52 protein-coding genes and 1 other RNA gene (1 of these 53 running past the window's edge) are annotated in these 57671 nt (G+C 51.6%); 1 reads left to right on the forward strand and 52 read right to left on the reverse strand.

From position 1 onward, the window contains the following. Nucleotides 1-194 precede the first annotated feature (194 nt). Nucleotides 195-695, forward strand: coding sequence for a DUF1850 domain-containing protein (locus NUV48_07645; protein ID MCR4442014.1), 501 nt, complete (start codon nucleotides 195-197; stop codon nucleotides 693-695). Here the strand turns inward: NUV48_07645 and NUV48_07650 are convergent. The 52 genes from NUV48_07650 to sigI all read right to left on the reverse strand — a co-directional run. Continuing rightward, nucleotides 663-2627 (reverse strand): TRAP transporter permease, encoded by a 1965-nt coding sequence (locus NUV48_07650; protein MCR4442015.1) that lies wholly within the window; start codon nucleotides 2625-2627, stop codon nucleotides 663-665. The genes NUV48_07645 and NUV48_07650 overlap by 33 nt on opposite strands. A 33-nt stretch (nucleotides 2628-2660) precedes the next feature. Further along, the gene (locus NUV48_07655) at nucleotides 2661-3650 is read right to left on the reverse strand and encodes a TAXI family TRAP transporter solute-binding subunit (protein ID MCR4442016.1); all 990 of its coding nucleotides are present in this window, start codon (nucleotides 3648-3650) and stop codon (nucleotides 2661-2663) included. Nucleotides 3651-3813: 163 nt separating this feature from the next. After that, nucleotides 3814-4575, reverse strand: coding sequence for a LytTR family DNA-binding domain-containing protein (locus NUV48_07660; protein ID MCR4442017.1), 762 nt, complete (start codon nucleotides 4573-4575; stop codon nucleotides 3814-3816). Next, on the reverse strand, nucleotides 4544-6271 hold the full coding sequence (locus NUV48_07665) for a histidine kinase (GenBank protein ID MCR4442018.1): 1728 nt from the start codon (nucleotides 6269-6271) through the stop codon (nucleotides 4544-4546). Before NUV48_07665 ends, NUV48_07660 begins: the two co-directional genes overlap by 32 nt. Nucleotides 6272-6277: 6 nt before the next feature. Then, nucleotides 6278-7093, reverse strand: a complete 816-nt coding sequence (locus NUV48_07670) for an FAD/NAD(P)-binding protein (GenBank protein ID MCR4442019.1) — start codon at nucleotides 7091-7093, stop codon at nucleotides 6278-6280. Further along, nucleotides 7090-8088 (reverse strand): 4Fe-4S dicluster domain-containing protein, encoded by a 999-nt coding sequence (locus NUV48_07675; GenBank protein ID MCR4442020.1) that lies wholly within the window; start codon nucleotides 8086-8088, stop codon nucleotides 7090-7092. The genes NUV48_07670 and NUV48_07675 overlap by 4 nt, the downstream gene beginning before the upstream one ends. A 13-nt stretch (nucleotides 8089-8101) precedes the next feature. Further along, a complete protein-coding gene (locus NUV48_07680; protein ID MCR4442021.1) occupies nucleotides 8102-8989 on the reverse strand; it encodes a 4Fe-4S dicluster domain-containing protein in 888 nt (295 codons plus the stop codon). After that, entirely contained in the window at nucleotides 8986-9444 is a 459-nt protein-coding gene (locus NUV48_07685) for a hydrogenase iron-sulfur subunit (GenBank protein MCR4442022.1), read from the reverse strand. The genes NUV48_07680 and NUV48_07685 overlap by 4 nt, the downstream gene beginning before the upstream one ends. Then, nucleotides 9435-11414 (reverse strand): CoB--CoM heterodisulfide reductase iron-sulfur subunit A family protein, encoded by a 1980-nt coding sequence (locus tag NUV48_07690; protein MCR4442023.1) that lies wholly within the window; start codon nucleotides 11412-11414, stop codon nucleotides 9435-9437. Before NUV48_07690 ends, NUV48_07685 begins: the two co-directional genes overlap by 10 nt. Nucleotides 11415-11416: 2 nt before the next feature. Continuing rightward, nucleotides 11417-12310: a CoB--CoM heterodisulfide reductase iron-sulfur subunit B family protein gene (locus NUV48_07695; protein ID MCR4442024.1), complete on the reverse strand. Its 894-nt coding sequence runs from the start codon at nucleotides 12308-12310 to the stop codon at nucleotides 11417-11419. Further along, nucleotides 12307-12879: a 4Fe-4S dicluster domain-containing protein gene (locus NUV48_07700; protein MCR4442025.1), complete on the reverse strand. Its 573-nt coding sequence runs from the start codon at nucleotides 12877-12879 to the stop codon at nucleotides 12307-12309. The genes NUV48_07695 and NUV48_07700 overlap by 4 nt, the downstream gene beginning before the upstream one ends. 159 nt (nucleotides 12880-13038) lie before the next feature. After that, nucleotides 13039-14286: a DUF362 domain-containing protein gene (locus tag NUV48_07705; protein ID MCR4442026.1), complete on the reverse strand. Its 1248-nt coding sequence runs from the start codon at nucleotides 14284-14286 to the stop codon at nucleotides 13039-13041. Nucleotides 14287-14398: 112 nt separating this feature from the next. Continuing rightward, nucleotides 14399-16129, reverse strand: a complete 1731-nt coding sequence (locus tag NUV48_07710; protein ID MCR4442027.1) for a penicillin-binding transpeptidase domain-containing protein — start codon at nucleotides 16127-16129, stop codon at nucleotides 14399-14401. Between the two features lie 200 nt (nucleotides 16130-16329). Continuing rightward, nucleotides 16330-16521, reverse strand: a complete 192-nt coding sequence (locus NUV48_07715; GenBank protein ID MCR4442028.1) for a DUF4911 domain-containing protein — start codon at nucleotides 16519-16521, stop codon at nucleotides 16330-16332. Beyond that, entirely contained in the window at nucleotides 16514-17737 is a 1224-nt protein-coding gene (locus tag NUV48_07720) for a U32 family peptidase (protein ID MCR4442029.1), read from the reverse strand. Before NUV48_07720 ends, NUV48_07715 begins: the two co-directional genes overlap by 8 nt. A gap of 98 nt (nucleotides 17738-17835) precedes the next feature. Continuing rightward, the gene (gene mltG / locus NUV48_07725; protein MCR4442030.1) at nucleotides 17836-18864 is read right to left on the reverse strand and encodes an endolytic transglycosylase MltG; all 1029 of its coding nucleotides are present in this window, start codon (nucleotides 18862-18864) and stop codon (nucleotides 17836-17838) included. 49 nt (nucleotides 18865-18913) lie between these two features. After that, nucleotides 18914-20275: a VanW family protein gene (locus NUV48_07730; GenBank protein MCR4442031.1), complete on the reverse strand. Its 1362-nt coding sequence runs from the start codon at nucleotides 20273-20275 to the stop codon at nucleotides 18914-18916. A 147-nt stretch (nucleotides 20276-20422) separates the two neighbouring features. Further along, the gene (locus tag NUV48_07735; protein MCR4442032.1) at nucleotides 20423-20692 is read right to left on the reverse strand and encodes a DUF1292 domain-containing protein; all 270 of its coding nucleotides are present in this window, start codon (nucleotides 20690-20692) and stop codon (nucleotides 20423-20425) included. 88 nt (nucleotides 20693-20780) lie between these two features. Continuing rightward, nucleotides 20781-22862 carry an ATP-binding protein gene (locus NUV48_07740; GenBank protein ID MCR4442033.1) on the reverse strand — a complete coding sequence of 694 codons (2082 nt, stop codon included), beginning with the start codon at nucleotides 22860-22862 and terminating at the stop codon, nucleotides 20781-20783. Between the two features lie 210 nt (nucleotides 22863-23072). Then, nucleotides 23073-23492 carry a Holliday junction resolvase RuvX gene (gene ruvX / locus NUV48_07745; protein ID MCR4442034.1) on the reverse strand — a complete coding sequence of 140 codons (420 nt, stop codon included), beginning with the start codon at nucleotides 23490-23492 and terminating at the stop codon, nucleotides 23073-23075. Between the two features lie 12 nt (nucleotides 23493-23504). Next, nucleotides 23505-24452, reverse strand: a complete 948-nt coding sequence (locus NUV48_07750) for an aldo/keto reductase (protein MCR4442035.1) — start codon at nucleotides 24450-24452, stop codon at nucleotides 23505-23507. Nucleotides 24453-24520: 68 nt separating this feature from the next. Continuing rightward, nucleotides 24521-24751, reverse strand: coding sequence for an IreB family regulatory phosphoprotein (locus NUV48_07755; protein ID MCR4442036.1), 231 nt, complete (start codon nucleotides 24749-24751; stop codon nucleotides 24521-24523). Between the two features lie 107 nt (nucleotides 24752-24858). Then, nucleotides 24859-27504 (reverse strand): alanine--tRNA ligase, encoded by a 2646-nt coding sequence (gene alaS / locus NUV48_07760; protein MCR4442037.1) that lies wholly within the window; start codon nucleotides 27502-27504, stop codon nucleotides 24859-24861. A gap of 203 nt (nucleotides 27505-27707) precedes the next feature. After that, on the reverse strand, nucleotides 27708-28742 hold the full coding sequence (locus NUV48_07765; GenBank protein ID MCR4442038.1) for an AI-2E family transporter: 1035 nt from the start codon (nucleotides 28740-28742) through the stop codon (nucleotides 27708-27710). 113 nt (nucleotides 28743-28855) lie between these two features. Next, entirely contained in the window at nucleotides 28856-29056 is a 201-nt protein-coding gene (locus tag NUV48_07770) for a hypothetical protein (protein ID MCR4442039.1), read from the reverse strand. A 31-nt stretch (nucleotides 29057-29087) separates the two neighbouring features. Next, nucleotides 29088-29264, reverse strand: a complete 177-nt coding sequence (locus tag NUV48_07775; GenBank protein ID MCR4442040.1) for a hypothetical protein — start codon at nucleotides 29262-29264, stop codon at nucleotides 29088-29090. A 19-nt stretch (nucleotides 29265-29283) separates the two neighbouring features. Further along, nucleotides 29284-29763, reverse strand: a complete 480-nt coding sequence (locus NUV48_07780) for a PRC-barrel domain-containing protein (GenBank protein MCR4442041.1) — start codon at nucleotides 29761-29763, stop codon at nucleotides 29284-29286. A 69-nt stretch (nucleotides 29764-29832) separates the two neighbouring features. Then, nucleotides 29833-30942, reverse strand: coding sequence for a tRNA 2-thiouridine(34) synthase MnmA (gene mnmA / locus NUV48_07785; GenBank protein MCR4442042.1), 1110 nt, complete (start codon nucleotides 30940-30942; stop codon nucleotides 29833-29835). Continuing rightward, nucleotides 30935-32281: a replication-associated recombination protein A gene (locus tag NUV48_07790; protein MCR4442043.1), complete on the reverse strand. Its 1347-nt coding sequence runs from the start codon at nucleotides 32279-32281 to the stop codon at nucleotides 30935-30937. Before NUV48_07790 ends, mnmA begins: the two co-directional genes overlap by 8 nt. A 139-nt stretch (nucleotides 32282-32420) precedes the next feature. Then, nucleotides 32421-32747, reverse strand: coding sequence for a thioredoxin (gene trxA / locus NUV48_07795; GenBank protein MCR4442044.1), 327 nt, complete (start codon nucleotides 32745-32747; stop codon nucleotides 32421-32423). A gap of 13 nt (nucleotides 32748-32760) precedes the next feature. Next, on the reverse strand, nucleotides 32761-33021 hold the full coding sequence (locus tag NUV48_07800; GenBank protein ID MCR4442045.1) for a metal-sensitive transcriptional regulator: 261 nt from the start codon (nucleotides 33019-33021) through the stop codon (nucleotides 32761-32763). A 122-nt stretch (nucleotides 33022-33143) separates the two neighbouring features. Further along, the gene (locus tag NUV48_07805) at nucleotides 33144-33845 is read right to left on the reverse strand and encodes a tRNA threonylcarbamoyladenosine dehydratase (protein MCR4442046.1); all 702 of its coding nucleotides are present in this window, start codon (nucleotides 33843-33845) and stop codon (nucleotides 33144-33146) included. Nucleotides 33846-33928: 83 nt separating this feature from the next. Next, nucleotides 33929-34309 (reverse strand): Na-translocating system protein MpsC family protein, encoded by a 381-nt coding sequence (locus NUV48_07810; protein MCR4442047.1) that lies wholly within the window; start codon nucleotides 34307-34309, stop codon nucleotides 33929-33931. 38 nt (nucleotides 34310-34347) lie between these two features. After that, nucleotides 34348-35844 (reverse strand): EAL domain-containing protein, encoded by a 1497-nt coding sequence (locus tag NUV48_07815; protein ID MCR4442048.1) that lies wholly within the window; start codon nucleotides 35842-35844, stop codon nucleotides 34348-34350. Between the two features lie 423 nt (nucleotides 35845-36267). Then, a non-coding RNA gene (ssrS, locus tag NUV48_07820) (6S RNA) lies at nucleotides 36268-36450 on the reverse strand. A 73-nt stretch (nucleotides 36451-36523) separates the two neighbouring features. Next, nucleotides 36524-38305, reverse strand: coding sequence for an aspartate--tRNA ligase (aspS, locus tag NUV48_07825; GenBank protein MCR4442049.1), 1782 nt, complete (start codon nucleotides 38303-38305; stop codon nucleotides 36524-36526). Then, nucleotides 38298-39578 (reverse strand): histidine--tRNA ligase, encoded by a 1281-nt coding sequence (hisS, locus tag NUV48_07830; GenBank protein MCR4442050.1) that lies wholly within the window; start codon nucleotides 39576-39578, stop codon nucleotides 38298-38300. The genes aspS and hisS overlap by 8 nt, the downstream gene beginning before the upstream one ends. 28 nt (nucleotides 39579-39606) lie before the next feature. Continuing rightward, nucleotides 39607-41154, reverse strand: a complete 1548-nt coding sequence (hemZ, locus tag NUV48_07835; protein ID MCR4442051.1) for a coproporphyrinogen dehydrogenase HemZ — start codon at nucleotides 41152-41154, stop codon at nucleotides 39607-39609. 14 nt (nucleotides 41155-41168) lie between these two features. After that, nucleotides 41169-41792, reverse strand: coding sequence for an MBL fold metallo-hydrolase (locus NUV48_07840; GenBank protein MCR4442052.1), 624 nt, complete (start codon nucleotides 41790-41792; stop codon nucleotides 41169-41171). Between the two features lie 12 nt (nucleotides 41793-41804). Beyond that, nucleotides 41805-42254 carry a D-aminoacyl-tRNA deacylase gene (gene dtd / locus NUV48_07845; protein ID MCR4442053.1) on the reverse strand — a complete coding sequence of 150 codons (450 nt, stop codon included), beginning with the start codon at nucleotides 42252-42254 and terminating at the stop codon, nucleotides 41805-41807. A gap of 20 nt (nucleotides 42255-42274) precedes the next feature. Further along, on the reverse strand, nucleotides 42275-44455 hold the full coding sequence (locus NUV48_07850; GenBank protein ID MCR4442054.1) for a bifunctional (p)ppGpp synthetase/guanosine-3',5'-bis(diphosphate) 3'-pyrophosphohydrolase: 2181 nt from the start codon (nucleotides 44453-44455) through the stop codon (nucleotides 42275-42277). A gap of 20 nt (nucleotides 44456-44475) precedes the next feature. Further along, nucleotides 44476-48096: a single-stranded-DNA-specific exonuclease RecJ gene (gene recJ, locus NUV48_07855; protein MCR4442055.1), complete on the reverse strand. Its 3621-nt coding sequence runs from the start codon at nucleotides 48094-48096 to the stop codon at nucleotides 44476-44478. An 89-nt stretch (nucleotides 48097-48185) separates the two neighbouring features. Next, the gene (locus NUV48_07860; protein ID MCR4442056.1) at nucleotides 48186-48548 is read right to left on the reverse strand and encodes a lipopolysaccharide assembly protein LapA domain-containing protein; all 363 of its coding nucleotides are present in this window, start codon (nucleotides 48546-48548) and stop codon (nucleotides 48186-48188) included. A gap of 142 nt (nucleotides 48549-48690) precedes the next feature. Beyond that, nucleotides 48691-49587, reverse strand: a complete 897-nt coding sequence (gene secF / locus NUV48_07865; GenBank protein ID MCR4442057.1) for a protein translocase subunit SecF — start codon at nucleotides 49585-49587, stop codon at nucleotides 48691-48693. Nucleotides 49588-49602: 15 nt separating this feature from the next. Then, nucleotides 49603-50838 (reverse strand): protein translocase subunit SecD, encoded by a 1236-nt coding sequence (gene secD / locus NUV48_07870; GenBank protein MCR4442058.1) that lies wholly within the window; start codon nucleotides 50836-50838, stop codon nucleotides 49603-49605. A 122-nt stretch (nucleotides 50839-50960) separates the two neighbouring features. Then, nucleotides 50961-51620 carry an HD domain-containing protein gene (locus NUV48_07875; protein MCR4442059.1) on the reverse strand — a complete coding sequence of 220 codons (660 nt, stop codon included), beginning with the start codon at nucleotides 51618-51620 and terminating at the stop codon, nucleotides 50961-50963. Nucleotides 51621-51739: 119 nt separating this feature from the next. Beyond that, nucleotides 51740-52099, reverse strand: a complete 360-nt coding sequence (yajC, locus tag NUV48_07880; GenBank protein MCR4442060.1) for a preprotein translocase subunit YajC — start codon at nucleotides 52097-52099, stop codon at nucleotides 51740-51742. A 40-nt stretch (nucleotides 52100-52139) separates the two neighbouring features. Next, on the reverse strand, nucleotides 52140-53261 hold the full coding sequence (gene tgt, locus NUV48_07885; protein MCR4442061.1) for a tRNA guanosine(34) transglycosylase Tgt: 1122 nt from the start codon (nucleotides 53259-53261) through the stop codon (nucleotides 52140-52142). 24 nt (nucleotides 53262-53285) lie between these two features. After that, nucleotides 53286-54308, reverse strand: a complete 1023-nt coding sequence (gene queA / locus NUV48_07890) for a tRNA preQ1(34) S-adenosylmethionine ribosyltransferase-isomerase QueA (protein MCR4442062.1) — start codon at nucleotides 54306-54308, stop codon at nucleotides 53286-53288. A 31-nt stretch (nucleotides 54309-54339) separates the two neighbouring features. Beyond that, the gene (locus NUV48_07895) at nucleotides 54340-55821 is read right to left on the reverse strand and encodes a SpoIID/LytB domain-containing protein (GenBank protein ID MCR4442063.1); all 1482 of its coding nucleotides are present in this window, start codon (nucleotides 55819-55821) and stop codon (nucleotides 54340-54342) included. A 105-nt stretch (nucleotides 55822-55926) separates the two neighbouring features. Next, nucleotides 55927-56952: a hypothetical protein gene (locus NUV48_07900; GenBank protein MCR4442064.1), complete on the reverse strand. Its 1026-nt coding sequence runs from the start codon at nucleotides 56950-56952 to the stop codon at nucleotides 55927-55929. Next, nucleotides 56949-57671, reverse strand: partial view of an RNA polymerase sigma-I factor gene (sigI, locus tag NUV48_07905; GenBank protein ID MCR4442065.1) — the 3' portion only. Its footprint extends 12 nt past the window's final position; the window shows 723 of its 735 coding nt (coding positions 13-735); its start codon lies beyond the right edge, outside the window; the stop codon is at nucleotides 56949-56951. Before sigI ends, NUV48_07900 begins: the two co-directional genes overlap by 4 nt.

The following is a 57671-nucleotide window of genomic DNA, read 5'->3' on the forward strand; positions in this document are numbered from 1 at the left end:
TGCGTTCCTTTCAACGCTTGTGCTGTTTGGCCCCCTGAACATAGCAATTAGCTCGTTTACAGATGACAGCAAAAGACAAAAAAACTCATAATCCGGCAGGATTTATTTCTAATTTTAAGAATTATTTCGGTGTACACACTACGTCAAATAAGGAGGACCGTTAAATCATTATTATGAAAAGGTTATTACTCTTCATGGCTATATTATCCTTCATCCCGGTTTTCATGTCTTATGATCTTCCCGTTCTTACCCTTACCGACGCCAAAAGCGGCGCCATATACCTGACCGTTCCCGTTAAAGACCAGCAGCGCTTTACTCTGGGATGGCGTCATTCCGTAGAGCTGCAACCCTGGGAAGAGGATTTCCAGATTAATCAACAAACTCTTCACTTCACTTTAGTGGAAACACGCTTTCGTTCCTACGGCGCGGGAGTCCCTGCCCTGATCCCCGGTACTTGTACTTATGAATTGAGCAACGGCTTTATCGTTTTCAAGAACCTCAACCAGGATTATGAAAAGCTGTCTTTCATACATTCCGATTATGCCCGTTATTGGCTTACCGCCGGGAAAAACACCTACACGCTCGCGGACCATATGCCCGATAGCGCGCAGGTGTTTTTAAGGCTGCAAAAAATCCCGCTATGTTTATACTTGTTCCACGTTTTAAGCGGTTTTTGGGCCGGTAGCCCGGCTTGAACGCCTTGCTTCAATTTTTTGCCATACAATGACCAGAGTGATTGCCAAGATACCGATAAAATCAGTCCAGATTCCCGGTTTAATAAGGCAAAGGGATCCACAAAACAGCATTAATCTTCCCAGCGGGTTCAGCACAGTCAATAAATATCCCTCTACCGCCGCTGCCAGAGCAACAACCCCTACCATGGCAGTAGCCGTAACAACGATGGCATTAAACAGGGTTGTATTTAACAGCATTAACGAAGGCGAATAAACAAAAATATACGGAACGATGAAACCTGCCAGGGCCAGCTTAACCGCTTGAAATCCTGTCCTGGCCGGATCTGAGCCAGCTATCCCTGCCCCGGCGAAAGCGGCCAGGGCTACCGGCGGGGTAAGATTGGCCAACATGCCGAAGTAAAACACAAACATATGTGAAACCAGGGGTTCAATGCCCAGTTTGGACAATGCCGGCGCGGCCATGGTGGCGGTAATGATATATGCAGGAATCGAAGGTAGACCCATTCCCAGGATGAGGCAGGCGATCATGGCAAACACCAGGGTCAACATCAAGTTTCCCTGTCCAACGAAGAGTATGACAGAAGCGAGTTTAAGCCCGAACCCCGTCAAGGTGGCCACTCCTACAATGACACCCACAATAGCGCAGGACATGGCAACGCTCAAGGTCATCCGCGCCCCGTTCTCCAGGGCTTTTAAAACATCCCGCCACGACATGCGGGTCTCTTTTTTTAGGAAACCAACAATTACGGTGGCCACGATAGAGTAAAAAGCCGCATAGATGGGCGTGTATCCTTTTATTAAAAGATAAACCAGCACAATGAGGGGCATAATGAGATGCCCGCGGGATTTTAATACCTGCGAAATCTGCGGGATCTCTTCCTTTGGCACCCCTCTGAGTCCCCGTTTGCAGGCCCTTAAATGTACCATAACGATTACTCCTAAATAATAAAGGAGCGCGGGGACCGCCGCTGCCAAGGCAATCTTTACATAAGGTATGCCCAGCGATTCAGCCATGATAAAAGCGGCCGCCCCCATTACGGGCGGGAGAATCTGCCCTCCAACCGAAGCCGCTGCCTCCACAGCCCCGGCAAATTCGGGCCGGTATCCAACCTTTTTCATCAGCGGTATGGTGAAACACCCGGTAGTAACAACATTGGCCACCGCACTTCCATTGATCGATCCCATCAAGCCGCTGGAAACAACGGCCACTTTCGCCGGCCCTCCCCGGCTGCCGCCGGCAAGAGCCATAGCTAGGTCGTTGAAAAACTGGCCCATGCCCGATTTGTCCAAAAATGCTCCAAAAAGAATGAACAGGATGATATAGGTTGAAGATACTCCGATTGGAATGCCAAAGATTCCCTCGGTAGTCAAATACATATAGTCCAGTATATCCTTTATGCTGTAGCCGCGATGCATAAGAAAACCGGGCATGTAACGGCCGAAATAGGCATACGCCAGAAAAGCGACGGCTAAAACGGTCAGCTCCTTGCCGGCAATCCTCCGGCCGCCTTCCAGGACCAGCAGCAAAGTGATCAAGGCGAAGAGCAAATCGGTTTTGTTAGGCATTCCCGCCCTTAGTACAATATCGTTATAAAAAGCAATGACATATAAACCGCTGGCCATAGCAAGCAAGGCAAAAATAGCGTCAATAACGGGCAGTTTTCCTTTTGGGCTTTTGTGGGAGAACGGGTAAAGCAGAAAAACAAGCGCTGTTATTACTGCCGTATGAAGAGCCCGGTGTTTTAAAGTGACCAGCGGTCCAGCCCACGCTGTATACAAATGAAAAACAGACATAGCGATAGCAAGGCCGGTTACCGTTTGGGCCAAACATGAACAGTGGAATTTCCGGTACCGGGCTTCTGTGTCGTAAACTTGCAGCACCTGCTCTACCCGGTTTTGTGCTTCTTGGGATAAATCCCTGTTGTTGTTCATCTGCATGCCCCCCAAGCAGATTAATAATTATTGTTAATTGACGCCCTTTTCCTTAAAGTATTTTTCCGCGCCGGGATGCAGGGGAACAGGTATGCCTTTCTTCGCCTTTTCCAGCTTGATGTCCTTGGCTGCAGAGTGAGTGCTGACAAGATCGCCCAGGTTCTCAAAGACTATCTTGGTCATGTTATAAACCAGGTCCTCCGGCATATCGTCCCTGACAACAAGAATGCTTGTAACAGCAGCCGTCGGTACATCCTCTTTATTGTCATATGTACCGCCCGGGATAGAAACGGATGTATAAAAGGGGTATTTTTCGGCCAGTTTCTCAACCGTCTTGGGTTCTATGGGTATTATCCTGACATCATGGGTAGTGCACAGGTCAAGGATTGTAGAGTTTGGAAGCCCGGAAGTCTGGAAGGCCGCATCTACCGACCCGTTTTTCATTTGTTCGATTGACTCGGCATAAGACAAATAGTCAGGTTTAATGTCTTTATAAGTGATTCCGTAGGCCTCCAGCACCTGACGGGCATTGACTTCCGTACCGCTGCCCGGCGCTCCTACTCCCACTCTTTTACCTTTTAAATCGGCAACAGACTTGATTCCTGATTTTTCCAACGCAATCAACTGGACATAATTAGGATAAAGAGCGGCCATGCCGCGCAAATTCTTTACGGCGCCCTTGTCCTTGAAAACCTCTGTACCTGTGTAAGCGTAAGAAACCACGTCATTCATGGCGAACGCAAGCTCAGCCTTCTTTTCTCCAAGCAGTGTGCAGTTGACGGCAGAGGCCCCGGTTGACTGCACGGAAGCTTTCGCTCCGGGAATATTCTCGTTAAATAGCTTGGCCACAGCGCCGCCCAGGGCAAAATACGGGCCTGAACTTCCGCCGGTAACAATGGTGATTAACACCGGCTCTTTTGAAGCCGTCCTGGGCTGCGAATTTTTATTGGCACCTCCGCCGCATCCGGTAATAGCCATAACAGCAAACGCGGCAATCACCAGTAATCCTAGAAGCTTTTTCAATTCATGATTCCTCCTCTTTTAATTTCAATTTTCTAACAATAATATAATCGTAAAAAAAGGGCCTTCAAACGATTGCCTGCCGAATAACCATATTTGACCTCCTGTTGGCTCCTGCCAAACGCTGAGTGGCATTTATCATTTATAAAAAAATCAAGGCGCCAGTTCATAAATCGACCAGCGCCTTGAATTCTTTTACCTTATAGCGGCTTACCGGTATCTCCAGCTTGGGAAGCCCGCTCACCTTCAGGAGATATGTGCCGTTAAACCAGGGAATGATTTCATTCACCTTTTTTAAGTTAACCAGGTAATTACGGTGACAGCGGAAAAAGTTTCTGTCGGCCAGTTTGCTTTCCAGGTTAAGCAGAGGCTGGTTGGCCATATACTCTTTATCAGCCGTCAGGATGTACGTCTTCTTTTCTTTGGCAATAATCACGCATACATCTTCAGGATCAAGCAGGAACAGTTTCCCGCCCTTTTCTCCTTGAATCCGCCGGAGGGAAAACCTGTCCGGGGAGCTTTGCACTTTGTTATCCCGCTGCATGTGCCTGGTTCTTTCTCCCAGGCGTTCCCTGGCCTGTTTCAAAACAGCCCTGATTTCCTCCCTGGAGAAAGGCTTGAGGACATAACCGACCGCGTTCACCTTGAAGGCTGCTATGGCATATTCCTCAAAGGCAGTCACAAATATGACCAGGGGCGGTCTGCTCTCGTCCATAACCAGGCGGGCTGTCTCCATCCCCGTTGTTCCAGGCATATTAATATCCAGAAAAACTATATCCGGCCGCAATCTCTTGATTTCGTCAGCTGCTTTATGACCGCTGTAACATTCGCCGACCACTTCCAGGTCATTCTCCATTTCTAAAATATACCTCAGTTCATTGCAGATTAAGGGCTCGTCATCGGCCAGAAATACCTTGTATTTCATCATCTCCACTCCCATTTACCTGCGGAAGATGTAAAATGACCCTTGTCCCTTTCCCCGGGGCGGTTTCAAAGGTACAGCCAGCCCGGTCCCCGTAAAGCAGTTTCAGGCGCTGCATGATATTGTTCAGCCCTACTCCCCCATGCTCCGTTCTTTGCCCCTTCCTGATTCTTTCCAGTGTACCTGCTTGAATACCGGCGCCGTTATCAATGACTTCAATCTTCAGGAATTCAGATTCCAGAGAAGTTTTTACTTCAATACGGCAGTCAATCTCTTTTTCGATGAAACCATGACGCAGCGCATTTTCAACAAGAGGTTGTATGGAAAAAACAGGAACCAGGCAGTCTTCCGTATGATCCCCTATTTCAATTCTTACCTGCAGCTTGCTGCCAAAACGAACCTTGTTAATGAATAAAAAGTCATCAACAGCCTCCAGTTCATCATGTAACGGTACAAGGTCGTCGTTTTCCCTAAGCCTGCGTCGCAGCAGTCTGGAAAGGTGAAGAAGCAGTTCACGCGCCTCCTCCGGCTTGGACCGGCAGCAAGACATGATTACGCTTAAGGAATTAAACAAAAAATGCGGGTTGAGTTGAGCCTTCAGCGCCGAAAACTCGGCACGGGCCAACAGCTTGCTTTGTTCGTTCAACTGGGCAATTTCTAACTGCAGGCTGAGAAGATTGCCGATTCCTTCCGCCAGTTTCAAATCAACATCGGTAATCTTATCCCCGTTGCTGTTAATAATGCTGAATGTTCCGACAATCTCGTCTCTACTCCACAACGGTACCACTATGGCACTGGAAAGAGGGCACTGCGGGTCGTAACAGCCGAGCAATTCCTTTTGATGTGCCACCTGCCTGGAACCACTGTTCAACACATCAAGAACGACCTGTGCTGCAACAGGTTGCCCAGTCCTATGATGGTCGGACCCCTGGCCGGCAAAAGCCAGTACTTTTTCTTTGTCGGTAATGGCTACCGCAGCCGCCTTCGTCTCGGAAAGGATGATTTCCACAACCCTGGTTGCAGTTCCGGCATTTAACCCTTTTCTTATGACAGGCATTGTCTGGCTCGCAATCTGGAGAGCTTTTTCAGCGTAGGACGCACCTACTCTCAGGTGTTCCTTGCGCACATTTTGGACCATCATCACAAAAATAGTAACCCCAATGGAATTGACCATTATCGTCGGCACGGCAATAGTCCTTTCCAGAGTCAACGCCGCGGAAAAAGGTTTCGCCAGCAGGAGAACCAGTGCTTTCAGGATTGCTTCAGACAATAAACCGGACAGCAGGGCGGTTTTTCCACTTATATTCCTGGGGCCTTTTACCAGGTAAAAGCAGCTGCCCACAAGTCCGGCAAAAACATTGCCAACAGCGCAGGCCCAAGCAGTAAAACCGCCCAAAAACAGCCTGTGTAATCCCCCAATAAGTCCTGCGCTTATCCCAACCATTGGTCCAGCCAGCAGCCCTCCAACCACTGGGGCAATCATCCGGTTATTGGCCAGGGCGCCCATCACGGGAATCCCCAGGTAATTGCCGGCTATGGAGAGCAGGCCAAAAATAACCGCCAATAGCGCTTTGTCTTTTAGGTTGGCTTCACCTTCCAGGGCAAGACGCAATGGCCTGGTATGAATCAATAAATATGCTGTAAGGGCAATTAATGCCATGTTTTTCAGCAGTTCTATCAAAAGCTGAAGAATACTGCCCACTCCCTTTCAATACTCAGGCGGCAGTTTTTTCAGCTGCTCCAGCGTAAAGACGGGTCCATCCAGGCACACATAGAGGCTTCCAATGTTGCAGCGGCCGCACTTGCCGATACCGCATTTCATGCGCATCTCCAAGGTGGTGATGACGTCGGCGTCGTTAAAGCCCATCCTGGCCAGGGCCTGGAGGACGAATTTAATCATGATCGGCGGGCCGCAGGTAATGGTGGTCATGGGCTTGAAGCCCAGTTCCTCCACATAGGCGGGAACAAAGGCCACATGCCCCGTCCAACCCTCTTCCGGCCGGTCGATGGTCGTATAGACCTCCATGTTTTCCACCTTCGGCCAGTTTTCGAAAAGGTCTTCCTTGAAAACCAAGTCGGCCACGGAACGCGCGCCGTAAACCACATACATTTTCCCGAATTCCGCCCTGTTTTCAATACAATGGTTGATAAGACTGCGGACCGGCGCCAGTCCTATACCGCCGCCGATAAAGAGCAGGTCCTTGCCCTTGAGATAATCCAGCGGAAAGCCGTTGCCGTACGGTCCCCTGATGCCGCATTCCTGCCCTTCCTCCACCTGGTGAAGCGCCCCTGTCAGCTGGCCCACTTCCTTGATGGCAAGCTCCAGGTGATTTGGTCCCTGGGAAGTGATGGAAAACATGGCTTCGCCTGCCTGGGGCAGGGATAACATGGCCAGCTGTCCCGGTTTCGGAGCAAACGGCTTTTCCCCGCCGGTGGTGCTGACATGAAATGTTTTTACATCCGGAGTTTCCTGAACAATCTTTATTATCCTTCCCCGTATGGGAACAAGAGGGTTGGCATTCATTCAACCTCCGCCTCCTTTATTTTCCGAATAACGGCGGTAATGTCCATGTTCACCGGGCATTTGGCTAGGCAGCGGCCGCAGCCCGTGCAAAGCAGCTGGCCGTAACGTTCCACAAAATAGCTGAGCTTGTGCATGAACCGGTTGCGAACCCGCTCCTTTTTGGTGGGACGCGGGTTATGCCCTCCCGCCATGCGGGTGTATTCCGAAAACATGCAGCTGTCCCAGCAGCGGAACCTGTAGCCCTCTTCCCCTTTGACCTTGCCGGATACATCAAAGCAGTGGCAAGTCGGGCAAAGATAGGTGCAGAGCGCACAGCCCAGGCACTTGCGGCTCACTTCCTCCCAGACCGGGTGGTCAAACATCCGGGAGAGCTTTTCCGGCACGCCCTCAACCTCCACCTTGAGCTTAAACTCTTCCGCCGGCAGGGGCGACGCTCCTGTTTCATGTAAAACATCCCCGTATTTGGCCAGCAGTTCTTGGCCGGCTGCCGTCCTGGCTTTAAACCCCCATTCCGCGCCCAGGTCCAGCACCTGAAGGTCTACCCCCACCGCTTCCTGGGGATTCAAGCCCATCGACTGGCAGAAGCAGGTGTCCCCAACGGCAGTGCAGGCCAAGCCCACCAAAAGAGTGTTTTCCCGTTTATTCTTGTAAAAGGCGTCCTCGTATCCCCGGCTGAGGAAAACCTTGTCCAGGCAGTCAATGCTAAAGGCGTCGCAGGAACGAATCCCGAAAACGACCTGCTTTTCCTTTTGTTCCGCTATTTCTTCTATCTCCAGCTCGTTCCCCGCAGCCCGGAACTTATACATCTTTTCCGTCTGCGGGAAAAAGATGTCCTTGGGAGGCAGCAGCGTGTTCATTTCCAGGTACAATTCCCGTTCTTCCTGATAAGGCGCGAATTTGCCCGTCCCGTTCTCCAGGTAGGGTACATAAACCTGGAAGTCCCGGTTCATTCTCCGCAGCAGTTCGTTCAAGCGTTTCTTCTCAATAGCCAGCATTCAGCGCCACCCCCTACATGAACTTTTCGGGGTCATCCAGCTCAAAGCGCCCCAAGGGCGTCTTTTTCTCCGGATCGAGCCCGGCGGGTTCTTCCCCGAACAATTCTTCAATATCGTTGATTATCTTCCTGTTCAGGGCCATCAGTGGAATGTTCACGGGACAGGCCCGCTCGCATTCGCCGCATTCTATGCACCTGCCGGCCACATGAATGGCCCTGGTCAGCTGCATGAACTGGTTTTCGACCAGATTGTTGGCCTTGCCCAGCCACTCCGGCACAGCCCTGTCGAAAACGCATTCCCGGCAGTTGCAGGCCGGGCAGATATTCCTGCAGGCGTAACAGCGTATACAGCGATTAAATTGTCCTGCCCAGAACTCGTAGCGTTCATCAGGCTTCATCTTTTCCAGCCTTTCGATAAGCTCTCTCGTCTCTCGACCCCGCTCAACCGCAGGCACTTTTTCGCCCAGCAGCAGGTCGTAAACCACCGGGTTGGGGAACCTGCAATCCTGGCATTTCACTGCGCCGTTTATTTCATCGCCCCAATTTTTGCCTGCCGCGTCATCAGGATCCTTCAACCCTGGGCATGGAATCCCGATAATATATAATTGTTCTCTTTTCACCTGGTTGTCCTGGATCAAGCGGTTGACGCCGCGGCTGTCGCACCCTTTCACGAACAGGGCTACCTTGCCGTCGACAGCAGCCAGGTCCAGCAGGTACTTGGAAAGGTTATTGTGGCAGAATTCATCAAATACGAGCCTCTCGACATCTTCAACTTTGTCAATGAAGGTGGGGGCTGACTTGTACCAGGGATAACCCTTTTCCCAGCCCAAAACAAGGGCAACCTGGCCGCTGCTCAGGAGTTCCCGGGCTGTGTCGCGCATTTTTTGAGTAATTTCTTTCATTCCGGATCCCTCATCTTCCTGTTCGGCCCCATGGCCTTTATCTCTTCCACCAGCTGTGTCACGACCTGCTGGAATTTGGGTCCTTCCGAGCCGGAAATCCAGCGAACCTGGAAACGCTGGGGATCAATGCCCATGTATTCCAGCAAACGCTTGGTCAGCAGGTAGCGCCGGCGTGTAAAATAATTGCCGGTGCTGTAATGGCAGTCTCCCGGGTGACATCCCGCCACCAAGACACCGTCCAGCCCTTTTTGAAACGCGCGGATCACAAACTGGGGGTTGACCCGCCCGGAACAGGGGACCCGCAAAATGCGGATGTTGGGCGGGTACTGGAGCCTGCTCAAACCGGCCAGGTCCGCGCCTGCATAGGTGCACCAGTTGCAGGCAAAAACAAGTATTTTAGGTTCCCATGCCTTTTGCCCCGTTCCCTGTTTTTCAGCATTCAATCCTACAGACATAACGCATCCACCTCCGCCAGGATCTGTTCATTGGTGAATCCTTTCAGGTTCAGGGCGCCGGAGCGGCAGGCCACAGTGCACGCCCCGCAGCCCTGGCAAAGACCCGTGTTAACGGAGGCCACCTGGCGTTCTCTTGTTTTCCCGTGAACCCGCTCGGAAATTGTTTTTAATTCTATGGCCTTATACGGGCAGATGGAGATACACAGCCCGCAGCCGGAACAGACGGCCTCGTTCACGGCCGAAACAACCGGTTCGGTCGGCATTTCCTCCCTGCTCAAAAGGGCGCATACCTTGGCCGCCGCGGCGCTGGCCTGGGCTACGGAATCCGGGATGTCTTTGGGCCCCTGGCATGTCCCGGCCAAATAGACGCCAGCCGTATGCGTCTCCACTGGCCGCAGCTTGGGATGTGCCTCAGTGAAGAAATCGTGCTGGTCATAGGAAATGCCCAGTTTGCGGGCAAGTTCGCCGGCATCCCCGCGGGCGACCATGGCCGTGGCCAGCACAACCATATCGGCCTCCACCTCCACCGGCCTGCCCAGCAGGGTGTCTTCGCCGCGCACGATCAGTTTGCCGTGGCTCTGGTAGATTTTCGATACGCGGCCTCGCACGTACTGGACACCGTATTCATTGACCGCCCGCTGGTAGAACTCGTCATAATTCTTGCCGGGAGTACGCACGTCCATGTAAAAAACGATGGCCTGCGAATCCTTGATTTTTTCCCTGACCAGCGTGGCATGCTTGGCTGTGTACATGCAGCAGGTCTTGGAACAGTAAGGTTTACCCTTGGCCTCGTCGCGGGAACCTACGCACTTTACAAAAACCACGGTTTTTGGCTCTGTGTGGTCGGAGGGCCGCTTGATTTTCCCCATTGTAGGGCCGGAGGCGTTAATCATCCTTTCAAAGTGCAGCCCGGAAATAATGTCTGGATACCGGCCGTAGCCGTATTCGCCGTACACGCTCTCGTCAAAAAGGTCAAAGCCTGTAGCCACGACAATCGCCCCGTAGCGAACCGTTTCCAGGCGGTCTTCCTGTGTATAATCGACGGCGCCGGTGGGACACACCTTCTGGCAGACCCCGCATTTACCGGTTTTAAAATAAAGGCAGTTCTCCCTGTCAATGACCGGCTTGTTCGGAACAGCCTGGGGAAAAGGCGTATAAATCGCCTTGCGCGTCCCCAGCCCCATGTCGAATTCGCTGGCAACCCTGGTCGGGCATTTTTCCCAGCAAGTGCCGCACCCGGTGCACTTGTTCATATCAACCGAACGGGCCTTATGGCGAATGGTTACATCAAAATTCCCCACGTAACCGTCGACTTTTTCCACTTCACAGTAAGTCAGCAGGTTGATGTTCGGATTGCTGGCCGCATCAACCATCTTAGGAGTCAGTATGCAGGCCGAACAGTCCATGGTGGGAAAGGTCTTGTCGATCTGGGCCATCCTGCCGCCGATGGTCGGCTCTTTCTCGACGATGTCCACCACATAACCGGCATCGGCAATGTCCAGGGCTGCCTGGATACCGGCAATGCCCCCGCCGATCACCAGGGCCCTTTTGTGGATGGGGATACTTGACCTGCTTAAGGGTTCGTTCTTTAACACCTTGGCCACAGCCATCTTCACCAGGTCGAAGGCCTTGGCCGTCCCTTTCTCCTTGTCTTGGTGAACCCAGGAACACTGCTCGCGGATATTGGCCATCTCCAAAAGATACGGGTTGAGACCGGCCTTTTCCAGGGTTTTGCGGAAGGTCGGCTCATGCATGCGCGGTGAGCAGGAAGCCACCACAACCCTGTCCAGCCTGTGCTCCTTCACGGCATTGATGATTACCTGCTGCCCGGGTTCGGAGCACATGTACTTGTAATCAGTGCTGAAGGCCACCTGGGGAAGTCCCCCGGCCATCTTGGCCACTTTTTCGCAGTCAACCGTCTGGGCAATGTTGGTTCCACAATGACAGATAAAAACCCCGACTCGTTTCATCTTTACTCCCTCCCGCCCTTCACAGGATGCAAAAGCCCTTTATGTTTCAATAACGGCAGGGCATTGACCAGGTGCCTGTTGATGCCCAGCTCGCGCGCTTCAAAACCCAGGGCCAGGCCCAGGAGTTCCGTGATATAAAACACCGGCAGGTTGTAAACCGTCCCGTGCTGCTTCCCTACCTCTTTCTGCCGCATGTCCAGGTTGGTAAAGCACATGGGGCAAGCCGTCACGAAGCAGTCGGCCCCGGCATATCTCGCTTCTTCGTAAATCGGTTTCAGTATTTTCAAGCCGAATTCCGGGCTGATGGTGGGATGGCCGCCGCCGCAGCATTCCGTTTTATATCCCCAGTCCACCGGTTCGGCCCCTGCGGCTGATAGCAGCCTGTCCATGCTTACCGGGTTTTCGGGATCCTCAAACTGGGCAACCTTGGGCGGCCGAACAAGGAGGCATCCGTAGTAAGCGGCCACCCGCAAACCCTCCAGCGGCCGCAGGACCTTTTCCCTGATTTTGGCCGGCCCGATTTCGGTGTAAATGATGTCTAAAAGGCTCCTCACCGTAATCTTGGCCTCGTATTTCCGGTCGATAATCTTTTCAATTTCTTCCTTAGTTCGCCGGGAACTGCGGACCGCCGCTTCCGCAGCCTTCAACCGGGCATAACAGGCCGCGCAGGGAACGACCACATCAAGTCCTGCTTCCTCCGCGATGGCCAGGTTCCGCGCCGGCAGGGCAAGCGCCAAGTTATGGTCGGTGACATGCGCCGATGAAGAACCGCAGCAGTTCCATTCCGGGATCTCCCACAGCTCCAGCCCCAGGGCTTTGGCCAGCACCGGGGCGGACATGCCGAATTCAATCCCGGTGGAAGACAGCGAACACCCGGGATAATAAGCCAGTTTCATTTGCTAACACCTCCCTCGGAACGGGCGCGTTTGAAGATTTTTTTTACTTCGCCCCTGTCCCTGACAAGCTCCGGAAGTATGTGCAGTTTTCCCTTCAAGAACAACGGCAGCCCGTAAAGCACATCCTTAAACGGCTGCAAAGAAAGGAAGTTGAAAAGAACGATCAGGCCGCCCTCGTGGACACGCCCGAGCCTCTTGACAAGCTGCAAAAATATCCCGTGAAAAATATTGTTGTGTTTATGGGTTATATAACCCCTGGCTTTGGCCTCCAGGCGCAGAATCTCCATAACGCCGTGGATGTCCACTTCCCTTGGGCACCTGGTTGAACAGGTGTCGCAAAAAGCGCAGAGCCAGATTGTTTTCGACCGGAGAGCTTGCTCTTTCATACCAAGCTGCAAGAGCCTGATAATCTGGCGCGGCATGTAGTCCATGGCAAAAGAAACGGGACAGCCCGCCGAACATTTACCGCACTGGTAACAGCGTGTTATGTCGATGCCGTAATGTTCTTTCAATTCCCTGCTGACTTCAGGAGCATGCAGCAGCTCCCTGGATAGATTAACCCGTTCCATTTTTTGTCTCTTCCTTCCTTCCGGAAAATTAATGCCCGTCGCTAGACATTCAATTCTACACACTATTAAATTCTACATAATAAAACAGGATATGTAAACATTATCGGCACCCGTCGTTCGATAAAAATATCCGTCACGGCGCTTGCCGGTCAGGTTCTCTCAAAAACTGCCGATATTGCCGCTTTGATCAAATGTCAGTTCCATGTCTTCCCTGGCTATTTCCAGGTGGGTGGCGCTAAGCACGTAATCCCTGAGATTCTGGGACATCCATACTTCATCAAGGTAAAGGGTGTTCTTTATGCGGACGATGCTTATCCTATCCTTTTCTTTCTTTAAAGTTTTAAAGGCCATTTCCACCGCTTCCCTGTCGCTGCCGGCAGTGATGGGCACTGCCGCTCTCTGGAAATACCCTGTCGTAATCGCGTTAAGGTAAGTCGCCCGGAAATCAATCTTGTCAACCAGTTTTCTGGTGGTAAAGTCTGCCAGCCCTATGCCGTTCGCATTCCCGTGGGATTCCAGGGAAAGGTCAAGAACCACCAGCCTTTTAATGCGGGGTTTTTCGGGCTCGGGCAAACCGTCGATGCGCCACCGGCCAATGACGTTGCTGTCCATGCCGGTGCCGCTGTAGTTTTTGCCCATTTCGTCCACAATTAACAGGTCTATCTCTTCCACAGGCAAAGACGGCCTAAGCCCATCAGACTTTTTCAGCAGCGCGGCCTCCTGTTCTTCGAATTCAGCAGGTTTTAAACCGTAAAGCCCTGCCGTTTCGTCGTACCCGTTTTCCAAAATGGCGATACCGCCGAGAATGTTAACCCGCTGGCTTACAACCCTGGCCAATTCCAGGATCACCTGTCCCATTTCCTCCGGCCCGCAGGAGTGAATGGCCTCAGCCCCGGGAACCCTTCCCAGGCCAATCCCGATCATTTTTAAAATCCCCGATTCACGCGGGGCCCTAAAAGCCGTGTGTCGTTTTACCCTGTTAACCACTACCACTCCGTCGCATTCCACCGCCTCCCTGGCGCAGTACACATCGACCCTGTGTGACGGCGTTACCCCAATTTTTACAACCTCCTCTGAACAGCTTATGGGGCACCCCACAGTACCTTCTGTAATGCCCAGGCTGGCCAGCACCTTTCTTTGCCCTTCAGGGGTACCTCCTCCGTGGCTTCCCATCGCCGATACAAGAAACGGTTTGCCGCCCAGTTCATAAATCCGGCCCGCGATGCGGGAAAGAATCAACGGTATATTTTTTATACCCCTGCTCCCGGCAGTGATGGCGACCCTGTCGCCCTTTTTGATCGCTTTATCCAGTTCCAGCTTGTCCAACTCCTGGTCCAAACGCGTCGTGATGTTTTCAACCCTGTCCCCGGGAAATTTTTGTCTCACTTTCATGAATCTGGGATACATAATCTCACCACACCGGCATTTTTTCACTCTATAAGTATCACGTAAAACACGACTAATTTCAACACAAAAAACGGTCCTTTCGGGCAAGGACCGCCTTCTTCATCGCTTTTTATCATTCTGCCAGGCTCAAAATTCCTTCCGCCACCTCTTTGAAAACAGGCGCAGCCGTTTCGCCCCCGCGCAGGCCGGTGCTGGTTCCGACGGCGTTTTCTTCCACCATGACCGCTATCGCCAGGCGGGGGTTATCAAGAGGTGTGAACCCGGCAAACCAGGCAATCACTTTTTGGGAATCATTAGCCTGGGCTGTGCCTGTCTTTCCCGCCGTGCCTTTCCCTTCCAGCCAGGCCGGACGGCCAGAACCGCTTTCTGCGGCAGCTGCCAGGGCATCCACCAGGAAATCACAGGTCTTTTTGCTTATTACCTGTAGAGGGGGACTGCCAGGAAACTGGTGGATGACTTCGCCCTGGTAATTGCGAATTTCAGAAACAACCCGCCAGGGGCGGTAATACCCGCCGCGAGCGATTGTCGCATAGAGGTTGGCTATCTGCAAGGGGCTCACCAGGACTCCCTGCTGCCCGATTGAGGCGTTGCCCACAAGGGCGGGAGGCGACTGGCTGTTGATATTCACGGTAAACCCCAGTTTGGAAGCGTACTCCGCCAGCTTTGCACCGCCCAGCCTCAAACCCAGCCCCACAAAAGTGGTGTTGCACGATTTGCAGATCGCCTCCTTCAAATCAACCCTGCCGTGCGGGCCAAGACACCTGATCCTGGTTCCATCGGCGAAGTCGTGCGTGCCGGTGCATTCAAAGACCTCGTCAGGCTGGAGAAGACCTTCCTCCAGTACGCCGGCGGCTGTCACCATTTTGAAGACCGAGCCAGGATAAAAAGCTACCCTTTCCGTCCTGTCGATCAACTCATCGCGTCCTTTAAGATAATTCCCGACCTGGTTCTGGTCAAAGTTGGGCCTGCTGGCTGCAGCCAGCACGTCGCCGCTCGCTATGTCAAGGACAACAACTGCACCCCTGACCAGCGACCTGTCCATCACCCGTTCCACGATCTCCTGGTATCGCCGGTCAATTGTCAGGACAAGGTGATTGCGCCAGGGATCGGCCGTTCCTTCCTGGATTTTATATCCCAATCCCTGCAGCAGCCGCCCGTTGGCATCGGCAATACCCACGATCTTCATCTCCGGCCCCGACCCCCGCAAGACCTCTTCATATTTGCCTTCCAAACCAGCCACCCCGATCCTGTCCGTGAGCCGGTAGGCGGTGGGCAAGTTACTGCTGGAATCCGCAGTCTTCCTCTTTTTTGTGAGGTCCTGCCACTGCTGTTCGCTTATCTTGTTCAGATAGCCTACCAGGTGACTGGCCAGGGCGGCAGGACCGTATCTCGTCTTTAGCGGAAGAACGGCGATGCCTTCAAATTGAGCGGCCGTTATTTTTTCAACCTCCTCCGGTGTAAGGTTTGTTTTTAACACTACCGGGGAACGGCTGCCGAAGGTATCCTGCGCGCGTTTGATCGCCGCTTCGGTGTGGCTGGTCGCAATTCCCACGCTTTTTTCAAGCTCCCTTGCCGTATCCCCAACACTTTTTATGCTGGAGGGAAAGGCGACCAGGGCCGGTCTGATCCCGCTGTCAGTAAGCGACACCAAGTTGCAGTCAAGAATTTCGCCGCGGTAGTACTCCTCTCCCGGCATCGCCTGCGTTCGATAGCGAAGCGCCCTGGCAGCAAGCGCCGACCCGGAATTATGACCCTCGTACAGCTGTAAATACGCCATCCTCACTATGACAATAAAAAAAAGAGCCCAAACCATTCCTAGAATATAGACAATCCGTTTGTTCATACCCATCCTCCCGGCAATAGCCTTGCCAGGAAGAATTTTTTTTAGACATAATCTTTATTCGTCGTCTGCATCAATTAGAACAATATTAATAGGAACTGAAGGAAAATGCCGTTTTAGTCGTTCAATATCATAGACGAGATGCTCCCCATAAGATACGCCTGATGACATCTCCTTTTGCAACGCATGGCAAGGGACAATTTCTATTCCAAAAAAGGCAACCCGTCCAGGATCTCCCTTATCCCGGCCGCCGTATCCGGGGTTACCCTGATCACCACCAGCCCCTCCTGGGAATTAACGGTGGATACCACCCCCAGGTGGTCATAGCCCTCGATAATCCTGGTCAGAAATGAAATTTTCTCCCGCGGCACTTTAATATAAATCTCATTATCCACTTTTGGCCCTCCTGACCAGGTCCCACGCTTTCAGCTTCTTTTTAACCGGGAAACGGACGACCTGTCGCGGGTGCGGCGCCGTCTCCAGGCGATTTCCCTCTTCGTCGGTCATCACTTCCAGCTTTTGAGAAAAAAGCGGAGTTTGAGGCCCCGTGAATTCCAGCACATCGCCTGTTTTGAAGCTGTTGCGCTGTTCCACTGTAGCCCAGCCGGTCTGCGAATCGTAATCCAGGACGAGGCCGATAAAATCATACGAGCGCCGGTAGGAAGAAGACGCATAATTGTGGTCATCTGTCCCCGGCCTCCCGAAGAGGAAACCCGTAGTGTAGTCACGGTGACTCACCTTGGTGACCTCTTCATACCAGGCAGGATCGAAAGAATAGTTTTCAGGGTCTTGATAGTAAGCATCAAGCGCCCGGCGGTACGCCATCACGACGGTAGCCACATAATGTATGCTCTTCATTCTCCCTTCAATCTTTAAGCTGTCCACCCCAGCTTCAATCAGGCGGGGAAGATGGCGAATGAGGCATAGGTCCTGGGAATTGAAGATATATGAACCCCTTTCGTCTTCGTGTATGGGGTAGTACCTTCCCGGTCTCTTTTCCTCCACCAGAGCATAATTCCAGCGGCATGGCTGGGCGCATTCCCCTCTGTTGGCGTCCCTTTGAGCCATGTAATTGCTGAGCAGGCACCGCCCCGAATAAGAGATGCACAACGCCCCGTGGACAAAAACCTCCAGCTCGGTTTTCACCCTGCTCCGGATTTCCCTGATCTCTTCAAGAGAAAGCTCACGGGCCAGGACAACCCGCTTTATTCCCTGGCTTTCCCAAAAGTTCGCCGCAGCCCAGTTGGTGGTATTAGCCTGGGTGCTCAAATGAACCGGCAGCCTGCTCTTCATTTCCTGGGCAATCATCAACACCCCGGGGTCGGAAACAATAATCCCGTCCACTCCAATATCTTCCAACTCTTTTAAGTAAAAGGGAAGCCCGTACAGGTCGCCGTTACGGGCAAAAACATTAACGGTCACATAGACCCGGGCTTTTTTCCGGTGGGCGAACTCAACACCCTCCCTCATCTCTTCCCCGGTCAGGTTGCCGGCAGCGGCCCTAAGCCCGTAAGCCTTACCGCCAACATATACGGCATCCGCCCCGTAATGAACGGCGATCTTCAGCTTTTCCAGGTTTCCAGCCGGCGCCAGGAGTTCGACCTTTTTCACGGCACCCGTCTCCTTACAATGGCCGCGAGACTGTTCAACACTTTATCCCTCCATTTTATGAAGAACATCTCCCGCTCAACTTTCATTTTGACCCCAAATCAATACCCCAGCTTCTTTTTGTTTTCCGCGTGCTCAGCAAGGCTCACAGCGAAAACATGCTCCCCACTGCCGTCCTTCTTGGCGACAAAATAACGGTACTTTGTTTCAGCGGGTTCCAAGACGGCGCGCAAAGAGGCTTCGCCGGGACTGCCAATGGGTCCGGGCGGCAGTCCTTTATGGCGATATGTGTTATACGGCGAATCTATCTCCAGATCTTTGTACAAAACCCTTTCTGTATGTTTATCCAGCGAATACTGGATGGTGGCATCCGAATCAAGCTTCATGCCTATTTTGAGGCGGTTTAAAAAGACCGACGCTATCAGGGGACGTTCTTTATCCAAAACAGCCTCGCCTTCCACAATCGAAGCGAGGGTTACCACTTCGTGCGTGGTCAAACCGGTTTTATTATTCGGCAGCTTCTTATAAACCTGGTCGAACCGCCTCAACATCAGGTCAATCACCTTGTCCACCTTCATTCCCTTGGGGATCAGGTATGTATCGGGGAAAAGATACCCTTCCAGGCGCCGTTCCGTTTTAGGCAGGTCTTTAAGAAAAGGATAATCATAGTGCCCCTGTTTTGCCGCATTCCAGAACTCTTCCTCCGTGGCTATGCCCTGTTTGACCAGCACATCCGCAATCTGGCGGAGGGTATACCCTTCCGGAATAGTAAAGGTAATAGTCGCCACTTTTCCTTTCTCGATAATATCAACGATTTTCGGCGTGTTATACGAAGGACTTAGCAAGTATTGCCCCGCCTTAAACCTGTCAATCTTACCTGCCAGGCGGGAATAAAGAAGGAAGGCCCTTGAACTTTTAATCAAGCCCTGTTTTTCCAGGTCGGATGCTATTTCGAGAGGTGTCGCGCCTGGTTTTATGATAAATATTTCTTCCTGGCCCGTTCCCGGCCGGGCAGGACCAAGCTGGCCGTAGAGGACGGTTCCAAAGCCGGCCAGGATAACCAGCAATAACAGAATAAAAGTTAGAAGTCCCCGGTTTAAAGCTTGCTTTTTCAACACGGGTATATTCATCACCTTATCTCCTCGCAGCCCATGATTGTTTATTATACTATAGAATTGATCAATTGGACAGCGAAGGAGAACTGGAAAAAGTCTTGATGATCCTGTCGACAGGCGGGTAATAATCGCGAGAAATGAATTCCTTTTTCAACAGGCTGCCCTGAGCATCGTACACAAAACGCTCCACCCTGTAAACATAGCCGGGTTCACCCGCCCTTTCAAGTATATACTGGCCTTGGGGAACCTGGGGATCATCGCGATAGATAGTACCGGGTGGTATCTCCTTTTCCTTGAAGCTTTTCAGGACGACTCTGCGGCCGGTCTTTGCCTCTCCAAATATTTTAACCGTCAGATTTCCCTGGTATATTTCCGTTTTAATGACCAGGCAGCACTCCCCGCTGTTTCGGAACTTAAAGTCCCTGAACCCGTAAACCACGGTGGCGTCAAGTCCAGGAGACACATAAGGCACAATAAGGGAGTGGGGAGTGCGTTCAATGATTTCCAGTTCTGCCTTTAAAACTGCATTGTACAGTGTAGTGGAAACCTGGCATACTCCCCCGCCGATGTCGGGAACCAGCTCGTTCTGCAGGATGATATCGGCCTCATCATAACCGCTTTCTTTGGTTCTAGGCCCAACCACCTCATTAAACGAAAAAACCTGGCCCGGAAAAACGAAACAATAATCAAGAGCTTTGGCCGCCAGCTGTATATTGTGGGTCCTGTTGAGCCGCGCAGTGTTGAACTGAGTGGAATGCTTGCTGACCAACCCCGTTATCCCATACGCCTCCAGGTCGCTTTGCAATTTGGCCGGCCTTATTTCTGAAAATTTTAGCGCAACATAAATTGCGGCCCCCGGATTGGCCTTTATCTTTTCTTCCAGCGCCAGCAGGGCAGCCTCTTTATCCACGTCCCGGCCATACTCGTGCGGCGTAATCTCCACCTTGTCATCAGGTTTTATAACCAGGCTGGCTTCCCTGGGAGCCCTAAACCAGGGAGCAGTCAAGCGATTCAGGGTTTCCAGGGCTTTTTCCCTGTCTAACTGCAGGACAAGAGGGACCTGGGTCCCTTTTCGTCCGGTCTGCCACCTTGTCCAAATATCATTCCACCATTTTCCCGAACGGCCTAAAAAAAAGGCTTCCTGCCAAACCTTTTCAGCGTCAATGCCCAATCCCATCTCCCGGTAAGTGGTTTCTATTTTTTCTCCACCCGGCAGTTCCATAATCACGGGACAGCCTGCCATCCGTTCGTTTACTTCCTCAACAACGGCCAGCACTTCTTCCCTTTCTTTGCCTCCGAGCGGGCAGCCGTTGAAAAAAACACCGGGGATAACCCGACCCTCATCAGCACATAAGGGCGGGGAAATTCCCGCCAATAAAAAGAGCGTTAAAAGCACGCCCAGCGATCTTTTGGTCTGTGTTCCCACAAACACGATAATCTCCCCACTTTGTTATCTGGTTTATTAAGACATCCCTTCTTAATTATAATTTTCCATTTGCTGGTATTTTATGCAAGACTCGCGGACAAAATAAAATCTCTTGCTTTTCAGCAAGAGATTTTATCTCTATATAGATTATTCTTCTACATCCTCCTCGATCATTTCCTGCCACCTGTCGGCAACTTTTTCCCACTCTTCGTCATCTTCAATATCGTAGAGTATATCTTCCCCGTTTTCATCCTTGCCTACCTTGAGAATTATAGCTTCCGATTCTTCCACATCCAGTTCCATTGGCTCCAGAATGGCGTACTCCGCGCCGTCTACTTCAAGAACGTCAATCAGAACAAATTCGTGTTCCTCGCCGTCTTCGTCCACTAGCACGATCTTTTCCTCGTTGTCAACCATTCGTTTTCCACCTCTTTCCTGTTTCGTTAAAGTCATTTTAACCCCTGGTAATATAGTTGTCAACTTAACCGGAAAAGATGCGCCTTTTTCACATGGCCGCCAGGTTCTTCTCCCCATGCGACGCTTCACCGTAATGGGGCAAAGAAACCGTGAAGACCGTATCATGCCCCGCTTCGCTTTCTATATCAATCCTGCCGTTGTGTTCCTTGATGATCTGGTAGCAGATGCTTAAGCCCAAACCTGTTCCTTTTTCCTTTGTGCTGTAAAACGGTGTGCCCATCCTCATCTTTTCCTCCGGCGTAAGCGGCTTGCCGTTATTGGCAATGGCTATATATACCTCGCCCGTGTCATTATTAAAGCCGGAGGTTATTTTCAAGCGGGGCCGCTCCACGCCGGTCATGGCGTCAATACCGTTTTGCGCGATATTCAACAAGACCTGTTTAAGCTGGTCGGCGTCAGCCAGGACAGTAAGATCTCCTTGGCCTCGCTCGATCACGGTCTCAATACCCCGCACAAACGTGTTGGACTCAATCAGCATCGTTACGGAATCGATGAGTTCATTCGCCGCCAACCTCTGAAAAGCCGGCGGGCGAGGCCTGGCAAACCTTAAAAAATCGGTGACCACCTTGTTGATGCGTTCCGTTTCATTGTCGATCTGTTTTATATATTCCATTATTCTATTATCCCCGGTGATCAGCTTGATTATCTGGCTGAATCCTTTGATTACGGTAAGCGGATTCTTTATTTCATGCACAATCCCGGCAGCCATTTGTCCCAGGATAACCAGTCTTTCTTTTTGCTGCAGTTTTTGCTGTTCGATTCTCAAAAGAGTGACATCGGTACCTACAATGATTGTCCCAGTCAATTCATGGTCCTGGTTGTAAATAGGCGTTTCGCTTGCCAGCATCTCTTTCTTTCCGCCATCCGGTGTAAAAACAGTAAGTTTCACGGAATTTGCAGCCTGGCCCCGTTCCCCCGGACCGGTGTAATCCCTTTTTGTAATAGCGGCTATCCGGTAAAACTCGTTGACATTCAGCCCCAAAATCTCGTGGATCTCCATTCTCACCGTTTCCGCCAGGGCTTTGTTGCACATGACAATGTCCTGGTTGCTGTCAAGAACCAGCACGGTATTGTTGATGGAGTTCAAAATGGTCTGGGCCTGGCTTCCCAGGTTATTCAGTTCCAATTCCTTCTTCGGGTCGTCGAAAAGCACAAGAAAACCGTTTTCCAGGTGATAGATGTCTCTTTTCAGTTCAAAGCAGCGGCCGGGCCGTTCCCCAGACATCTTCATGATTTCGCCGATGGTGCGGCCCCGGACATCTTCCCTTCGGCATCCCAGCAGCTCAAGCGCGCGTTTGTTCGCATAATTATTCCTTAGTCTTTTATCAAAAGCGAGGATGCCCCCGGGAATGCCCTCCAAACTCCCGGCCAACGCGTCCCGTTCGGCTTCAATTGTCTTGTACGGAAAAACGACTGCGCTCAGAGCGATTCCCTGCAGCAAACAAACATGGGCGGAGATGCTTAATATGTGTCCCAGGACTATGCAAAACGGCGACGCTGGTCCAAAAGCGGCCAAACAAAAGCTGTAAACCAGTAACAGCAGCACAGCCTTAAAAAAATAGTTGCCGGTGATTGCCGCTTTGCCTTTTAGATTATTTTTCAAAACCGCTAGAATAAAGAGGCCAACGGCTATTATGGTGTAATCGGCGCCCTTTTGGAAAAGCGTGCTCCCGTTCTGATCCAGCAGCGCAGGCAAATGGTAATAATTTGCATAGGCTAAATAGGAAACTCCAAAAGAACAGCAAAGGGTCAAGGCAAGGCATACCCATTTGTTCATCCCTGTTCTTACATTAGACAGCCATAAGACCAGCGTAAACACTTGTGTATAGACGCCCAGCATCCCGTACCAAATTGAAAGTTCAGGCATACCCTCCGGGTACAGTTTAAGACCTACATAATAATAAGAGTGCAACGCTTCAAAAACGGCTGCCGCCAGGAAACCGAAACCCACCAGCCTGTTAATGCGCTCACCGGCTTCACAGGTAAACCAAACAATAAAAAAGTTCCCCAGTGAAATAACCAGGCATGTGATTTCCAAAACCGTATGCCATACATTTGGGTTGCTGTTCCACAAAAAAGAGTGGATGAAAAAGGCGAGAATACAACTCACAATAATTAAGGCAGCGCTCCGGAATAACAATGACCTGACCGGGAAAGAGTTTCTTCCAACAGATGGCTGCAAATGTCACACACCCTGGCATTCAAAATAATCTATAGTATTATAAATACCACGAATCGGTTGGAGAAATCTCGCGATTTTTGACGAACTTTGTAAATAGCAAAAAATTTTTTTGTCATGGTCCTAAATAATATTAAAAAATTACCCTTTACTCCCGCCGCGGTCAAGGAATCCCTGGAGAATCACGACCGCAGCCATCCTGTCAATAACCTCCCTCCTCTTTTTTCGCGAAACGTCGCCTTCCAGCAGGGTGCGCCTGGCCAAAGCGGTGGTCAGCCGCTCGTCCCAGAAAACAACCTCCAGGGGAATCTCCTTCCTTAAAAGCTTGACAAATTCCTTTGTTTTTTCAGCCTGCGGCCCATATGTTCCGTTCATGTTGCGAGGCAGTCCTACTATGATTTTCTCGATGGAGTGTTCTCTGATAATCGCGGCAAGCCGTTCTATATCCTTTTTTATATCGCTCCTGACGATAGTAGTAAGCCCCTGGGCCGTCAGCCCAAGTCCATCGCTTACTGCCACACCGATTCTTTTATCGCCCACATCCAGTCCAAGTATGCGCATCAGCCACCACCTTCACACGATCTTAATGGCAAACTGTTTACAGGCTGCCCCGCAGTAACCGCAAAACATGCAGTCTTCCCCCACCAGCACGGCCTTTCCTTTTTCGACCTTCAACAGATTGAAAGGGCAGCTCTCCACACACAGACCGCAGCCTGTGCACCAGTCCTCGATATGCAACTTACGGGAAGCCCCCCGGAGAAATGAGGCCAACATCGCAGGCGGTTCCAGCCCTTTCATGATTTTTAGGTTATACTCAACTTCTTCCCGCAGTTTGCAGCCCACCGCCACACTGTGCAGATACGGATAACTAAACGCGAATTCAAGCGCTTCTTTAGCCCGATGAACCAGGTTTCCCCCTCCCAGCGGTTTCATGCCGTATATCCCTTTACCGTTTTCGTAGGCTCGTTTTAATTCCGCCATCAGATCGGCCTGGTTTCCATCCAGCAGTCCCAGCCCTTGCATGTTGACAATGGGATGGATAACCTCCAGGTCTTCCCTGGCGGACGCGACCCTGACAACCTCCACCGTATGAGTGGAAACCCCGACAGCCTTCACAAGCCCCCTTGCTTTAGCTTCCCACAGGTATTCCAGCGCCGGCCTGTGCCCCTTTAAGGTCAGTTCGGATTCCTGCTCGTGAAGCAAAAAAATGTCGATATAATCCCTATCCAGCGCAAGGCGTGCTTCCTCCAGGCTCTTTTTCATACCCTCTTTGGTGTAATCGTAAGATTTGCTGGCGATGACCACGGGTTTGTCCCAGCCCCACAAGGCCTTCTTTATATAGGGATAAGTGCCGTAAATCTTCGCAGTGTCAATAAAATTTACTCCCTTTTCAAGCGCATAACGAATGACCGCCGCCCCGTCTTCCAGGCTTAAATTGGCCTGAAGCGGTCCCACGGTAAGCGAGCCGAAACAAAACCTTGAAACTCTTATGCCCGTATTCCCGAGGTATTTGTATTCCATATCCGGTGCTCTCCTTCATTACAAACACTATAAAGATAAAGCCTCACACCCCAGTGTGAGGCTTTACGTTATTTGCCCAGGTAACTGCGAACCAGTTCTTCCAGCAACTCATCGCGTTCCAGTTTTCGAATCATGGAACGGGCATTGTTGTGGTTGGTGATGTAAGCCGGGTCTCCCGATAAAAGATATCCCACCAGCTGGTTGATGGGGTTGTAACCCTTTTCCTTGAGGGCATTGTACACATGGTGCAAGACAGCACCAGCTTTAATATCCTCATCGGACTTCACCTTATACATCATGGTCTGTTCGAACTTGTCGTTTGGCATGACATCACCCCGCTAAACCAGGTTATCGCTGTCCCCTTTTATATTCTTGATCAGAGTTCGATAATCCTCCAAATATCTTTTTATTTCTTGAGCTGGTTTTCGACGATTTGCGGAACCCCGGCCAATGCTTCTTCCAGTTTGGACGGGTCTTTGCCTCCGGCCTGGGCCATATCGGGCCTGCCGCCTCCGCCTCCGCCCGTCTTTTTCGCTACTTCCCTAATAATATTACCCGCATGCACGCCTCTTGGCAAGAGATCGCCTGTAGCCGCAGCAACAAAACTGACCTTTTCGTCTATGATCGCTCCCAGTACTACTATGCCCGAATTTAGTTTGTCTCTAAACATATCGGCCATGTTTCTCAACGAATCCATATCGCGGGCCTCGACCCTGCAGGCCAGTACGGGCACACCCATGACCATCACCGCCTTGTTGAGATATTCCTCGACCTGGCCCTTGGCCACACGGGTTTCAAGCCTTTCCAGCGCCTTTTCCTTTTGTCTGATCTCTTCCAGGAGCGCTTCCACGCGCTGCTCCAATTCGTGACGCGGTGCTTTTAAGACGGAAGAAAGCCTGTCCAGCAATTCCTCGTCTTCATCCAGGCGTTTTTTGACCCCTGCGCCCGTGAGGGCTTCAATGCGCCGGAGTCCCGCTCCAACGGCCCCCTCCCCCGTGATCTTGAACAAACCAACCTGGCTGGTATTCCTGACATGAGTTCCTCCGCACAGTTCCCTGCTGAAACCCGGCACTTCTACAACCCTTACCACCTCGCCGTACTTTTCGCCGAACAAGGCAATGGCCCCGGCCTCCCTGGCCTTGTCCCTGCTCATCTCCTCCGCTCGCACATCGATGGCGGCCAGTATTTTTTCATTGACCAGTTCCTCCACTTTTTTCAATTCCTCCGGGGTGACCGCTCCAAAGTGGCTGAAGTCAAAGCGCAGTCTCTGTGGTTCCACGGCTGAGCCGGACTGGTGAACGTGCTCGCCCAGCACGCCGCGCAGAGCGCTGTGCAGAAGGTGAGTCGCGGTATGGTTCCGTTCCGTCGCGGCGCGAAGCTGGGGATCAACCGACATGGTTACCGTTTCTCCCTGCCCAATCCTACCGGTGACGATTCCCGCATGGACGTACTTGCCGTCAGGCATTTTTTGTGTTGAATTTATGCTCACGCTGCCGCCCGCGGCAGCAGCCAGCCCACGGTCTCCAACCTGCCCGCCGCCTTCGGCATAAAAAGGCGTGCGGTCGACTATCAGGTATACTTCATCGCCGTCGCTTGCTTCCTTAATGAGTTCCCCGTCTTTGATCAAGGCCAGAACGCGCGCTTTTACGTTCAATGTTTCATACCCGGTGAATTCTGTCGCCGGTAAATCGCCGGCCAAGTTTTTCACTGTTAGGGCAAGATCCCATGCCCTGCTTTCCTGGCGGGCTGCCCTTGCTCTTTCCCGTTGCGCTTCCATGGCCCTGTTAAAACCGGCTAAATCGACTTTAAGGCCGGCTTCCTCTGCAATGTCCTGGGACAAGTCCAGGGGAAAGCCAAAAGTGTCATAAAGGCGAAATACTTCTTCTCCCGGCAGGGTGTCCCCACCCTTTCCCCTGATGCTGCCGATTATTTCCTGGGCCAGCCTGAGTCCGTCGTTGAGGGTCTCGTGGAATCGCTCTTCTTCGCTGCACATCACTTTAGCCACGTAGTCGCTGTTGCCCTTTATATCCGGGTATGCCCCTTCCATCAAACCGACCACGACCGGAACCAGGTTATACATGAACGGCTTCTCAATTCCCAGCACCTTGCCGAAGCGGACAGCTCTCCGCAGAATACGGCGCAGGACGTATCCCCTGCCCTCGTTCCCGGGCAAGACCCCGTCGCTTACCAGGAATGTGCAGGAACGGATGTGATCGGCAATCACCCTGAACGGGAAACCGCGCTGGTCTTTGAAGTACTGTTTCCCGCAAAGGTCTTCGATAGCCTTGATTACTGGCTTGAGCAGGTCGGTTTCATAATTGCTGTCCACGTTCTGGATGACGGAAGTTATGCGCTCCAGTCCCATGCCTGTATCTATGCTGGGCCGGGGCAAGGGGGTAAGTTTACCTTCAGCGTCACGATTGAACTGCATGAACACCAGGTTCCAGATTTCCAGATACCGGTCGCAGTCGCAGGAACCTATGCCACAGTTTGGCCCGCACGTGTATTTTTCGCCGCGGTCAATCAGTATTTCGCTGCAGGGCCCGCACGGTCCGGTGTCTCCCATCGCCCAGAAGTTGTCCTTTTCGCCCATGCGGATTATCCTCCCGGCAGGAACCGGCGTCAGTTCCCTCCAAAGCTGGAAGGCTTCGTCATCATCCTCGTAAATGGTCACATACAACTTGTCTTCCGGCAGGCCGAGCGTCGCGGTAAGAAACTCCCAGGCGAAGGCAATGGCTTCCTTTTTGAAATAGTCGCCAAAAGAGAAATTTCCCAGCATTTCAAAGAATGTATGGTGGCGCGCGGTTCTTCCTACCGTCTCCAGGTCGTTGTGCTTTCCACCGGCCCGTACGCATTTTTGGGAAGTGACGGCACGTTTATACGGCCTTCTCTCCAATCCCAAAAAGAGGTCCTTGAACTGGTTCATCCCGGCATTGGTAAAAAGAAGTGTCGGATCATTGTGGGGGACTAGCGAAGAACTGCTCACCCGCGTATGGCCCTTGCTCTCGAAGTAGGCCAGGAATTTTTCCCGGATCTCATTACCGCTCAACATAAACCGTACCTCCCAAGAACATAAACCTAAAAAGTAAACTCCCACCGCCAACACTTCCGTGTCAGGAACGGGAGTTTCCAGCATCCAGTCCTGTCTGCCGCTACACGGCGATTGCCTAAGAAACGACTTTTTTATTTTCCAGGATATGCAATGAGTTAATTATACGAAAACGCCGCTTTTTTGTCAACGAAACCAAACGCCTGCTACAGCAGACGCCAGTAAAGGTGTTTAAGCAGGACCTTGATGACTCCGGCAAGCGGCACAGCGAACAGCATGCCCATAAAACCCCAGAGCTGCCCGGCCGCCAGCAGAGAAAAAATAATTACAAGCGGGTGAAGACCCACGCTGTCTCCCAAAACCCTCGGGGAAATGATGTTTCCTTCGATTTGCTGGATTAGGATCATAACACCCAGCACGTAAAGGGCCATCCACCTCGATTTGGTCAACGCCAGGAGGACTGCCGGAACAGCGGATATTACTGCGCCAAAGTAAGGGATTAGATTGGCCAAGCCAACCACCAGACCGATAAGTAGCGGGAAATCCATACCAATCAAGACCATCCCCAGCGTGGTCATAACCGCGACTATGATCGACACCAGGATATTGCCGCGGATAAATCTCTTGATCACCTGGTTTGCTTCGCTTCCCACAACGACCAGGCCGCGGCGCCACCGTGCCGGCACAACTTTCAGGATGCCGCGGCCAAAACGATTAAACTCAAGCAAAAAATAAAAACTTAAAACCGGGGCCAAAACAAGGTTAAAGGCCTGAGAAAACAGGCCCAACAGAATCCGGGCGGTTCCCTCCACCAGGCCCGCAGCCATCTCTCCCATCCCTCGCAGTGTCTCATCGATAACCAGCCGGATGCTGTCCGGAAGAGGAAGCCGGTTGTACCCGTCCTGCATCCCCCTTAACACATCCTGAAATTCCCTGGTATACCGGGGCAGCGAATCGACCAGCCGGTTAAGGTCCGCCAGCAAGGCTGGAAACCCATACAAGACGGTGACGGCAATAGCTCCTGTAACAAGAATGTAGATTAAAGCTACAGAAACACCTCTTTGCATCCCCTTGTTTTCCAGGACATCGACAAAGGGGTCGAGAACGTAAGCCATCAGAAAGCCGATAACGAACGGCACCAGCACCTGCCGGACAGCAAAGAAAAACCAGGCCAGCAGCACGAAAACGAGCAACACTCCAGCCAGGCGCCACTTTTTTCTCCAAACGGTGAAAACATTCATTAGTCTCGCCACATTTCTGCCAGTTTAAGGTGAAGACAATAAAGCACCTGTCAAAGCTTCATCACCCCAACAGATGCCTGTTATTCTTATTAAACCGCAGCATCTTCACAATTTCAGCTTTCCTGCCTCCTGATAAAACCCTGTACTTCCCTGGCCACACCTGACATTATCTGGCCGGTTCTCCGCCCGACCCTTCTGGTCTGACCTACCAGCAACCGCCTGGGATCAGATTTCATCTGCCGGCCAAAACGCATAGCCAGCAGCGCACCGGCCAGGCCGCCAACCAACATACCATTAATAAATCTCCAGCGCATCTTGTCACCTCCCCTGTCTTTTCTTGGCCTCTCAGCTTATTCCCGTTATTCCCGCCTGTTCATAATCAACCAGGCTGCCGTCTTCTGAAACCGAATAAATCCTAACTTCACTGCCATAAAGCTGGTATTCAAGAAAGCAGTTCCAGCAGTAATACCTGTCGATCCCCACCCGTCCCACGGCTTTGCCGCTGCATACCGGACAGTTCATTTTTATTATCCCCCTATTCTCATTGAGTATCCGTTATAATAACCGCATCATCCCCGAATTTAAGAACATTTTCAGCAGGAATTATCCTTCTCCCTGCCACCAGGTCCTTTAACAACCCGTCGGAAACCTCAAAACCGGCAATCATCCCCTGTTCTTCTCCGAGAACGATGTCTTCAATTATGCCAAGGTTTTCGCCTGAAAGCGTCACAACCGCCAGGCCCCGGTAAAATTGCCCTTCCCATTCCTGGCCCGCCTCCATCGTCAGGTCCCCGGGCCGTATTTTCACCATAACCGAATCCCGGCCCACGCTGCTCACACTTTGAAATGGCAGATAAAACGGTTCACGGCGCGGAGAAATGAGAAACAGGCCTTCAAGCCTCCGGTCTTCTCCCGGTTTGAACCCCACTACATACCCCAGCAGTTTTCCGCTCGAAACATCAATAACGGGCTTGTTCCGGAACTCGCGGCCTTTTCTCATCTTTTCCAGTTCCTTTTTCATTTCCACAACTTTACACTAGCTTGACTATAGTATAGACAGGCGGTTAAAAAATAATTCGTTCTCTCAATGTTAAAAAAACACCTCGTCTATGACCCCGCCGCCCACTACCAGGTCGCCCCGGTAATAGACCACGGACTGACCCGGAGTGATGGCCCGCTGCGGCTGCAGGAACCGCACACAGACCCTGCCGTCTTCTTCCGGTGATATAACGGCCCGGGCAGGCTCTGCGCCGTAGCGTATTTTGGCTTCCACATCCAGCTCTTGCTTCAGGCTTTCCAGGGCGATAAAATTATTGTCCCTGGCTCGGAGACCTTCCCTGTAGATTTCTTCTTCACGCCCCACAATCACGTTGTTATTTTCTGGATCAAGAGCCACCACGTAAGCCGGGTAACCCATCGCCAGTCCCAGGCCCTTTCGCTGGCCCACGGTGTAATACGGCAAGCCTTTGTGTTTTCCAATGACTTTTCCCTTGGTATCCAGAAAGTACCCCGGTTTAATCTCCTTTGCGGCGGCCTTATTCTCTAAAAACCTTTTATAGTCGTTATCCGGGATAAAGCATATTTCCTGGCTCTCCGGTTTTTTGGCCACGGCAAGGCCCAGCTGCGCGGCTTTTTCCCTGATACGCTCCTTGCTGTAAGCGCCCAGGGGGAAAATGGTCCAGGCGAGCTGCTCCTGGGTAAGGTTATACAATACGTAGCTCTGGTCCTTGCTCCTGTCATCCCCCCGGTAAAGCAGGTAGCGCCCTGTTCTTTCATCAAAATCGATCCTGGCGTAATGCCCGGTGGCGATACCGGCGGCTTCCAGTTCCCGTGCTTTTTTTATCAAAGCCCCGAACTTGATATGCCGGTTGCAGGCTATGCATGGGTTAGGCGTTCTCCCGCGCAGGTATTCGTCAATAAAATAACCGATAACTTTTTGGGCAAAGAGTTCCTGAAAGTTCACCACATAATGAGGAATGCCCAGCCTTTCCGCCACATTGCGGGCATCCTGGACAGCCTGCGTGGAACAGCAGGCGTTTTCCCTCAGATCCGCCGTGCCGCATTCCCACGTCTTCATGGTAACACCAATCACATCATAACCTTCCTCAAGAAGCAGGGCACAGGCTACGGAACTGTCCACACCGCCGCTCATGGCCACCACAACACGGTCGCCTTTGTTTATTCTTCTTTTTTCAATCATCGCCATCACCTGAAATATACTGCGTCTTCAGCCCTTTTGCTTCCTTTTTATATAAAACGCCCCTGTCCTTTCCCATCAGCGACGGTTTATAATACTTTACTCCCTTCAACTCCCTGGGCAGGTAATCCTGCTCAACATAGTGTTCCGGATAATCGTGAGGATACTTGTATCCTTTTCCATGTCCCATTTTCCCGGCGCCGGGATAACTGGCATCCCTCAAGTGCATGGGAACCGGTCCGTATTTCCCGTTCTTAACATCGGCCATGGCATCATGGACAGCCAGGACCGAATTGCTTTTCGGGGCACAGGCTATGTACAGCGCTGCCTCAGCCAAAAGAAGCTGTCCTTCCGGCAGTCCCACCTGTTCAAAACCCTGGGCGGCGGCATTGGCAACCACCAGGGCCAGAGGATCCGCCAGCCCCACGTCCTCCGCCGCGTGAATCAGAAGCCTGCGGGCGATGGCCCGGGGGTCCTCGCCGGCATGCAGCATGCGGGCAAGATAATGCAGAACGGCATCGGGGTCCGAACCGCGCATGCTTTTGATAAAAGCGGAAAAAACGTCGTAATGCTGGTCACCCGTCCTGTCATAGAGAACGACCCTCTCCTGGATAGACTCCTCGGCACAAGCCAGGTCAATGACTCTCACTCCGTTTTCGTCGGGCTGTGTTGACATAACCGCCAGTTCCAAACCGTTCAAGGCCAGCCGGGCATCACCCCGGGCCGCCTGGGCCAGGTGTTCCAGGGCTTCAGGCGAAACAGCCGTCCGGTAATTACCAAGACCTCTTTCCTTGTCTGCCAGGGCCCTGCGCAAAAGCGCCAATATATCGCCCGTGCTCAGAGGTTCCAGTCTAAAAAGCCGGGAACGCGAAAGCAGGGGTGAATTAACACTGAAATAAGGATTTTCAGTGGTAGCCCCGATCAAAACGATTTTGCCTTCTTCCACCGACGGCAGAAGAGCGTCCTGCTGGGCCCTGTTGAAACGGTGAATTTCATCAATAAACACAATAGTCCCCTGCTGGTAGAATCCCAGCCTCTCTTCCGCATCCCTGACCACCTGGCGCAGTTCGTTCACCCCGGATGTCACCGCATTCAACCTGACAAAATGGGACTTTGTCATCCTGGCGATGACAAAAGCCAAGCTGGTCTTCCCCGTCCCCGGCGGGCCGTAAAAAATCATAGAGCCGAGCTGGTCCGCTTCAATCGCCCTTCTCAAAAGCTTGCCTGGACCGATGAGCGCTTCCTGCCCAACCAATTCGTCCAGGGTCTCCGGGCGCATCCTGGCAGCCAAAGGGGCCCTTCCTTTCAAAGCATCCTTTTGCGCCTGAGCAAAAAGATCCATCGTCACCACCTCTAAAATAATTCTATCCCTGTCGCTCTAATACTGCAACACGGCTGGCCGCCGCTTGGATAACCCCAAAAGCCGGCAAAGAAAAAAACCGCGTTTGAACGCGCGGCTTCTTTATATTAATGCAGATAGGCTACAAAACCTGGTCCAGCGCCTTGCTGAGATTGGCCTTGGGCATAAAACCGACCAGGCGGTTTACCTCTTTCCCGTCTTTGTAAATGATAATTGTCGGTATGCTCATAACACCGTATTCCTGGGCAGTTTTGCCGTTTTCGTCCACATTGAGCTTACACACTTTAACCTTACCCCGGTAATCACTGGCCAGTTCCTCAATGACAGGAGCGATCATCCGGCAGGGCCCGCACCATGCAGCCCAGAAATCCACCAGGACGGGAGTACCGGCTTCAAGAACTTCATCTTTAAAATTACTGTCCTGCACCTGGATAATATTATCAGCCATTTTTTCCGCCTCCTTACTTGATAAAATTGCTCATCACGCTCATCAGGTCGGCCAGAAGCGCCTCCCTTTCTTTAGCATCCCCTTTCAGGCCGTTTGATAAGCATTTTTTGGCGTGGTTTTCAAAAATCATGATCCCCACTTTCGATACAGCAGCTCTTATGGCGGATATCTGGACAAGAATATCCATGCAGCAAGCATCTTCGTCAATCATGCGCTGAATTCCTCTCAACTGTCCTTCTATCCGCCTGAGCCTCCTTTTTATGCTTTCTTCCATCTCATTATACCCCCCGGGGGTATCTTCAATATAATTATACTGGTTATCTCAAGAGTTTGTCAAGCGGTTATTTTGAGCGGTTATTTTGAGCTGTCCGTGTAATGCTGTCCGGGTTTCTGCCGCTAAATCCCAAGCAAATCGCGAATTACGCCGGAAGCAAGCAATAGGCCAGCTGCCGGCGGGACAAACGAAACGCTCCCGGTGAGGCGTTTCCCCTCGCCCGGTGCACAGGACGGTTTAACCGGCTGCTCATCCGAAAAAACCACCTTTACTCCTCCGCTGATCCCTCTCTTTTTTAATTCGCGGCGCATGGCCCTGGCCAAAGGGCAGTTTGAAGTCTCGCCAATATCAGCTATCCTGAAGCGAGCCGGATCCAACCGGTTGCCGGCCCCCATCGCTGATATGACAGGTATGCCCCTGGAGACAGAAGTTTCAATAATAGCCAGCTTGCCGCCCACATCATCGATGGCGTCGACCACATAAGAGATGCCTGGCCGTACATATTCCCGGATATTTCTCTCATCGACCTTTTCCTTGAAAACCGTCACCTTGGCAGCGGGATTGATGTCCTGCACGCGCTCCCGCAAGACTTCAACCTTGGGCCTGCCGACCGTCGAATGGAGCGCTTCCAGCTGCCTGTTGAGATCGGTTATACAAACACTGTCGGGGTCGACCAGGACGAGCCCACCGATCCCGGCGCGGGCCAGGGCCTCCACGGCAAATGACCCCACCCCGCCGACGCCGAATACCGCAACCACGCTGCAGGCCAGCCTGTTCAACCCTTCCTTGCCTATTAACAACTCCATCCTCGACAACTGGTGCATGGCGGCATCTCCGTTTTGGATAATCTATATTCACAAGATATATTATAACTAAAATGACTCCTCAATTTTATTCATCTGACGAATTATATAGTACCCGCTTTAAGCATATCTTCCACATTGTCTTTAAACAGAATGGCTCCATATAATACGTTTTCTTCCATGGAAAGTCCAAACACAATATGCAGTACCTTTATTCCGCTGATCGATTCTATATCACTTAATACCCGCTGTTCCAGGTTGCCACAAATCTTCTTCCTGAGCCTCAACAATTCCTCCGGCCCGTCAGGAAGGTTTTTTAAATTCTCTTCAAGAAACGTCAATGTCCCCGAACAAAGGAAAGTCCCAATATTGCGGTTTATTTTCACCCACATGTCTTCCGGACCTTTGCCAAAAGTTTCAATATGCGTTCTTATAAAATACTTTCTTAATTCCTTTTCCAGGTCATATATCGATTTCCACCACATTTTTTCCTCCTGCAGCCGAGATGATTGATATGCGTTTCTCACCGGATTGTTTTCAGGTTCCTTAAATCTGACAGTTCGCTTGGAGGCAATGGTTTACCCAGCAAAAAGCCCTGGACGTAATCGCACCCCAGATCTTTAAAAAATTCAAGCTGTTCGGTTGTCTCGACACCTTCAGCAATCACTTCAATCTTTAATCTTTTGGCAAGCATTATGACGGATTCGGCTATGGCTACATCCTTGTTGTTCCAGGGGATTCCTCTCACCAGATTGTAATCCAGTTTAAGAGCGTTGATCGGTATTTTGCTTAAATAATTCAAGGAAGAGTATCCTGTGCCAAAATCATCAAGGATCAACCTGACTCCAAGGTTTCTCAATCTTTCCAGCATCACTACGGATTTATCCATATTCATGGCCACAGATTCTGTAATTTCCAATTCCAGATAATACGGCTTAAGGTCCGTCTCTTTTAGTATGCCGTTTAGTGTGTTTATAAAACGGTGGTCGCGCAGTTGAATCCCTGAAATGTTAACCGAAACCCTGCGTACGGGAAATTCTGTTTCAAGCCAGGTCTTTAACTGGCGGCAGGCGGAACGCAGCACCCACTCACCTATAGGCACTATTAGATTGGTTTGCTCGGCAATAGTTATAAACGACTCGGGCATGACCAGGCCTTTCTCCGGATCGAACCAGCGAAGCAGGGCCTCGGCTCCAATTATTATACCTCTTTTCAGGTCCAAAAGAGGCTGGTAATAGATTGCCAGTTCGTTAAAGCTCCCCTGCTGGACAATCCTTCTCAAATTGTTGGCAATGACCACTCTTTCCGCGTTTTTGAGGACCATCCTGTCGTTAAAAAAGCTGTAGCAGTTTTTCCCCAGGTCTTTAGCCTTGTTAAGCGCAATGCCGGCAAACTGTATCAACTGGATCGAATCGCGCCCGTGCAGCGGGTAGATGCAAATACCCATGCTTGCCGTGACATACAAGGCGTTACCGTTAACAGGGAACGGCTTTTCAAAACTATTGATAATCTTACCGGCGGTTCCTTCAATGTCCGCCAGGCTAAAAACATTTGGAAGAGCGAGCAGGAATTCATCCGCCCCTGAGCGGGCAATGAACGCTTCATGGCCCAGCATATCCCGGAGTCTCACTGTAACTGCCTTCAACAACTCGTCTCCGATCAAAGGGCCCATAATATCATTAATTTCGTTGAATTGATCAATATCCATATCTATTACTGCCAGGAGCCTATTCTCGCGCGTGCTTTTTCTCAAACAGGCCTCAAGGTGTCTCAAAAACGCCTCCCTGTCTGGCAAATCCGTCAATGAATCATAGTGAATTGCATATCTGCCTGCCAGCAAGTCCCGCCTGGCCTGGAATTTCCCCCATAAAAAAGCCGCTATGATTATGAAAATGACCGGAAGACAATAGATAAGCCTTTGATAATCCAGATACACGTGTAACAGTCCTAACAAAATGATACCAAATGCGGTGATTGTTAATACTACTTTTCCCTGTACACCTTTATTTCCGGACTTCATGACCTGACGGACAGCCTCCCCTTGGACTGAAATGAATGAGACTGGATTAAACAAATCGACTTTACCCTCAGAAACCCTTATACTCTCAGAGAGTAAAGTCGTCTTCCCCCCTTCTCTCCATGTATTTCTCTCCTTTTTGGTCTGGTGGAAATGCCTGGTTTTTATTTCTGCATAGTAAAAAAGCACACCCCAAACCTTGAAAGGTTTTTCGGTGTGCTCCGTATCCTGGTAATACTGAACCTCAGCCCGAGCTCTCAATTTTGGGTAACAGCCGCTGATAGCCATCCCCAGGCATTATATTATTACTCTTTTTCAAATAACGCTATGCCTCTTTTGCCAGCATTTAACATTATTCGACATAACCTTCTTTTTTCCTTCTTGTTTACGTAAAATTTTAAACGAAAGCATAATTTTTAAGTACAATAAAACCCCACTATGCCGTGGGGCCGTTGTTTTGAACCTGCTCTCGGCAGGTGGGTACCCTCCCGGCTGCTTTTTGCTTCCTGTCTCGGCAGGCCTGCAAGCCACAGCCAGAGTCCGGGTTCCCGATGTAAAGGTGTTGGCTCAAAACTAATCGGCTCTTTCACACGGGCACCGCAGGGTACGAGGATATCCTTCGCACTTAAATGTTAGCATAATGCCTGCGGTTATGCAAGTTCCGTAAACTCCTGGTTTAATTTTACTCTGTATTTATCTTAATATGCAGTTCTTTCAACTGCCCGGCCGTAACCCTTGACGGCGCCTGGCACATCAAATCCACAGCGCTCTGTGTTTTGGGAAAAGCGATGACGTCGCGGATGGTCTGCTTTTTGGCCATCAGCATGACCAGCCTGTCAATACCGAAAGCTATGCCTCCATGCGGTGGAACGCCGTATTCGAAAGCCTCCAGGAGGTAACCGAACTTTTCTTTTACCTCCTCCTGGGCCAGGCTGAGGGTTTTGAACATTTTTTCCTGCAGCCAGCGCCGGTGAATCCTGATGCTTCCCCCTCCTATTTCCACCCCGTTCAACACCATATCATACGCTACGGCCCTGACCCGTCCGGGATCGCTGTCCATCAGCGGAATATCCTCTTCCACGGGAGACGTAAAAGGATGGTGAACGGCCAGCCAGCGTTTTTCTTCGGGGGCCCATTCCAGCAGCGGGAAATCGATAACCCACAGGAAATTGAATTCATCCTGGTCAATCAGGTTTAATCTTTTGGCAATCTCCAGCCGCAGGTGCCCCAGTGAAGCGGCCACCACACCCGGTTCGTCGGCTACCATGAGCAAAAGATCGCCCGGTCTGCCCTGCAGCCTGGCAACAAGAGCGGCAAGCTGCTCCTCGCCGAAAAATTTGGCAATCGGCGATTTTATGCCTTCTTCTGTCAGGATAAAATAGGCCAGCCCTTTTGCGCCGTAAACGCCCGCAAATTGGGTCAACTCATCTATCTCTTTCCTGGAATAGTGTCCCAATCCTTGCGCATTAATGGCTTTCACCCTCCCGCCGCGCTCCAGCGCCTGGCTGAAAACTTTGAACTGGCTTCCCCTGACTTCCTCACTGACATCCACAAGCTCCAGGCCAAATCGTAAATCCGGCTTATCCACGCCGTAGCGCTCCATCGCCTCAGTATAGCTCAGCCGCGAAAACGGGGTTTTGATTTCCCTGTTCAGGGTTTTTTTAAACACGAAGGCAATCATATCTTCCATAATTGACAGGACATCCTCGCGTTCCACAAAAGACATTTCCACATCAAGCTGGGTAAATTCAGGCTGCCTGTCGGCTCTTAAATCTTCATCCCGGAAACAGCGAACCACCTGAAAATACCTGTCCACTCCCGATACCATCAGCAGCTGCTTAAACAACTGTGGCGACTGGGGAAGAGCATAAAACTCTCCTTTGTGCAGGCGGCTGGGAACCAGGTAATCCCGCGCCCCTTCCGGAGAACTTTTGGTCAGCATGGGAGTTTCAATCTCCAAAAATCCCCGTGCCGAGAAATACTCCCTGATCGCCTGCACTGTTTCATGGCGCAGGATAAGGGCCTGCTGCATCACCGGCCTGCGCAAATCAAGGTAGCGGTATTTTAAGCGAACCGCCTCGTCCACGTCCAGTTCACCGGCCAGGCAAAACGGCGGTGTTTTGGCCGTATTCAGTATGCGAAATTCGACGGCCGCGACCTCGACCTCCCCGGTCGCCAGGTTGGGATTTTCGCTCCCTTCCGGCCGGAGCCTGACTTCTCCCACTACGGCCAGTACGTATTCGTTGCGGATGGTTTCCGCCTTTTTGAAAAACTCTTCGCCCATTTTAGGGTCGAAAACGACCTGGACCAAGCCTTCTCTGTCCCTCAGGTCTATAAATATTACCCCGCCGTGATCCCGCCGGCGGTTTACCCACCCCATTATGGTGACCGTCTCCCCCGCGTTTTCGCTGCTCAAATTGCCGCAGTAATGGCTGCGCTTCATGCCCCGAATCGTCTCACTCATTTTTTCCCGTTCCCTCCAAATCCTTTATTAGATAGTCCTCCACTTCATCCAGGGGAAGAACGACCTGGCTGCTGTCATTCATCCTCCTGAGGACGGCCTGTTTTCGCTTCAATTCATCTTCTCCCAGAATGATTGTGTATGGAGCCCGGAGCCGGTCGGCTGCTTTTAACTGTGCTTTCAGGCTCCTGTCCAGGTAGTCCCTTTCCACGGCCAGCCCACGCCGGCGCAGTTTCTGCGCCAGTTCGGCGCTCTTGAGGTCCGCTTCCTGGCCAATCGCGGCGATAAATACTTGAATTCCTCCCTTCACGCCGATTTCCAGACCTTGCTGCTCCAAGGTGTTCAGGATGCGTTCCAGCCCCATGGCAAAGCCTATTCCCGGCATGGGAGGACCGCCGCACTGTTCGACCAATCCGTCATACCTTCCCCCTCCGCAAATGGACGACTGCGCGCCTATTCCTTCGGCCGCTATTTCAAAGGCGGTCATGGTATAATAATCCAGCCCTCTTACCAGGCGAGGTTCCAGGCGAAAGGGGACCTGCAAAACGGCGAGATACTCCTTCACCTTTTGGAAATGCTCCCGGCAGCCGCCACACAGCATATCTGAAACAGCCGGAACATCGCGGGCCAGTTCCCGGCACTCCGGGTTCTTGCAGTCAAGAATACGGAGGGGATTTTTTTCGAACCTCTCCCCGCAGGTCGGGCACAGTTTTGCCTTGAGTGGCTTCAAATACTCCTTCATCTTCAGGGCATGAGCCGGCCGGCACTCCGGGCAGCCCACGCTGTTAAGCTCCACGGTCAGCCCGCGCAAACCCAGGCGTTCGAACACATCCAGGGCCATAGCTATCACTTCGGCATCTACCCCGGGGTGGCGCGAACCAATCACCTCTACGCCGAACTGGTGAAACTGGCGGTAGCGGCCGGCCTGCGGCCTGTCATAGCGAAACATGGGGCCCAGGTAGTAAAATTTTACAGGCTGCGGCCCGGCATAAAGCTTGTGTTCTACGTAAGCCCGCACCGCGGGTGCGGTCCCTTCGGGGCGCAGGGTCAAGGACCGCTCGCCCCTGTCTGAAAAGGTGTACATTTCCTTGGATACGATGTCTGTCGTCTCTCCAACGCCGCGCAAAAACAGTTCGGTGTGTTCAAAAACCGGCGTGCGCAATTCTTCAAAACCATACAGGCACGCAACTTCGCGCAGCAGGCCCTCCAGATAATGCCATTTTTCAATTTCCCCGGCCAGGAAGTCGTTCGTTCCTCTGGGTCTGGTTGTAAGCATGCCAAACCATCCTTCCACAATAATATAGTCAGGCATTTTCGTTTACAAAGGCTTCCAGCCTGTCGACCTTCCTTTTGATTAAATCTTCCAGCCGGGCCATGTAAACCAGCAAGTCCTTTGGATTATAAAAATTATCGACACTCCAGTTCCTTACATTCACAATTTTGCTGCCAGCCCCCACGCCAAAACCGAGGACCGTCTGTCTTTCCTCCATCATTTGAATGTTGTAAAGGCACGGATACCCTTCCAGGGTATAACCCACATTCTCACCATGCGCCAGTATCTCTTTTTGCCTGTAAAGGTAGTACGGTTGATAACCCGCCCCCTCCAGCATTTCGCGCGCCTCTTCCATCATGGCCCGGCCTTCGTCGTGGCCGGGAAGCCGCAGTTCCAGCCTTTCCTGCCTGTAAAGAGCCGCCCTTTTAATTGCCAGGGCATGGAGCGTAATGTTTTCCGGCTTCCAGGCAAGAACCCTTTTCAGGGTGCCGGCAAGCACTTCCCTGTTTTCGCCGGGCAAGCCGATAATCAGGTCCATGTTAATCGCTGGTATCCCCGCTTTCCTGGCCAGCCGCACGCTTTCTTCCACCGCGCCGGTAGTGTGCTGTCTCCCGATGGACAGCAGGGTCGGTTCGTGCATGGTCTGGGGATTAATGCTTATCCTTTCCACTTTATGGCTTTTCAAGACAACAAGTTTTTCCTTATCGATCGTATCCGGCCGTCCGCCTTCTACCGTAATTTCGCACTTTTCTTCCCTGGGCAAGTTCTGCTCAAAAGCTGACAGCACCCCGTCAAGCTGTTCGGGCGTAAGCACGGTGGGAGTTCCTCCCCCCAAGTAGAACGTCTGTACCGTAAGTCCCGCTTTTTCCAGCAGTTCGCCCGTCGACCGTATTTCCCTGTACAAGGCCTCAAGGTAACCGGAAAGGAGATGGCCCCATTTCCCGAGCGAGTACGAAGGAAAAGAGCAATAATGGCAACGGGTAGGGCAAAAAGGGATCCCGGCATAGACGCTGACCCTTCTTCTGGCTTCATCTTTGGCCAGCAAGTATGGCCTCTGGTTGCCGGCTGTGTTTATTACCAGGCGAGCCCGCGAACTGCTCAGGCCAAAGTCGCGCCTAAGGTGAAACAGCGCTTCTTCCCCGCTAAACCCCTGATCAAGCAGCCTGTGCACAATTTTGGTCGGCCGGACACCTGTCAGGATGCCCCACGGGCTTGGCTCCAAAACGTCGCTTTTTTCGTTTCCTTTTTCTATCATGTCCGCGCAGTAAGAAGAAATAGCTTTATACACAGCAAGGCGCATAAGCCTGCGTTCCCGGTTCGTTTTCTCTTCTCCAAACATCCCGGGCTGCAAGCACTCCGTGTGATAGTATTTCTTCCCCTCCGCAACCAGGACAGCGCCGAATCCAGGACTGCTGCCGGCAATCCTCCGGATAACCAGCACTTTTTCCGCCGTCTGCCGGCTTTCGGCTTCCAACCCTGTCTTGAGCGCCGGGACGTGTTCCAAAACGATGCCCGGAAAATGCGCTCTCAGCAGATCGTGCAAAACAGCAGCATCCCCGGCTTCATCAGAAATAATCATAATCTTTTTCCTGGTCATTTTATTAAAAAAGGATTCCCCGTTCTTTCCCGCCCTACGGTTGAACTCGGCCCATGCCCGGGAAGTACGGCTACATCGTCCCCCAGAGGCAGTATTTTCGTTTTGATTGATTTTATCAACTGCTCAAAAGAACCTCCTGGAAAATCGGTCCGGCCGATCGAGTACTGGAACAGCGTATCGCCGGTAAAACATGCCTCCCCGCCGAAAAGGCATATGCCACCCCTTGTGTGCCCGGGTGTATGGAGGACTGTAAAACTCATGCCGCCAACCTCCAGTATCTCCCCGTCCTTGAGCAGCCTGTCCGGCGCCGGCTTATTGATCCCTTTGCCGGTAAAAACCGACAAATTTTTAGCGGCGTCAGTTAACATGGGAGCATCCTCCTCGTGTATTAAAAGCACTGCCCCCGTCGCATCCTTTATGTACTGGTTAGCCCCGATGTGGTCGCTGTGCCCGTGAGTGTTGACAATGTATTTTACTTTAATTCCGTTTTTTTCGATTTCTCTCATTATCTTCGGGCCCTCTGCGCCCGGGTCAATAGCCAGACCTTCCTTGCTCCCCTCGTCATAAACAAGATAACAGTTCGCTTCGATTGGCCCGACCGGCATAACAATAATTTTCACGGCAATCCCTCCCTAGAATAATTTCCTGCTGTCAAGAAGCATAGTAACAGGACCGTCATTTTCTATTCTTACCAGCATGCTTTCCTGAAAAACGCCCGTACCGACTTTCACGCCCCTTTTCTCAAGTTCATTAACAAACAGCCTGTACAGGGTGTTCGCGGTTTCCGGCGGAGCAGCTCCGGTAAACCCCGGCCTCCTGCCCTGCCGACAGTCGCCGTAAAGCGTAAACTGGGATACCGCTAGAATTTCGCCGCCTGTATCTGCTACCGAAAGGTTCATTTTACCGGTCTCGTCCTCAAAGATTCGCAGGTTCACTATTTTCTCGGCCAGGTACACGGCATCGTCTTCCCGGTCGCCGCGGCCCACGCCAAGCAAGACCACCAATCCCCGGCCGATTTCGCTGATCGTTTTATCTTCTATCAGGACTGAACCTTTTCGAACTCTTTGCACGACAGCCCGCATAAGACACGCCTCCCTTTTGTTTACTTGTGCGGGGTAACCCGGAATACGTCGACCACGTCTTTTACTCTTTTAACTTTTTCTTTTATCTGGTTGAGCTGGCTGAGGCTGCGGATCTCAATCTTCAGGTTGACCGTAGCCTGGCTGTTGCGAGTTGCGCGCGCCCGCACGGCATTGATCGGCACCTTCATATCGGCGATTGTGTTCATGATATCCGTGGTCAGCCGGGAACGATCCGCAGCCAGGACCTCGATTTCCACCTGGTACGTGCTTTCGCTGTTCTCGTCCCAGGCCACGTCTACAATGCGGCCCTGTTCTTCCTGCATATGATAGGTGATATTCGGGCAATCGCAGCGGTGAACGGAGACTCCCCGTCCCCGCGTAATATATCCGACTATTGAGTCCCCGGGGAGAGGGTTGCAGCAGCGGGCAAAGCGGATCATCACATCGTCCGCGCCGCGCACGCGTACTCCCTGCTGCGCTCTGCCGTAATCAGGCGCTCTTTTTGCTTCCGTGATAAATTCGGGAAAAAGAGTATCTTCCTGCGGTTTTTTAAGTTTAAGCAGGTCGTCTTTTAACCGGGTAATAACCTGCAGGGGGCTGATCGCGCCTTCTCCAATGGCCGCCAGCAAATCTTCGGGCTGGTGCATGCTGAAGCGCTTCACTATTTCTATAAACCTCTCCGCTTTAAAAAGCTCAACCGGGTCAAGGCCCTGTTTCTTAAACTCTTTTTCCAGCAGTTCCCGGCCGCGCTGGATATTCTCGTCTTTTTGTTCCTTTTTAAACCACTGCCTGATCCTGTTTTTAGCCTGCGAAGTATTGACCATCTTCAGCCAGTCCCTGCTGGGACCGCCGGCCTGCTTGGAAGTCAGTATTTCCACAATGTCGCCGTTTTTCAAAACATAATCAAGCGGCACGATCCTGCCGTTCACTTTTGCGCCTATGCAGCGATGACCAACATCCGAATGAATCCTGTAGGCAAAATCAATCGGTATGGACCCTGCCGGCAGTTCAATCACGTCGCCCTTGGGCGTAAAGACGAACACCACATCGGAAAAAACATCTATCTTTAAGGTTTCCATGAATTCTTTCGTGTCCCGGACCTCGGTCTGCCACTCCAGTATTTGCCTGAGCCAGGCCAGCCTTTTTTCAAAATCCTTGCTGCCGCCTTTCGCGCCTTCTTTGTATTTCCAGTGGGCGGCAATTCCGAACTCCGCCGTCCTGTGCATTTCCAGGGTGCGTATCTGTATTTCAAAGGGTTCCCCCTTGTATCCCATGACCGTCGTGTGAAGAGACTGGTACATATTAGGCTTGGGCATGGCGATGTAATCCTTAAACCTGCCGGGGATCGGTTTCCAAAGGGTATGGATTATTCCCAGGGTGCCGTAGCAGTCCTTGACGCTTTCTACTATCACTCTCACAGCTATCAGGTCGTAAAGCTCATTTAAATCGCGGCCTTTTTCTTCCATCTTTTTATATATCGAATAAAAATGCTTGGGTCTGCCCTGGATGTCGGCCTTAATGCCTACTTCCGCCAGTTTTTCCTTCAGTTTGGCGATGACTTCCTGGATATAGACCTCGCGTTCCTGCCTTTTCATCGTGATCCTGTTTGAAAGGTCATAGTATTTATGCGGCATGAGGTAGCGGAAAGACAAGTCTTCCAGCTCCCATTTGAAAGCGAATATGCCTAAGCGGTGGGCAAGCGGAGCAAATATTTCTAGCGTCTCCTCGGCAATCTCTTTTTGTTTCCATGCCGGGTGGTGTTCCAGTGTCCGCATATTGTGAAGCCGGTCGGCCAGCTTGATGAGGATGACGCGAATATCCTTGGCCATAGCCAGGAACATCTTGCGCAAGTTTTCGACCTGCTGTTCCTCCTTGGTGCGGAATTCTATCCGGCTTAACTTGGTAACCCCGTCCACAAGGTAGGCCGTCTCTGCTCCAAAGTTTTTTTCGATTTCGCTTAAAGGAACCTTTGTGTCCTCGACCACATCATGGAGAAGAGCAGCGGTAATGGTGGGGAGGTCAAGTTCCAGGCGGGCCAGCAAATAGGCCACCGCAAGAGGGTGGGTAATATAGGGTTCCCCCGAATTCCTCACCTGCCCTGCATGGGCTTTCAGGGCAAACTCGTGAGCATTTTTCACCATATTCAATTCGCTCTCCGGGATATACTTTTTTAACCTTTCCACCAGTTCTTCGAAAGACAACTATTACACCACCATATTTATCATCTGCTGTGCAACCTTAACCCTTTCCCGGGAATAATGGGCTTATTGACTGCCGCCAGTATTTCCTCGCTGTTTTCCTGCAGAGCGAAAGCGGAAAACTCCTGGAACTCCTCCCATTCGCCGAGTCCCTCCAGGTAGCGTACCGAATCGCTAAGATCAAGCTTTCCGGGTGGCGGGGGCGCGAAATGAATTTGGCGCCTGTTTCCTTCCATTTCCCGTAAAACCAAGCCGAGTTCCTCCAGGATGGCAAGACAGGCCGATGCCGTTTGCTCACGGAAATTCTTTAAACCTGCCGCCTGCATGGCTTCCTTTATTTCGGCATTTGTAACCTGCAGCGGATTGGCCTTCTGGGCCATTTCCCTCAAGTAAAGATACACCTTTCTCAGTACCTCCCTTGAGGGAGCGGCATTTTCCAGAATCAACTCGTTCAGGGCTTTGTCTTTCTCTCCAAAAAGAATATGGATATAGGCCTCCGCGCCGTCACGACCTGCGCGGCCTGCCAGCTGGTTAAACTCTGCCCGGGAAAAGCAGAGGTGATAAAGGACAACGTGCTTGATGTCGGGTATGTCTATCCCTTCGCCGAAGGCACTCGTTGTGACCATTACCCGCAGCGCCCCCTGGCGGAACATGTCCTCCAGGGTTTTTCGGTATTCGCGGTTCAAACCGCCGTGGTAGAATGCTATTTCCTCCCGGGCCGGCGGGTAAAAAAGGCGGAGATCGCCTGCTAACTGGTAGGCCTGTTTTCTGCTGTTTACATAAATTACAATCCTCTCCCCGCCGGAAACAAGGTTGATAAGATAAGCCAGTTTGTCTTTTTCCTCCCGCCTGTCAACCAGGCGAAGATTAACCCTGGTATGCTCTTCAACGATGACCCGCTCGCAGGATAAGGCATCGACAATTGCTTGGCCGGTTTCATCTCCGGCTGTTGCGGTAACCGCCAGCGCCTGCGGTGAGCCGAGCTCGCGCCAGGTTCCCGGCAGCAGCCTGTATCCCCGACGCTTGCCGCAGGCCAAGTGGTGGGCTTCGTCAACCACAAGAAGCCCCAGAATGCCGGAAACGCTTTTGAATTTCTCCCGGTGATAAGCAAGAAATTCGGGAGTGGTCAGCACAATATCGATATTTCCCTGGATCATTCGATGAAAAAATTGCCTTTTTTCTTCGATGCTGGCGGCGCCGCTTATTGCTTCCACCATTACCCCCAGGCCGGCCATCTTTGGCCAAAGATGCTGCAGCTGATCGTTGAGCAGGGAGCGTAAGGGATAAACAATAACTGTAACCTGTCTTCTCACCAGGGCGAAATAGGCGGACACACTCTGGAAAACGGCGGATTTACCCCTCCCGGTCGCAAAAACAACCAGTGAATTGTGCCCCGCTTTTAAGGCCTCGATGGCTTCCCTTTGTTTTTCGCGGTAGCCGTTTTTCCCTAAAACCGCCTGCCTGATCCTCTCCTCTATTTCCCCGGGCTGGAGACGGGCGATTTGCCGTCTTTTTTCTTCAAGACTGGCCGGGTCTGTCTCCAGCCCGGTTTTTTTTATGCAGATATTAACACCCAGGCTTTTCCTTTCACAACCTGTAACCCGGACAACGAAAGCCTCATAAAGAACACCCCTGTCCAGGGCGGGAGCCAGGTTGCGCGCCAGGCGGGAGTTCAAATAGCCGATGCGCACGCCCTGCCAGAAAACGGCAACAGCATGGCGGTCACAGGCGTTGCCGGCTTCACGCCTTATTTCCACGCTATCGCCATCCTGGATGTCCTTGATAACATCCTGCCGGTTTTCAAAAGTCACCCCGGCAAGTTTCGTGAAAAATTCTTCGCGATTAACGACATCCCGGTAAAAATCGTCCTCCAGCCAAACTTGGCCTTCCTGGTAAAGACGATCCAAAAAAGATGCGGGCTGAAAAGGGTCGTCCCTATCCCGGCTGGATTTCAGGTGTTTTATGACCAGCTGCAATTCAGTTCGCCCGTTATAAGTATTAATATCCGGATAAAAAGCCACGTCGCACCTGTCCCAGGAGTCTACCAGCTCTTTTAAACTTCCTTTTTGAAAAGCAATGCCGTCCAGCCAGCCGTTTTCGCCGAGCAACCGCAGTTTGAGATGCGCTCCTCCGGCGCCCACCTTCCGGCAGTTCACGAGCTGCCGGGCTCTCAACACTAAAAGCGGACTAGCATTATGATAACCGAAAGGAGCCATCATTGCAATCTCCTCAACCAAACCAGGAGTCAAATCTTGACAAGATACTTCGCAGTCCGCGTTGATCACCGGGACCATGTCTTTTTCCTGCAGAACCTCCCCGGCAAATCTCTCCAGGGTCTCTTTCAAGGAGGGTACCTGCTCCTGCCGCACTGATAAACCCGCCGCCATTTCATGCCCGCCGAAAGTAAGCAGCATCTCCTTGCCGTATTCGAGAGCCTCGTAAAGGTTAAATCCCGGAATGCTCCTGCCCGAACCTTTCCCCAGGCCCTTCTCCAGGCTGATCATTATCACCGGCCGGTAATACTTTTCAGCCAGGCGCGAGGCCACAATCCCGATTACTCCTGGATGCCAGCCTTCGGATGCAAGGACGATAACTTTTTCTTCGGAAAGGTCCACCTGGTTCTGCACCATAGCCTCGGCCTGTTTCAGGATTCTCATCTCCAGGTTTTGCCTAGCCCTGTTCTCCTTATCCAGAAATGCCGCCGCTTCCCTGCACCGCTCCTCATCCTCCGCCAGGAGCAGCTCCACTCCCAGGTCCGCCCTGCCCAAACGCCCGCAGGCATTAAGACGCGGCGCCAGGATAAAGCCGGCCTGTTCCGCCGTAATATCTCTCCCGGCCGTGCCGCACACTTCCATGAGGGCTGCCAGCCCCGGGCGTTTCCCCTGCCGGAGCAGGGGAAGCCCTTCCTTGACAAGTATCCTGTTCTCGCCGCACAGGGGAACAATATCGGCAATCGTGCCCAAGGCCACCAGGTCCAGGTACTCTTCACACATTTTTTCATTCCCGAACATACAGGATACAGCCTGTCCAAGTTTAAACGCGACCCCCACGCCGGCCAGGTTAAACCAGGGATATTCTTCCCCGGCCAGTTTTGGATTGACCAGTGCCTGAGCCTTGGGCAAAATCGGCGGGGGCTGGTGATGGTCTGTAATAACCACATCCAATCCCAGCTGCGCAGCGTATTCCGTTTCTTCGACCGCAGAGATGCCGCAGTCGACGGTTAGGACCATCCCCGCTCCCCTGTCCCTTATTTCCTCTAAGGCCTGTTTGTTTAACCCGTACCCCTCGTCCAGGCGGGCAGGGATATAATAATCGACTTTACCCCCCAGCCTTCGCAAAAGCTGTACAAGAAGCGCAGTAGAAGTAATGCCGTCTACGTCATAGTCCCCGTAAATGCTTATGTGTTCGCTCTTCCTTACAGCTTCAAAAACCCTTTCCGCGGCTTGCTTCATACCCGGTATCTCCAGCGGGTCCCTCAAATCGTTAAAAGAGGCGTATAGATAAGCCCTCGCTTTCGCTGGAGAGTCAAAGCCCCTGTTAATTAGGATCCCGGCCGCAGTCGGGGAAATGCCCAGTTGGCTGGCCAAGTGCGCTGCTTTCTCGTTTTCGGTTTTGCCTACGCGCCAGATGCATTTTTCTTGCATGCTTATCTCCTGTTCCAAATATGTCGCTATGAAAAAAGAGACGGGCGTCTCTTTATTTATTCATTCGTCATTATTTATTCGCCGCTTGATTATCCTTCGTTCTCTGATTTCGCCTCAACAGCGGCTCCGGTTGTTGATTCCACCGCCGCCTCCTTTTTCTCTTCTTTTCCTTTAAGTCTCTCCAGTTCTTCTTCAAGCTTTTTGGCTTTCTTCTCAAACTCCGCCTTGTCATGGCTCAACTGCCGTATTTTCATCCAGGCGTCCACACGTTTAAACAACCCCAGAAAATAAAGGACCAGGGCGCCTGCCGCCGCCGCGCCCAGCAATACCAGGACCAGGGAAACAGAAAACGACCAGGTTATGAATTTTATAACTACCACTTCCGTATTCTGAACGGCAAAAATAGCCACCAGCAACGAAAACACCAGCGCGCTGATCAAATAAAACTGCATTCTCACCATCTCTCCCTTCTTCGTTCAATTATTTACCACTTAATTATTTGTTTAATTCGCTTTCGCTCTATCATAATCCTGCATTTCCCTGCAAACCCATAAAAAAGCCGCCGGCCAACACCGGCAGCCAGCAGTTTATAACTCAGGCGGTTTTTGCCTTCCCGTGTTCCTCCGGTTTGAACTGGTACCAGAGCGGGCTGGCCACGCAAATGGATGAATAGGCTCCACTTACCACCCCCACCAGCAAGGCCAGCGAAAAATTCTTGGTTGTCTCGCCGCCCAGGACCAATAGCGCTACCAGGACGAAAACAACGGCCAGCACAGTATTGATGGAACGGGCCAGGGTCTGGTTAATGCTGTTGTTGATCACTGCCTGGAGGCTTTCTTTACGCCTGTTTTTCAGATTCTCGCGGATCCGGTCAAAAATAACGATGGTATCGTTAATCGAATATCCGATGATGGTAAGAACAGCAGCAATAAACGAGCTGTCCACCTCAAACTGGAACAGGGAGAAAAACCCGATGGCCATAAAGGCGTCATGAAGCAGGGCCAAAATCGCGGCCACGGCAAACTTGAACTCAAAGCGGATGGTGATATAGATTATCTGCAAAATGGAGGCTATCACCAGGGCCAGAATACCGGCCCGTCTCAACTCGGCGCCGATAACGGGCCCAACCTTTTCGCTCCGGAGAAGGTCATATTTACCCAGTTTTTCTTCAAAAGCCTTGAGCACCTGCCCCAGCTTGTCCTGCTCAATTTCGACCGTCTTGATCACGATGCTGCCGTCCGAGGCCTCCTGTATACTGCTGTTTTCCAGGCCGAACTCGCCGAGGACCTGGCGAACTTCGCCCGTTTTGATACCGGCCTCGTTGAATTTCACCTGAATGAGCGAACCGCCCTTAAAATCGATTCCAAAGTTGAGCCCCTGTGTAAAAAGCGAAATCAACCCAATGACGATCAGCGCTGCGGAAATTATATACCATATTCTCCTTCTGCCAATGAAATCTATGCCGCTTCCTTTTATTCCGATAAAATCCATGCCAGTTTTCCTCCCCTAAGCCCCGTATAGTTTGGGGTTAGTAGCCACCCTCGAATCAGCCAGGGTTTTCAGCATATACCTGGTAAAGGTTATGGCGGTGAACATGCTGCTCAGGATACCGATGCTTAGTGTTACGGCGAAGCCTTTAATGGTTCCCGTTCCCAGGTAAAAAAGCACAGCGGCAGCAATCAAGGTCGTCACGTTGGCATCAAAAATCGTCCAGAAAGCCCTGGAAAACCCGGCATCAATAGCTGCCCGCAGGCTTTTGCCGTTTCGCAGTTCTTCTTTCAAACGCTCATAGATTATGATATTGGCATCAACGCACATCCCTACCGAAAGGAGGAAGCCGGCAATACCGGGCAAGGTAAGGGTGGCGTTGATCCCCGCCAGGATTCCAAGGACGATCAAGGCATAAAGCACCAGGGAGATGTTGGCTATAATGCCGGGAACCCGGTAGTAGAGCAGCATAAAAACCATGATGGCGACAAGTCCCCAGATACCAGCCGTCTTGCTTTTGACGATGGAGTCGGCTCCCAGGGTGGGCCCAACAGTTCTCTTCTCGATGATTTCCACCGGAACGGGTAGGGCGCCAGAACGTAAAAGGACCGCAATATTATGCGCCTCCTGCAGGTCCTTGTAACCTGTGATCCGCGCTCCTTCACCCTTGGTGATGGGTTCAATCACATAGGGAGCCTGCAGGATATCTTCATCAAGTAAAATGGCTATGATCCGCCTTTCATCACGCTTTCCGTTGACTTCGGGGTACTGGTTGACGAGCTGGGTGGTCACCTCGGCAAATTTCTGCGTTCCCTCCGGATTGAACTTGAGCCCCACGTAGAATTCACCGGTTTGCGGGTCTTTGCCTTCCTGGGCGTCCGCCAAATCCTTGCCGGTCAGCACTGTCGTCCCGTCAACTGTTTTAAACTCAAGCTGGGCTGTCTTACCAATTAGATTTATTGCTGTCTCAGGGTCTTTTACACCTGGAAGTTCAATCAGAATACGGTTTTCGCCTTCCTTTTGAATTACGGGCTCAGTCACACCCAATTTGTCAACCCTGTTGCGCATAATTGCAATAATCTGGCTAATCTCTTTATCGGTGACGGTCCCTTTGGCCTGCAGCCTGACCTGGACGCCGCCTTTAAGATCCAGTCCCAGTTTTAGGCTCTTTTTGAGAGGATTAACTGCCAGAATCGCCGCGCCGACTATTATTGCGGTAATCAGCAGCAACGCCACGACCTTACCCCACTTCATCTTCATGTCACCCCTTAAATATTGATGCTTTTAAGAAAATTCCACAATACCTGATTTATTATATTATCACCGGCAGTGCTTGTCAAATCTATTAAATGCCAGGATAGAAAGAACGAAATGCCTTACAACAGCCTGGCGTTATTTATGATAATGGAAAAGCGGGCGCTGAGAAAGGAAGCCGCACGGCGGCACATGAGCATCCTCTGCAAAAAAATTTCAAAGTATTCAATAACGGGCACAATGGCTGTTTCTATAACGAGGTACAGGGTAATCAACCGCTCGCTGCCGTTGATCACCAGGTCGGAATTTACTACCGCGTAATTTACCCTGTCATGTATATCAAACCGGGCGAAATCCGTATTGCGAACGCGGGAACGGTGTACATCCGTCTTGTCGGCCAGGACCAGGGCAGCAGTGATCAAATTAACTATTTGCCCTTCCTCTTCATCATGGTTTCCGATGGCCCCCATTACCAGGGCAATATCCTCGCAGGGCATTCCCAGCCTTTTAAGGATGGAAAATGCGATCAGCGCACCGCTCTGGCTGTGATTGGAACGGCTGATCACGTTGCCTATGTCATGAAGATACCCGGCTATCGCCGCGAGTTCAGCCAGGGAAGGAGGATATTCCAACTTTTTCAGAATCTCCCTGGCGTTTTGTGAAACAATTTCCAGGTGCCGGAAACTGTGGTCAGTATACCCCATAGCTCCAAGGTGGCAGTTGGCCATTTCCACATAACAGTTTACTTCCGGATCGTTTTTAACCTCTTCAAGAGTAATCAAGCAACATCACCTGCAGCGCACCCAACTTAGCGTGTTATTACGATGATATGTTGTTCTTAAACCGCTTTTTTTATCCCTAATAAAAAAACGCAGCGAGCTGCGTTTTTGCACTATTTACTTTATTCGTTTTTCTCTGCCTGTTCGCCGGTTTTCTCCTCAATCTCTTTAGCTTTCTTGTTTTCTTTGCCTTTCTTCGACTTTTTGTCGTCGTCGTCATCGACCTTGACAAAACCGACAGCCGAACGCTGCATGGTAATTCTCAAATTAGGGGCTATTTCCAATACCATGGTCTCGTCAGTAAGGGATGTTATGGTCCCGTGTATCCCGCCGATGGTAACAATCTTATCCCCTTTTTCCAGGTTGTTAAGCAGCTCCTGGCGTTGCTTTTTCTGTTTTTGCTGCGGCCTGATCATCAAAAAGTACATCAGAGCAAAGAAGAGTAGTAACCAGATAAAACTACTGCTCGCTCCCTGCGGCATTTAACTTCCCTCCTTATTTTTTAGACAAGCTCAGTTGATATTATACCTCATTTGCAGCGTAATTACTATAAAATTCCTCCCTAAAATCCTTTAAAGAATCGCGGGATATGGCCTCTCTGATTTTTTCCATCAACCGCAGGAGAAAATAGAGATTGTGCAGGGTGGTAAGCCTTAGCCCCAGAATTTCGTTGACGTTAAAAAGATGCCTGATGTAAGCGCGGGTAAAAGTCCGGCAAGTGTAGCACCCGCAATCGGGGTCCAGGGGCGAGAAATCGTATTTATAGCGCGCGTTCCTGATGACCAGTTTGCCTTTCCGAGTGAAGACCGTCCCGTTGCGGGCTATTCTGGTGGGAAGCACACAGTCAAACATGTCTATTCCCCGCCAGACCCCTTCAAGCATATAATCAGGTGAACCAGCTCCCATGAGGTAACGGGGTTTATCCTCTGGGAGCAAGGGAACCGTTTCATCCAGCATTTCATACATCAATTCCTTTGGTTCCCCCACGCTCAGCCCTCCAATGGCGTAACCGGGGAATCCAAGGGAAACCAGGTCCCTGGCGCTCGCTCTTCTCAGTTCCGCGAAGACGCTTCCCTGAACAATGGCAAAAAGGGCCTGGTCATCCCGGTGATGGGCTTTCAAACACCTCTCGGCCCAGCGCGTTGTTCTTTCCATGGCCTGCTTTGCGTATTCGCGGTCGGCAGGATAACCGGCGCATTCATCAAAGACCATGGCAATATCGGGGCCAAGCGCCATTTCTATTTCCATCACCTTCTCCGGGGTGAACAGGTGCCGGGAACCGTCAACATGTGAACGGAATTCCACGCCCTCCTCCGTAATCTTGCGCAAATCGCCGAGGCTGAAAACCTGGAAGCCCCCGCTGTCGGTCAAGATTACCCCGGGCCAAGCCATAAAAGAGTGCAGGCCGCCCGCTTCCCTGATCAATTCATGCCCCGGCCGGAGATAAAGATGATAAGCATTACACAAAACTACCCTCGCCCCAATCTCTTCAAGCTCCCGCGGCGACATTGCCTTGACCGTGGCCTGGGTTCCGACGGGCATAAAAACGGGAGTATCCACAATCCCGTGCGGCGTGTTGAGTTTTCCCAGCCTGGCTGTAGACTGGCTGCATTTCTTGGTAAGCTGGAACTTCACGGCTGGCACCCGTTTTTCTCCTTCCGCTGCTTTTTAGATTATTAACATGGCATCGCCAAAACTAAAAAAGCGGTACTGTTCTCTCACCGCCTGGTCGTATGCCCTGAAGATATTCTCTCTCCCGGCCAGGGCGCAAACCAGCATCAGCAGAGTTGACCTGGGCAGGTGAAAATTGGTGATCAGCCCGCTTATCACCTTGAATTCATAGCCGGGATAAATAAAAATATCCGTGGAATTGAAGCCAGGCCTTATCTCTCCATGCGAAAACGCGCTTTCCAGGGCCCTGGTCGAGGTGGTCCCCACTGCAATAACTCGCCTTCCTTCGCGCAGAGCCCTGTTCACCGAACCGGCAGCTTCCCGGCTTATCTCGTAATCCTCCCGGTGCATCCTGTGCCGGGTTATATCCTCCGCTTTAACCGGCCTGAAAGTCCCTGTTCCCACGTGAAGAAGTATTTCCACCCACTCCGCGCCTTTTTCTTTCAGCTTCTCGATTAAACCCGGCGTAAAATGAAGACCTGCCGTGGGAGCAGCGGCGGAACCGGGATGCCTGGCATAAACCGTTTGGTACCGTTCGGGGTTGGCCAGCTTTTCATGAATATACGGGGGGAGCGGCACTTGTCCCAGGCGGTCCAGCCATTCTTCAAACACACCTTCAAACGAAAAATCAAGCACCCGCTCTCCCGGGCCTTTCATTTCCACTACCCTGGCGCTGACTTCCCCCGCGCCAAAGTATATGACAGCGCCCAATTTAACTCGCTTCCCGGGACGCACCAGGGCTTCCCATCGCTTTTGATCCAAACGTTTCAACAGGAGGACCTCGACCCGCGCTCCTGTCTCCTCCTTCACGCCAAAGAGTCGGGCGGGAATAACCCGTGTGTTGTTGGCAGCCAGCACATCGCCTTCTTTAATGTATTCCAGGATGTCCGTGAACCTGCGGTGTTCGATTTCCCCGGACGCGCGTTTCAGCACGAGCAGCCTTGACTGTTCGCGGTGAGGCAGCGGCTCCTGCGCGATCAGGCACGCTGGCAAATAGTAATCAAAATCAGCCAGTTTCATAACCGTTCTTCCCCAACTAGGCCCTCTGCTCTTACCGGGCCTGGTTATATGGTTTGACCTCCAGCCGCCCGTCATTCAGCCCCTGGTTGTAAAAATGCTCGATGATCCTCCGGTAGCCCACTCCCCGCGCGGCCATTCCCCACGCCCCCCACTGGCTCATGCCCAGGCCGTGCCCGTAGCCCCTGCCGGTGATGGTCACGGTGTTAAACACCTTGGGAATGGTTTTCATCCCTTCTGCTGAAACTACATAGTAATTATCATTGTTCCCATTGAGTTTCCCGGTAAAACCGTCGGCGTTGATCGATACCAGGTCGCTGGCCCGGTTAAAGACGTCCAGGGTGGCAAAAGCGTTCCAAACCTGGATGGTAGAATCAAAGGTGATGTTGAAAAGCGTGCTTCTTAAACCTAGAACAGAGCGGATGTTATCCTTAAAAAAGCTCTTTATCCCATTTGTTCCTATAATATCAAGCCGGGTAACCCGGCCCGACTGGGTTTGAACGGGAAGGTATTCCCGCGTGACGGGATCGACAGCCTGCCGGCTCACAGCCAGCTCAACGACCTGGCCCACGCTGACCTTTTCGCCGGGATTCTCCGCATTCCATTTCTTTAACACATCCAGCAGTTCCTGTCTCGAAAAAGTCTTTTCCCACTGGTAGCTAACCCCCGGCCAATCCCCGTACTGCGTGACCTGGGTGGCATAAGAATCTTCGGGTGTTGGAACTGGACGAATATAGGGAAGGTTATAAGACCAGACATTGACGGCGCTTTCCGTATAACCGCCGGCGTTGGCATGAAAAAAAGCCTGGATGAGCTTGCCGTCATAATAAATGACAAGCCCCCGGGTAGCGTCAACCGCCCTTTTTACCGGTTCGCCGCCCTGCAGCTCCGAGTCATAGCCGCCGTACACCTGCGACATCTGGGTTGTCTCGACATCGTAATTGAGATAAGGGTTCTCCTTCTTGTAAAAGGCATAAGTCCGCGAAGCGACGGCTTGGGCTTTATAAGCCTCTTCCGGGGCCCCTAGGCCCATTTCAGCTCCCACCACGCTGTAAAGGTACTGTTCCATATCGATTACATTTATTAAATATATTTTGCCGCCGAGGTTTTCTACTAACAGGTCTCCCCTGTACCGCTTGTTCTTATAGCGAAAAACGTTAAGCTGTCCCGCGTCCTTTTGCCGTAAGATGACCAGTGAGCTGAGCGCGCCCTGCACTGGGGACCCGTTATGGGAAACCTGAATATTGCCGTTGCCTTTGGGAGCGACAATCCAGGTGCCGGTATTTGCGTTTGAACTGATCACTCTTTGCGTTACATAATCCACAAGTTCATAACTGCCTTCGCTGACGGAAAAATCCGCAGAAGAAATGCCGGAAGCGAGGAGAACACGCAGCGAATTCTGAGGACAGGCAAACTGGGCTCCATAAATTGCAGAAGGCAAAGCGCAAAACAGCAAGCAGGCCAGGAGAAAGAGGAAAAAGGCAGAAACTGCTTTATCTTTTGTTATGATCCGCATTTCAACCCCCGCTCAATACTGTGATAAATCCCTTTCTTTTTTCGACAGTCTGCAACTTTTTTCCTTCCCGGCTTGCAATTTTCGCCCTGCCCATTTATTTACAGGTTACTTTTTACCCCCGTTACTGCCGCCACCGGAATCGTTTTGTTTACTGCTGTTATTATCTTCGCTTTGCTTACCGTTCCCGTTTTCTGCTTTTTTTCCTTCAACTTTCTTTTCTGTTCCCCTGTGCTGTTCTTCCGGCTGTTTTACTGTTTCAGTGCGCCTTTCTTTCGCCTCTTCCTGCAATTTCTTTTGTTTTTCTTCGAATTTTTCTTGCATTTCCCTCAGCTTATCCCTGTCCTGCCGGACCTTGGAAACCAGCTGGCCGGGAACACCTCCCGCCTCCCTGACAGCCCTGGCTATGCCGTTCTCCCTTATATCTTCGATCGATATTTCCATCCCTTCCTCCAGGGCTTCCATCATTATTACGTACTTGCCGGGGGAGACCCCTTTGGACCTGGCTGCGGCGCGTATTTCGGCAGATATTTCGATAGTTTCGACCTGGGCGGGAATATTTTTTTCTTCCAGAACTTCGATGACCCTTTGTTCAAGGTTCCCGGCTCCATCCGGCAGCCCTTTCTCGCTGCTGGCAGTGATCAAAACGATGTTCTCTTTGCCTGGAGCAAGGTATTTCTCTTTCACAGCCTCTCTGGCAACTGTTTCCACGGCCTGCTGTACAGGAACCCCGATTATATTCACTTTCTGCAGCAAACTAGCGCCTTCTTCATTCAATCCCAGGGCCTCCAGGACCCTCCCTCTGCTGTTCAGACCAAGTTCCAGGCTGGGATTGATGTCAACACCGATATAGGCCACAACCTGCTGCGGGCCTGTCAGAAGCAAGCCGGGCATGGCAGGTATTAATAAAACGAACAGGACAAAACTGGCCGCAAGTGCTGCGAAGAACTTCCAGGCATAAACACGCTTCCCGGCTGCAGGCAGGCAGTACTCTACCTCGCTTCCTACCTGGGGAAATGAAGATCTTGACCAGGGGACCCGCTGGAATTCCCCCTGCGGCGTCATAACCGTGATATACCCTTGGGGGGACGTTTCCATTACCAGTCCTTTTCTTTTCTCCGTCACTGCCTTCACCCCTTTAGTCCCCGCAGGTATTCCTGCAAAAAGTAATACTCGTCCATCAGGATGACGGTTAACGCGATGATATACTTGCGCTGCCTCTCCATTGTCTTGCGGCTAACCCCGACCGTTGGCTCAAGTTCTTTCAGCGGCAGCGATTTTGTCCGCTGAAGATGCCGGCGCAGCCCATCATTTTCGTAAATTTTCCGGGCAACCTGAAAAGCAGCTACCCGGGCGTCCTGGTGCTTTGGCGAAGCCTTTACCAGGTCCTGCAGCGTTATTCCAAAAGACTCAAGCCTTTTTTTATACTCCATAATTTCGCTGCGCCGCAGCTCGCTCATTTCCTGTTCAAAAATATCGTTTCGGGTCTTTTCCCAGGTAAGCTTATCAAGCTGTTGAATGCACCCCGGCCTATCCCCTTCTTCCTCAAAAAAGGACGACCAGGGTATTTCCCTTTGCTCTCTTTGTCTTTTACGAAAATAATCAATCATCCGCCTTTTTATTACAGATTCGGCAAAGGCAAAGAAAGAGCCTCCTTGACTGCGGTCATATTTATCAAGCGCTTCGTTGAAAGCCATCAAGGCCACGCTCGCTTCATCATCCACTCCCACGTGCACAAACCGCCTGCATACTTGCGAGGCGACCTTTAGAACAAAGGGAAGGTACCGCCGGATAAGGTCCTCCCTTTGCTGTGCCTGACCCTGCTGGACCATGTCTATAGCCTGGCGCAACTG

Source organism: Peptococcaceae bacterium (assembly GCA_024655825.1).
Taxonomy (GTDB): Bacteria; Bacillota; Peptococcia; order DRI-13; family PHAD01; genus JANLFJ01.

What these genes read in the sequence shown, in the direction of transcription:
- NUV48_07645 (MCR4442014.1), top strand. Translation starts at nt 195, where the DNA reads ATGGCTATATTATCCTTCATCCCGGTTTTCATGTCTTATGATCTTCCC.
- NUV48_07650 (MCR4442015.1), bottom strand. Translation starts at nt 2,627, where the DNA reads ATGAACAACAACAGGGATTTATCCCAAGAAGCACAAAACCGGGTAGAG.
- NUV48_07660 (MCR4442017.1), bottom strand. Translation starts at nt 4,575, where the DNA reads ATGATGAAATACAAGGTATTTCTGGCCGATGACGAGCCCTTAATCTGC.
- NUV48_07670 (MCR4442019.1), bottom strand. Translation starts at nt 7,093, where the DNA reads ATGAATGCCAACCCTCTTGTTCCCATACGGGGAAGGATAATAAAGATT.
- NUV48_07675 (MCR4442020.1), bottom strand. Translation starts at nt 8,088, where the DNA reads ATGCTGGCTATTGAGAAGAAACGCTTGAACGAACTGCTGCGGAGAATG.
- NUV48_07680 (MCR4442021.1), bottom strand. Translation starts at nt 8,989, where the DNA reads ATGAAAGAAATTACTCAAAAAATGCGCGACACAGCCCGGGAACTCCTG.
- NUV48_07685 (MCR4442022.1), bottom strand. Translation starts at nt 9,444, where the DNA reads ATGTCTGTAGGATTGAATGCTGAAAAACAGGGAACGGGGCAAAAGGCA.
- NUV48_07690 (MCR4442023.1), bottom strand. Translation starts at nt 11,414, where the DNA reads ATGAAACGAGTCGGGGTTTTTATCTGTCATTGTGGAACCAACATTGCC.
- NUV48_07695 (MCR4442024.1), bottom strand. Translation starts at nt 12,310, where the DNA reads ATGAAACTGGCTTATTATCCCGGGTGTTCGCTGTCTTCCACCGGGATT.
- NUV48_07700 (MCR4442025.1), bottom strand. Translation starts at nt 12,879, where the DNA reads ATGGAACGGGTTAATCTATCCAGGGAGCTGCTGCATGCTCCTGAAGTC.
- NUV48_07705 (MCR4442026.1), bottom strand. Translation starts at nt 14,286, where the DNA reads ATGTATCCCAGATTCATGAAAGTGAGACAAAAATTTCCCGGGGACAGG.
- NUV48_07710 (MCR4442027.1), bottom strand. Translation starts at nt 16,129, where the DNA reads ATGAACAAACGGATTGTCTATATTCTAGGAATGGTTTGGGCTCTTTTT.
- mltG (MCR4442030.1), bottom strand. Translation starts at nt 18,864, where the DNA reads ATGAATATACCCGTGTTGAAAAAGCAAGCTTTAAACCGGGGACTTCTA.
- NUV48_07735 (MCR4442032.1), bottom strand. Translation starts at nt 20,692, where the DNA reads ATGGTTGACAACGAGGAAAAGATCGTGCTAGTGGACGAAGACGGCGAG.
- ruvX (MCR4442034.1), bottom strand. Translation starts at nt 23,492, where the DNA reads ATGCGCATACTTGGACTGGATGTGGGCGATAAAAGAATCGGTGTGGCA.
- NUV48_07750 (MCR4442035.1), bottom strand. Translation starts at nt 24,452, where the DNA reads ATGGAATACAAATACCTCGGGAATACGGGCATAAGAGTTTCAAGGTTT.
- NUV48_07755 (MCR4442036.1), bottom strand. Translation starts at nt 24,751, where the DNA reads ATGATGTATAAGGTGAAGTCCGATGAGGATATTAAAGCTGGTGCTGTC.
- alaS (MCR4442037.1), bottom strand. Translation starts at nt 27,504, where the DNA reads ATGTTGAGCGGTAATGAGATCCGGGAAAAATTCCTGGCCTACTTCGAG.
- NUV48_07765 (MCR4442038.1), bottom strand. Translation starts at nt 28,742, where the DNA reads ATGAATGTTTTCACCGTTTGGAGAAAAAAGTGGCGCCTGGCTGGAGTG.
- NUV48_07770 (MCR4442039.1), bottom strand. Translation starts at nt 29,056, where the DNA reads ATGCGCTGGAGATTTATTAATGGTATGTTGGTTGGCGGCCTGGCCGGT.
- NUV48_07775 (MCR4442040.1), bottom strand. Translation starts at nt 29,264, where the DNA reads ATGAACTGTCCGGTATGCAGCGGCAAAGCCGTGGGACGGGTGGGGATC.
- NUV48_07780 (MCR4442041.1), bottom strand. Translation starts at nt 29,763, where the DNA reads ATGAAAAAGGAACTGGAAAAGATGAGAAAAGGCCGCGAGTTCCGGAAC.
- mnmA (MCR4442042.1), bottom strand. Translation starts at nt 30,942, where the DNA reads ATGATTGAAAAAAGAAGAATAAACAAAGGCGACCGTGTTGTGGTGGCC.
- NUV48_07790 (MCR4442043.1), bottom strand. Translation starts at nt 32,281, where the DNA reads ATGGATCTTTTTGCTCAGGCGCAAAAGGATGCTTTGAAAGGAAGGGCC.
- trxA (MCR4442044.1), bottom strand. Translation starts at nt 32,747, where the DNA reads ATGGCTGATAATATTATCCAGGTGCAGGACAGTAATTTTAAAGATGAA.
- NUV48_07800 (MCR4442045.1), bottom strand. Translation starts at nt 33,021, where the DNA reads ATGGAAGAAAGCATAAAAAGGAGGCTCAGGCGGATAGAAGGACAGTTG.
- NUV48_07805 (MCR4442046.1), bottom strand. Translation starts at nt 33,845, where the DNA reads ATGCACCAGTTGTCGAGGATGGAGTTGTTAATAGGCAAGGAAGGGTTG.
- NUV48_07810 (MCR4442047.1), bottom strand. Translation starts at nt 34,309, where the DNA reads ATGTGGTGGAAATCGATATATGACCTGGAAAAGGAATTAAGAAAGTAT.
- NUV48_07815 (MCR4442048.1), bottom strand. Translation starts at nt 35,844, where the DNA reads ATGAAGTCCGGAAATAAAGGTGTACAGGGAAAAGTAGTATTAACAATC.
- aspS (MCR4442049.1), bottom strand. Translation starts at nt 38,305, where the DNA reads ATGAGTGAGACGATTCGGGGCATGAAGCGCAGCCATTACTGCGGCAAT.
- hisS (MCR4442050.1), bottom strand. Translation starts at nt 39,578, where the DNA reads ATGCTTACAACCAGACCCAGAGGAACGAACGACTTCCTGGCCGGGGAA.
- hemZ (MCR4442051.1), bottom strand. Translation starts at nt 41,154, where the DNA reads ATGATTATTTCTGATGAAGCCGGGGATGCTGCTGTTTTGCACGATCTG.
- dtd (MCR4442053.1), bottom strand. Translation starts at nt 42,254, where the DNA reads ATGCGGGCTGTCGTGCAAAGAGTTCGAAAAGGTTCAGTCCTGATAGAA.
- recJ (MCR4442055.1), bottom strand. Translation starts at nt 48,096, where the DNA reads ATGCAAGAAAAATGCATCTGGCGCGTAGGCAAAACCGAAAACGAGAAA.
- NUV48_07860 (MCR4442056.1), bottom strand. Translation starts at nt 48,548, where the DNA reads ATGCAGTTTTATTTGATCAGCGCGCTGGTGTTTTCGTTGCTGGTGGCT.
- secF (MCR4442057.1), bottom strand. Translation starts at nt 49,587, where the DNA reads ATGGATTTTATCGGAATAAAAGGAAGCGGCATAGATTTCATTGGCAGA.
- secD (MCR4442058.1), bottom strand. Translation starts at nt 50,838, where the DNA reads ATGAAGTGGGGTAAGGTCGTGGCGTTGCTGCTGATTACCGCAATAATA.
- yajC (MCR4442060.1), bottom strand. Translation starts at nt 52,099, where the DNA reads ATGCCGCAGGGAGCGAGCAGTAGTTTTATCTGGTTACTACTCTTCTTT.
- queA (MCR4442062.1), bottom strand. Translation starts at nt 54,308, where the DNA reads ATGAAACTGGCTGATTTTGATTACTATTTGCCAGCGTGCCTGATCGCG.
- NUV48_07895 (MCR4442063.1), bottom strand. Translation starts at nt 55,821, where the DNA reads ATGCGGATCATAACAAAAGATAAAGCAGTTTCTGCCTTTTTCCTCTTT.